The sequence below is a fragment of the Coleofasciculus sp. B1-GNL1-01 genome (genome assembly GCF_040220235.1).
Lineage (GTDB): Bacteria > Cyanobacteriota > Cyanobacteriia > Cyanobacteriales > Coleofasciculaceae > Coleofasciculus.
Genome location: NZ_JAVJTO010000097.1, coordinates 1 through 44526, shown reverse-complemented (window position 1 = coordinate 44526; position 44526 = coordinate 1). Strand labels below are relative to the sequence as shown.

General features: G+C 44.4%; 25 protein-coding genes and 2 pseudogenes. 14 read left to right on the top strand and 13 right to left on the bottom strand.

Annotated elements, in window-relative coordinates:
* Nucleotides 1-411: 411 nt before the first annotated feature.
* The 6 genes from RID53_RS24160 to yidD all read right to left on the bottom strand — a co-directional run bounded on the left by RID53_RS24160 (nt 412) and on the right by yidD (nt 5781).
* Nucleotides 412-879, bottom strand: coding sequence for a CYTH domain-containing protein (locus tag RID53_RS24160; RefSeq protein WP_446390524.1), 468 nt, complete (start codon nt 877-879; stop codon nt 412-414).
* 142 nt (nt 880-1021) lie between these two features.
* Entirely contained in the window at nt 1022-2557 is a 1536-nt protein-coding gene (locus RID53_RS24155) for a site-2 protease family protein (protein ID WP_446390523.1), read from the bottom strand.
* Between the two features lie 82 nt (nt 2558-2639).
* Nucleotides 2640-3563, bottom strand: coding sequence for an N-acetylmuramic acid 6-phosphate etherase (murQ, locus tag RID53_RS24150; RefSeq protein ID WP_446390522.1), 924 nt, complete (start codon nt 3561-3563; stop codon nt 2640-2642).
* Between the two features lie 138 nt (nt 3564-3701).
* On the bottom strand, nt 3702-4076 hold the full coding sequence (locus RID53_RS24145) for a DUF3110 domain-containing protein (protein ID WP_446390521.1): 375 nt from the start codon (nt 4074-4076) through the stop codon (nt 3702-3704).
* Nucleotides 4077-4208: 132 nt separating this feature from the next.
* On the bottom strand, nt 4209-4913 hold the full coding sequence (locus RID53_RS24140) for a M15 family metallopeptidase (RefSeq protein ID WP_446390520.1): 705 nt from the start codon (nt 4911-4913) through the stop codon (nt 4209-4211).
* A gap of 613 nt (nt 4914-5526) precedes the next feature.
* Nucleotides 5527-5781, bottom strand: a complete 255-nt coding sequence (gene yidD / locus RID53_RS24135; RefSeq protein WP_446390519.1) for a membrane protein insertion efficiency factor YidD — start codon at nt 5779-5781, stop codon at nt 5527-5529.
* A gap of 47 nt (nt 5782-5828) precedes the next feature.
* Here yidD and RID53_RS24130 point away from each other — a divergent pair, with 47 nt between their 5' ends.
* Nucleotides 5829-6536 (top strand): diacylglycerol/polyprenol kinase family protein, encoded by a 708-nt coding sequence (locus RID53_RS24130; protein ID WP_446390518.1) that lies wholly within the window; start codon nt 5829-5831, stop codon nt 6534-6536.
* 23 nt (nt 6537-6559) lie between these two features.
* Here RID53_RS24130 and RID53_RS24125 read toward each other — a convergent pair whose 3' ends face one another.
* Complete coding sequence (locus tag RID53_RS24125; protein ID WP_446390517.1) at nt 6560-7150, bottom strand: hypothetical protein; 591 nt, start codon at nt 7148-7150, stop codon at nt 6560-6562.
* 839 nt (nt 7151-7989) lie between these two features.
* Between RID53_RS24125 and RID53_RS24120 the strand changes: the two genes are divergently transcribed.
* The gene (locus RID53_RS24120; protein ID WP_446390526.1) at nt 7990-9612 is read left to right on the top strand and encodes a TM0106 family RecB-like putative nuclease; all 1623 of its coding nucleotides are present in this window, start codon (nt 7990-7992) and stop codon (nt 9610-9612) included.
* 158 nt (nt 9613-9770) lie between these two features.
* Complete coding sequence (locus tag RID53_RS24115; RefSeq protein ID WP_446357609.1) at nt 9771-10022, top strand: hypothetical protein; 252 nt, start codon at nt 9771-9773, stop codon at nt 10020-10022.
* Nucleotides 10023-10323: 301 nt separating this feature from the next.
* Here RID53_RS24115 and RID53_RS24110 read toward each other — a convergent pair whose 3' ends face one another.
* From RID53_RS24110 to RID53_RS24095, 4 genes are all read right to left on the bottom strand, one after another.
* Nucleotides 10324-13212 (bottom strand): pPIWI_RE module domain-containing protein, encoded by a 2889-nt coding sequence (locus RID53_RS24110; protein ID WP_446390516.1) that lies wholly within the window; start codon nt 13210-13212, stop codon nt 10324-10326.
* 20 nt (nt 13213-13232) lie between these two features.
* Nucleotides 13233-16436 (bottom strand): pPIWI_RE_Z domain-containing protein, encoded by a 3204-nt coding sequence (locus RID53_RS24105; protein ID WP_446390515.1) that lies wholly within the window; start codon nt 16434-16436, stop codon nt 13233-13235.
* Nucleotides 16433-17677, bottom strand: a complete 1245-nt coding sequence (locus RID53_RS24100; RefSeq protein WP_446390514.1) for a restriction endonuclease-related protein — start codon at nt 17675-17677, stop codon at nt 16433-16435. The genes RID53_RS24105 and RID53_RS24100 overlap by 4 nt, the downstream gene beginning before the upstream one ends.
* Before the next feature lie 448 nt (nt 17678-18125).
* Nucleotides 18126-18806 carry a response regulator transcription factor gene (locus RID53_RS24095; protein ID WP_446390513.1) on the bottom strand — a complete coding sequence of 227 codons (681 nt, stop codon included), beginning with the start codon at nt 18804-18806 and terminating at the stop codon, nt 18126-18128.
* Between the two features lie 262 nt (nt 18807-19068).
* Between RID53_RS24095 and RID53_RS24090 the strand changes: the two genes are divergently transcribed.
* Together RID53_RS24090 and RID53_RS24085 are read left to right on the top strand one after the other, a co-directional pair.
* Nucleotides 19069-21660 carry a sensor histidine kinase gene (locus tag RID53_RS24090; RefSeq protein WP_446390512.1) on the top strand — a complete coding sequence of 864 codons (2592 nt, stop codon included), beginning with the start codon at nt 19069-19071 and terminating at the stop codon, nt 21658-21660.
* Nucleotides 21661-21687: 27 nt separating this feature from the next.
* Complete coding sequence (locus RID53_RS24085; RefSeq protein WP_446390511.1) at nt 21688-22707, top strand: histone deacetylase; 1020 nt, start codon at nt 21688-21690, stop codon at nt 22705-22707.
* A 93-nt stretch (nt 22708-22800) separates the two neighbouring features.
* Here the strand turns inward: RID53_RS24085 and RID53_RS24080 are convergent, their stop codons facing one another.
* A complete protein-coding gene (locus RID53_RS24080) occupies nt 22801-31020 on the bottom strand; it encodes a CHAT domain-containing protein (protein WP_446390510.1) in 8220 nt (2739 codons plus the stop codon).
* A gap of 641 nt (nt 31021-31661) precedes the next feature.
* On the opposite strand from RID53_RS24080, the gene RID53_RS24075 reads away from it, so the two are divergent.
* The 9 genes and pseudogenes from RID53_RS24075 to RID53_RS24035 all read left to right on the top strand — a co-directional run bounded on the left by RID53_RS24075 (nt 31662) and on the right by RID53_RS24035 (nt 44086).
* Nucleotides 31662-32411, top strand: a complete 750-nt coding sequence (locus RID53_RS24075) for an ABC transporter ATP-binding protein (protein WP_446390509.1) — start codon at nt 31662-31664, stop codon at nt 32409-32411.
* A 460-nt stretch (nt 32412-32871) separates the two neighbouring features.
* A complete protein-coding gene (gene metG, locus RID53_RS24070) occupies nt 32872-34554 on the top strand; it encodes a methionine--tRNA ligase (protein ID WP_446390525.1) in 1683 nt (560 codons plus the stop codon).
* Nucleotides 34555-34676: 122 nt separating this feature from the next.
* A pseudogene (locus RID53_RS24065) lies at nt 34677-34907 on the top strand (TrpB-like pyridoxal phosphate-dependent enzyme); the annotation flags it as partial.
* A gap of 9 nt (nt 34908-34916) precedes the next feature.
* A complete protein-coding gene (locus RID53_RS24060) occupies nt 34917-35846 on the top strand; it encodes a hypothetical protein (protein WP_446390508.1) in 930 nt (309 codons plus the stop codon).
* Nucleotides 35839-37251 carry a CHAT domain-containing protein gene (locus RID53_RS24055; RefSeq protein WP_446390507.1) on the top strand — a complete coding sequence of 471 codons (1413 nt, stop codon included), beginning with the start codon at nt 35839-35841 and terminating at the stop codon, nt 37249-37251. The genes RID53_RS24060 and RID53_RS24055 overlap by 8 nt, the downstream gene beginning before the upstream one ends.
* A gap of 606 nt (nt 37252-37857) precedes the next feature.
* A complete protein-coding gene (locus tag RID53_RS24050) occupies nt 37858-39336 on the top strand; it encodes a VMAP-C domain-containing protein (RefSeq protein WP_446390506.1) in 1479 nt (492 codons plus the stop codon).
* Between the two features lie 154 nt (nt 39337-39490).
* Entirely contained in the window at nt 39491-40645 is a 1155-nt protein-coding gene (locus RID53_RS24045) for an AAA family ATPase (protein ID WP_446390505.1), read from the top strand.
* 51 nt (nt 40646-40696) lie between these two features.
* Entirely contained in the window at nt 40697-40912 is a 216-nt protein-coding gene (locus RID53_RS24040) for a hypothetical protein (RefSeq protein ID WP_446390504.1), read from the top strand.
* An 84-nt stretch (nt 40913-40996) separates the two neighbouring features.
* Entirely contained in the window at nt 40997-44086 is a 3090-nt protein-coding gene (locus tag RID53_RS24035) for an SAV_2336 N-terminal domain-related protein (RefSeq protein ID WP_446390503.1), read from the top strand.
* Between the two features lie 45 nt (nt 44087-44131).
* Here the strand turns inward: RID53_RS24035 and RID53_RS24030 are convergent.
* A pseudogene (locus RID53_RS24030) lies at nt 44132-44260 on the bottom strand (four helix bundle protein); the annotation flags it as partial.
* Nucleotides 44261-44526: the final 266 nt, after the last annotated feature.

Here is a 44526-nt window from a genome sequence, read left to right as displayed (position 1 = left end):
TGAAAACGGTAAAAGCCTTATGTAACATTGTTGATGGCATTTTGCTGTTCTAATTTATAAGGTGGTTCTCGCAATCGGATTTGGTATGAATAGTCCTGGTTGCCCTAATTTTCTCTCATCACAATGAATTAGCCCTGCCTTCAAAAGGGGGAAGCCAAAGGATGCTTCGCTTTTTTGGCAGGGGGAAGCCAGCGGATGCTTCGCTTTTATTGCATGGGGAAACCAGAGGATGCTTCGCTTTTATTGCACGGGGATTTAGGGGGATCGACAATGTACCGCATAGCAGAGCAAACTGCTGTATTAGGGGTGAGAAAGCCGGACATCATATAAATTTATGGGTGAGGCAGGGCGGGTTTTGTTGTTAAGTTATGGGGGAATATGTGAATTGAGTCCCTAAACCCGCCCCTACATTTATGACCACTGACTAAATGGATGCCGGACTAAATTAGCATTGTAATAGTTAGGATCTCCAGTTACTTCTTGACCAATCCAATTGGGTAACTCTACATCTTGATTTTCATCAGTTAGTTCGACTTCGGCAATAATCAATCCTTCATTCTCACCGATAAACTCATCCACTTCCCAAACTAATTTCTTATCCTCAATCCTATAGCGCGTTTTTTCAATCAAAGGGCGATCGCACAATGTCTCTAGCATTTCTTGAGCATCTGATCCAGGAATAGGATACTCGTACTCAACTCTAGAAAAATTATCGGTTTTCCCTTTAATCGTCAGATAGCCTTGATCTCCAACTAAACGCACTCGAACCGTCGTTAGGTTTTGGGTAGCAATATAACCTTGACGATAGAGCATTCCTTGACTCAGGGTGCGCCATTGATCGCCTTTAACTAAAAATTTCCGTTCAATTTCAATTGCCATTGCTGCAACTTTGGAACAAAAAATATAATAAGTAGTCGGACTTTCATTAAAGTTGATGGTTGAAATTAAGGAACAGGGAACAGGGAACACTAATTTAATTTTTTCTCCCCCAGCTCCCCCTACTCCCCCTACTCCCCCTACCTTAACTACCAATACCCAAACGCACCGCTAACGCTGGCGTGAAGGGAATCAATGTTGCCACCATTAAAAATAGCGCCACTAAGCCTAAAATGGCTCTCGTATCATCCGGTTCGGTAATTTCATTGAGACTCGGACGCTCCAAAGAACGCTGCAAAAACAAAATGATAATTGCCCAATACAAAATCAATGGATTAGAGGGATTTGCTAATGCCACAATTCCCAAGATAACCAACGTTGCAATCGTCGTGCGGCGAGCCGTTTTGCGTCCATAGATAGCCTGAACAACCCGCCCCCCATCTAACTGTCCGGCTGGCATTAAATTCAACGCACTAATCACTAACCCCAGCCAACCCATAATCGTTAAGGGGTGAACGTCAACAAGGGGTGCTTGCAGAGAATTCCCCAAAATAATCCGGGCTAACCCACCAACCAAAACCGAACCTTGGAAAAATTGCGCCGGAACCTGAAAGGTACTGCCTTGATGAGACAAAACTAAGCCCAACAACAGTAGGAAAACAGACGCAATCCCACCCGCCGCCGGTCCAGCTAAGGAAATGTCGAACAAAGCTTTACGATTAGGAACCAATGATTCAAAGCGGGTAATTGCCCCAAAGGAACCAATTTGTAAACTGGGAATAAAAAATGGGAAACTCAGGCGAACCTGATGACGCCGTGCTGCCCACCAATGACCAAGTTCGTGAACTGCCAAAACTGTGCAAATTCCCAAACCTAAGGGCAAGGTTTCCTTCACCCGTTCAGGTGCGGTAAACAAATCAAAATTGAGCAAAAATCCAGCCGCTTCTAAGCTAGTAACAATGGTAGCCACCAGCAAGACTCCTGCCAAAATTTTCTGGGGAATCGTTAGCGGTTGGGGATCATTACTACTGGGGAGAATAATCACCACGGGTTTTCCTTCGGGATCTTCAACTAAAAAGAGTCGGTAGCGGTCATCCAACCGTTGTTCTAAACTGGCAGATAAACGGGAATGCACCGCCTCAGGCTCACCGCCACGCAGATTCCCCTTAAATATCACCCCTTCCTGATAGGGAATGGTTTCTGTGGCAAAAAATGTATCGATACCAAAAATTCCCTGGATAGTCTTCAGATCTTCTGGCGAAATGGGGATTACTTCAGTCCCGGCGGGACCACTACTCTCTGGTGATGGGGCGGTTGCTGAGGTGTCTTCTGGCGGTGACACATTTTGACTGTCGTTGGTATCAGATTTCTCATGGAGTAACTGGTTGGCACGCTTTTGCAAGACGGCATCTTGACCTTCTTCCCGCAACCGTTTGCCGAGGAAAATATAGATCCCGGTTGAAACCACTAATAAAAATAAGATACCAACAATATTCAGATAAATTCCGCCAGCCAATAGGACAAAAAATATCAGCCAGGGAACCGTCAACACCAGGGACTGCAACCAGGCGAGTATGCCGAGTCTACCGTAAGTTCTGGCACGCCTATATCCCCAACCGATGACACCAAGGGCGACAAGGAGAAGTAAAACTGTTGCAGTCGTCTCTGATCCGTTGAACATGTTTAATGAAACTTGTAGCAGCAAAAGCCAATAGTTCTACTGTAGCTGAGTAGGGAAGCTGCGGAAAGTCGCTGTTGACAAATCACTCCCCACTTTTTTGATAGCTGAGTAACGCTTGTCTGAGATTGCCTTGCTGTTGACTCAACAGGCGATCGCAGACGGGGGCATCTTCTCCTGTCCAATGCATCAGCAGTGCCAGTTTCACCCGGCGTCCGCTGCGTTCGAGTAAAAATCCGGCTTCGTCTCGGCTCAGGTCAGTCAGGTCTTGTAGAATTCTTAAAGCACGGTCATGGAGTTTTTTATTGGTGACGGCGACATCAACCATGCGATTGCCGTAGACTTTGCCGAGTTGCACCATCACACCCGTAGACAGGATATTCAATACCATTTTGGTCACAGTTCCGGCTTTTAAGCGTGTTGAACCCGCGAGAATTTCTGGACCCACGAGTAAGCGAATATCTAAATCTACCTCATAACTGACTTGTTCAGCGGGGACACAGGCAAGCAAAATTGTCGTAGCGCCGCGTTGTCGTGCCGCTTGCAATGCCCCACGCACATAGGGTGTTGTCCCACCTGCGGTAATGCCAACCACGACATCCAGTTCCGTCACCTGGCGGTGCGCGATCGCTTCGATGCCATCTTCTTCCCTATCTTCCAAGTTTTCTGAACTCCGGATTAACGCCCCAGCACCGCCAGCGATAACGCCTTGTACCAGTTCAGGGGGTGTACAAAAGGTGGGAGGACATTCAGCCGCATCCAGTACCCCTAAGCGTCCGCTAGTCCCTGCACCGATATAAAAGAGACGCCCCCCTTGTTTCAGGGCTTGCGCCGTCCGATCAATCGCTTGTGCCAGTTGAGTTCTAACGGCGGCGATCGCCCGAATCGTTTTCTCATCCTCGCGATTAAACAAATCCACTAACTCTAGCGAGGTAAGCTGATCGAGATTTTGACTTTGAGGGTTTACCTGTTCCGTTAGCAGATAACCTCGTTCCTCCAACTTTTTCATCTGATTGATTGTAAGTGTATTTCCGAACTACATTAAGTTCTGTCAATATTCCTCAAACTCTTACGAATGACGAATGACAAATGACAAATGACAAATGACAAATGACAATCGCCACCGTTAACTTGGAATTTTCTCACCTTACAACAATCCCTCTAGTTGACGGCGAATTCGATCCAGATCAGACATCTCTGGTTCTTGAGTTGGCGTCGCATCAGGTTGCCAGTCTGTTTTTTCCACATTTGTTTCTGGCGGTAATGCCAACATCCCGGTTTCAACGAGTTGGCACTCATAGCCCGCACTTTGGCAGAATTCTTCAATTTCCTCAATCTCCAGCGCTTCCACAGAGGGATTGGGGAAATCCTGGGCTTCCAGCATCCCGCCAAAACGGATGGCGTCATCCTCTGACTCAAACATCAACACCACATTGCGATCGCCGATTTGCAGGGTGTGAATCCCCTCGTTTTCGCTACGAGCATTGAATAAGAGAACATAAACTTGTTTCGGTGCAACCATAACCTGTTCAGATGGGAGTGATCGACAGACAAAAAAATCGTCTTTACTCAGATTAATACCAAATCCGCTTTTGTTACCCCCTTGATAGTTGGGTTACTTTTTCCTTAGAACCTTCTGCCCTCTGCCTTGTTCTTAATCATCAGCCACTCGACCATAACGAGCGATAAACCTCTGGCTTGGGTTCTGTTGATGGCACAACCACGCCCACATCTGATCGCCGCAGCAGAAATGCCACCACTCCCCTGGATGACGCTGAAATCCTGCCTTTTGCATGATATCCCGTAACAATTGCCGATGGGCATGATAGGGGAGGTGTAACTCCTGGGCGTAGTAATCTGGCTCAGATCGGGGGGAGAGTTCGTCAATCGCTGAACCCATGTCAATCGTCTCATTCTTCTCATTGACGAGTGTAATATCTACGGCAGCACCCGTACTATGAGGCGGTGGGGTTAAGGGGTCAGGACTCGGTAACGCCCAGATTTGATAAACTTGCTGCCAGATCATCTGGCGTTCAGTTTCCGATAGAGTCGCTGGGTTTAGGTTTTGCGATCGCACCACTTCTGCAAAGGTATGGTTGACCATAAATTCCTGAACCGCTACAGGACGATAGGCATCAAAAATCAGGATACGCCAACCCGGACATCGCTGTTGCAGGTAAGTTTGAGCTGTGATTAATGCCTCTAACACCGTCTGGCGCAAATGGTAGGGCGATGTCTTCCCGTAAGGAGCGCCCAGTTTTTCATAAGGATGAAGGGATTCCACGGCGAACCGCTCCAAGGGTATGGGAACGAGGGGTTCTCCACAGTCTCGAATCGGAATCTGGTAATAGGGTTTCATTGTTCTTTGTCTTTAGTCATCAGTCCTTTGTTTTCTAGCATTGCCATCCGACTAATGACTCAAAACACGTACAAGAAATCCCCTGACCGTCAGAACAAGCGCTCAGGGGCTAAAGAATACAGTGTTTCCTCTTAGAACATATCCAACTCAAAGAGCGAAATAATCCGTATATTTCCGGAACTTTGCTAGCTAGTTCATTTGTATCACCGTAGAATCACGGAGAAATTTGTGTACTTTTGTAAATAAATGTTAAATTAATCAAAGAAGACAGACTGTCAGGGTAAGACCTATAAAGAAAAAGGACTTACGTTTCGACACGGAGATACTGCTTAGATAACTCAATGGCGTAAGTCCTTGATAAGTCGTATGTGCTTAACTACTATTGTGTATTTCTACTTACGTAATTTCCTCAGCAATAGTAATGAATCTTAATACGCGATTTAGCGGATTTATCTCTCTTGGCGAAATCTGTAAAACTCACCTCTACAACTGGGCGGGCGCGAGTAGAGACGTTGCATGCAACGTCTCTACAATGGTGCCGAAAGTCCTAATCGATATGTCTACTGCTATAAGTTATCAGTGTGTGCCAAAACGTTATCTGTAAAACCCGCCCCTACAGATCGGCTCCCCCAGCTTCCCTCTCATCCTTGGGAGTTGCGTCCGGAATCGGATCATAACCGCCTGGATGAAATGGATGACAGCGTAAGATGCGCCGCAGTGCGAGGATACTCCCACGCCACGGTCCAAAGCGTTCAATGGCTTGTAGGGCATAGGTTGAACAGGTTGGATGAAATCGACAGGTTGGCGGAAAGATAGGGGAAATTAAAGTTCTGTAGGCTCGAATCAGCCAAATTAATAAAATTTTCATCATGTAATAGAGTGTTATAGGCACTCCTCTGTTATTCGGGTTAACTCTTGCTTGACTCAATACCTTTGTTAGAATCAATTCCGGTGTTATGGCTCCACATTAGTATTGTGGCACTAGGGCTAGGCGTGATTGTGCTATCCGCTGAGACACTCCATCGCCGGACTTCTACGAATTCAGAATTAGCACGCAAAGTTGTTCATATCGGTACTGGCAATGTGATTTTGGTGGCTTGGTGGTTACAAATTCCCGCCTGGGTTGGTATAACCGCATCCATCATCGCTAGCGCGATCGCACTTTTGTCGTATTATGTGCCATTGCTGCCCGGTATCAACAGTGTGGGACGTAGAAGTTTTGGCACATTCTTCTATGCAGTGAGTATAGGTATCCTCATCGCTTGGTTTTGGTCACCCCATCACTTCCACTATGCCGCAATTGGAATTTTAATCATGACCTGGGGAGATGGACTAGCGGGATTAATTGGTCAGCGATTTGGGCAGCATAAGTACCAAATCTGGGGGATGACAAAAAGCTGGGAAGGTTCTTTGACAATGACTCTAATCAGCTATGGGGTCAGTTGTTTAATTCTACTTGGGGTTCAGGGTCATGTTTGGCAAACGTGGTTACTCCCTATCGCTGTGGCGTTAGGGGCTACCGGTTTAGAACTGTTCTCAAAGTGGGGTATGGATAATCTTACCGTACCTGTAGCCAGTGCTGCTTTGGCGTTTTACCTTCATCAACTATTTCCCTTAGTCTGAGTTTTGAGTGTGTAAGGGCGGGTTTAAGTCAGTAACATTCGCTTGAAAATAGTCCTGATTGCGGCAATAGCGATACAAGCGATACCCCCTATTTCTAATATCCAGTTCATCCTTAATCCGGCTACTTGCCAACCGATCAAGGCATCAATATGATGAAAGGATGAGGCACGAATGACAATAAAACAAGAAAGGAACATTAAACCTAAAAGCGCTAACCGATAGGTTTGCCGTTCAGCATAGATGGCGCGTCCAATTACCGAAACTAAAAGTAACGCCGCAATCACAATTCCTAGAATAAATTGCGTCTGAACCATCCGACGCTGCTGATACCAACCCTGAGATAGCGCTAATTCCTTGCCTACTACAGTCACCAAAGACTGTAGATCTAATTGCTTATTAATACCTAGCAATAATAAAAGAATAGCGAAGAATCCCCATAGCCAACGAATTTGACTCACTCGCTGTAGAGGGAAGACGAGCCGATGAGGTAAGGCACTGATCAGGCACAATAACGCTGTGATAAAATACGCTACGACTGTAAACCAGCCCATAAACGTAGGATCACCGATTCCGGGTTGCCAGTGACCATTAATAATAACTGCGAAAAGTTGCATCCTGTGTGGAAAAAAGTTTTAAGTTTTGAGGACAGTAAGTAGGTGGGGACAATTAAATTTAACGGCTTTGATCGTCATTCGTCATTCGTCATTCGTCATTCGATTATGTAAGGGTTTGAGGAACATTCACAGAACTTAACATAGTTCGGCTTATTTCCACCAACCTACTTAGGGAAAAGTTGATTGGGTCATCCAGTTTTTTGGATTGATCGTTCCATTTTAACTTAAGATGAGCGGCTCTTGTATTTCTGCCGCGCTGCACTAGTGCAAGACGGCAGAAATATAGCGCTACGCGCTAGGCTTTCTTGCAATAGGCAATGGGCTTTCTTTGAAGAAAAACACTGACTCATCAAGGGATTGAGCGATTTAAATTTTTCTTCTTTTGTCCTAACCTGTGTGCGTAGTGCTATAACTGAACAGCTAATATCTCCCCCTGCTTCCCCTGCTTCCCCTGCTTCCCCTGCTTCCCCTGCTTCCCCTGCTTCATCGTATCTACGAAGCTGCTCAAGTATTTCCGCAGCACTGCACTAGCGACTCCGTACCTACGTCGCCCCGCTATCCCTCCCCCTGATGGCGCGTGGAGGACGGGGATTCCCGCGATTCATGTTGAGTTTTGAGTGTGTAGGGGCGGGTTTATGAACTTTCACACAAGCTATAAATGATAACGTTTATTCAAAACCCGCCCTAACCGAGTTTTAAGCTACGAGTTTTGAATTATGAATTTAAAGTCCTTGTTCCCTGTGCTACGAAAAATGACGGAGCGTGCTTGGCGCTTCGCGAATATGAGCAATCACCAATCCTCCATCACAAATTCCCAATCCCCAATCCTCAATGAAGCTATGCTGCTGACGGATGAATTGCTCCTCTATTACAAACGCTGTCGGCGTCGAGCGTTTCTCGATTATTCGGGTGATCCGAGTCAAAAAGATCCGCCCCAAGATTTTCTGCTGAAACTGCGCCAAGATAGTTCGGCGCATCGGCAAGCTATCCTCAAAAGCGCAGAATACGAGGGAAGCTATGGTTCTGCGGGAGAAAGTCCACTCCTATCCTTGTTACCGACTGGAGCAAACCTGACACCGATACAAACCCCTAACTATGGGCGAGATGATTGGCAAGCGGGAGCGCAGGCGACGTGGGAGTTGATGCAGCAAGGCGTCGATTGTATCGCTAAGGGACTTTTGCTCAGGCAAACGGTTGAGGGAGTCACGCTGCTGGGTTCTCCTGATTTATTGCTCAAACAGCCGGGACACTCGATTTTCGGGGATTGGATGTATGTTCCAGTCTCGATTAAATTCGGCAGGCGGGCTAAGGCAGATTATCAAATCATCGCGGCGTTTCATGCCCATCTTTTGGCTGAAATACAGGGGAGTTTGCCCAGTCAGGCTTGGTTAATTTTACGTCGTCAAAATGCCTACTCGGTGACTCTGGATAAATGGCTACCCCTGATGCAAGCGGATTTGGCAGACTGTATCCAAACGTTGGGACAAGCTCAAGCACCGGAAGTCTTTATTTCACGGCAAAAATGCGGTCTTTGCCATTGGCATAGTAGCTGTTATGCGATCGCCCAATCTCAAAAGCATATTTCGTTGATACCCGGTGTTACGCCAAAGCGCTACCAAAGTTTACAGGAGTTAGGGATAACGACGGTGGAATCCCTTGCCCAAGCTGAAATTAGCACCTTGGCATCCGAGTTTGGCAACGAAGTGGCATTAAATTTAGTGCAACAGGCTCAATCGATTCAGTACAATCGGGTGATTCTGCGTCAGAGATTTGAGCCAGCGACGGAGACTCCACCATTCGACAGGTTGACGGAATCGGAGAACAATGCAAATGGTGCTGGAGTTAATTCTTACTCAGAGTTTCAGCCTTCGATGGGATATACGGATCGATTACCCCAAGCCTCTGTCGAACTCTTCTTTGATATCGAGGCTCAACCCGACTTAAACCTGGACTATTTACTAGGTATCTTGGTAGTTGATCGCTCCACCAATACTGAGACATTTCACCCCTTCTTGGCAGAACATCCCGACGATGAAGCCCTCATCTGGCAGCAATTTTTAGAGTTGGTGTGGCTCTACCCCGATGCTCCCATCTTTCATTTTTCGGATTATGAAGTCGAAACCGTCAAGCGCTTAGCTAAACTTTACAAAACCCCCTTCACCCACCTACAGCCCTTACTGTCGCGCTTTGTCGATGTTCATCAGCAGGTTATGAGTACCGTAACCTTACCCGTGGAAAGCTATTCACTCAAACATTTAGCGCGGTGGTTAGGCTTTGAGTGGCGCGATGCGGCGGTAACGGGTTCTCAATGCGTCTGTCTCTATGAACAGTGGCTGACAACAGGCGATCGCACGGTACTGGAGATTATTCAACGCTACAATGAAGATGATTGCCGTGCTACTTATCACTTGAAGGACTGGTTATGCGGATTTTTGCAGGCAAATGCTTCCACCTTTGCCTGAAGAATGCGAAGTTATGCAAAGATTTCTGAAAAAAGCTGAACTGGTTATTAATATTACAATTTTCTCTAATCAATCAATGTTAGCGTAGATAGCATTGAGGGTTTCGCAGTCGTTGAATCGGATGGAAGCCCTCTAGGAACTTTTAAGAGGTGATTGCTATGCTTCCAATCTTCCTGATTCTCTTGATCAGCGCCATCGCAAGTCTCTGGCTGTCTTTACGCGCCTCTCACGAAGTTTCCCGGGTTTTAGCTATAGGTAGTGCTATATTTTGCTTAATTTTTGGGTTTGCTATGGCACCGTGGGCTATTCAGGTTTTGATTGTTCTGTCGCTTCTGGGGATCGAACGGTTATATCCCTTCCGGAAAACAGCCGCTGAATTGGTTACTCTCTCTCCTACCAAAAGACGGTAGTTTTTGACGTTAAGGTCTACTTCAGACTACCATTCGACCAGGGATTCTATTCCCCCAATCTATAACAGAAAAAATTTAATAAATGAATACCCCAGCTTTAACGCTGGGGTATTTTGATCGGAAGTTTCTCTAGGACATCGGTCAAGAAACCGGGTTTCTTGGGGTGAAAGCTTGATATTTCGTTGTTATCCTCATGAAAAACCCGGTTTCTCGGAATACTTGACCGATCTGATAGTTTCCCCAGTGCAAATGTATTATGCCAAGACTCAAGCTTTATCCCTGGACGTGCTAGAGTACAGCGCTAGTCATCAAATTGCTCGTAATCGTCATCTAGCATGAGGACATAATCAGCCATCTGTTTAGCGTAATGAAGGACTCTAGGCACTTCTAAGAAGTCTTCGTATTGCAAAACGCCATGACGGGATTCGTGAGCGATCGCGGCTAAGTCGAGTAAGTTGTCCTTGTCATCGTCTTGATAGTAACCTATGGTAATCTCAACCAGAGAAGGGTGCCTCCAAGATTTTTCGGGTTGCTCTATCCTCGATAAATTGTTGGCAATGTCACTCATCGTCGAAGACTTCTTACCAAGACTAAAAAATACACGGTCATTGTCTAAATTCCTGAATAGACCAGTAATAAATCCAGATACTTTTTTTCCCTTCATGCCAAACCACTCTGATGTTTCATCCCCAGAGCGTAATCGGATAACCCGCAGTCCAGGGAATTCCTCAAAAACAGGTTGGTCTCGCTCGGCAAACGATAATCCCTTGACGGAAATTTGTCTATCCTGTAGCCACGTCCATTGCTGACGGATATTCTGAGCTAAACAGTAAAGTAATGTCGGCTTACCTCTTAACTCTTTTTTGTTGAGAGTCTGCTGAATAAATGTTCTAATTTTAGCTTTACTTTTATCGTCATTGGTAAAGCCTTTTCCCTCCTTGTTTATGCGAGTCAAGGCTTCATGATATGGTATCCACGATTCTAAACCGGGGAAAATAGCAGTGATTTCAGCCGTCCGAGAAGACATTTTGACAATGACGGGAATTGTTTGGGGTTTCGCATCAGCGCTAGTTTCGGAAGTACGATTGACCAACCATAGCCCTACTTCATTGATAGGAGTATCTGGGTCTACATTGGGAAGTGTTAGGTAAGATGGAGCCATCCGCACTCCTAGAGAGCGCAATAGGTCGATAAAGCTACTGATCGCTTTTTGAGAATAACTTGTTGGTTTGGGAGTAATAAACTGGCTGACAAGTCCCTGATCCGCAAAACCGAGACGAATCGCACGTTTTGGGTCTCCCCAAGGGGCTAACTTATATTTAGTTTCATTTCCTTTACCCTCGTCCTTTCTTTCTACAAACTTCCAATGTTTTTTATCATAAAGTTCAAACCAAACCCCCACTTTACCACGTAGTTTTGATTGAACAGGCTGCACAAGAGCAGCGACTTCACGCCTTCGCTTCTTTATCGCTTTTTCTCGCTCTGTACTCTTCGGTTTAAATTCAGGAGATAAATCTAAGCGTTGTGCTAAACCAGCCACTTCCTCCACACAGATAGTCACTGTTAAACCTTCCGGGAACGAGTAACTTCCGGGTTCTGCATCTGGCAACCCTAAGCAGTACTTTATTGCTTTGAGACGTTCTACCAGATTTTCTTCGTTGATGTACCAAATCCAAATGGTTAAATGTTCGCCAACGGATGAACAAATTGCACGCCGCAATGTTGCTTGTTCACCACTACGCTCTTCATAAAACTGCTCCAGCCTCTCCTGAAATTTATTGTCCTTCTCTTCTGGTTCTGGTTTCCAGCTAAGACGTTCTGACTCCTGTTTTTTTAAGAGTTCTTGGCGGCGCAATTGGTAATCTGATTCAGACTCTCTTTTTTTCTTGATACATTTTTTTAGTTCAGTTTCCTGTTTGCTTAACAATCTTTCTTCTCTGACGGCAAATTGCTTTTCGGTTTCTGCTTTTTTTCTAAGGATAGGCTCATCAAAACTTTTTTTGGGCTTTTTCAAGTCAAAGAACTGACTTGACTGCTTGTCTGTATCATATTTCTCACGTTGACAATCTATCGGTTGCCAATAGTCTTTTAAGACATCAGCTATTTGGCTTAAGAGTTCGTTAGTATTAGCTGTAGGTAATCCTTTCGCTACTTTATGGTTGGGTTTCATCCCTTCTTTATAGGCAATGCCAATGTTAGGTTTACCGCTTAAAGCGTCTGAGGGATTAGCTACTATTTGTTGCGGAGTCACTGAAAGAATGTCTAATTTTTCCAACAATATAGCTAGGTTTTCATCCCAGTCTGCTACACCTTTCTTTAATACCATCCGGCAAGAAAGAAAATAGTCTGTCCACTGATCAGGATTTAGTGCTTGTCCCCAATTCAGTTGGGCGCGGATGCAGGCGTTACTACCGTGATTTTTTGACAATTTAGAATCGTTTACACTGAGCCAGCGCCTAATGCTTGGCTTAACATCTAATCGGGGATAATGCAAATCAGGTTCCTGTACCATCCTCACTGTTAAAACTATTGAATAATAGTAAGTTTGTCCGTCTTCTGTATAATTTAACGGCTGCCAAGATATTAACTCGGCTCCTTGCCCACTTGATGGTATCGTTCGGTAAAACTGAAGTTTTTCGCCATCCACTTCAAACTTTAATCCTGGTTGGGTTAGTTCTTTCGCTAGAATGTGAGGCAACAAAATAAAATCATTGCCAGAGAGTTTAGCGGTTCCATTTGGATACGTTGTAAACTGCTTTGGATAGGATACCTCTTTCCTTTCCCAAACCAATTTTTCGGCAGACAGATAACTCATCGCCAATTCTCGTTCCTGAGCAGTGATGCCAACTTTCCTTTTATTACTTGGTTTTTCGGGAAATTCTGTATCTATCCAATAAGATAAAATAGCCTCCAAATATTTTGGGGGGAGTTGGTGGGGGCTGTATAACCAAAACTCCCCTGGTTTCGGCGACGGTTTGCCAATGTAAATTAAACCAGGAGCTAGTGTTAATGCTCTATTGAGAGACTTCACGGGAAGGCTGGCTTGTTCAATCGCTTTATTATCCCGCTTGGCAGTAAGTCGTCTTATTTGTTGCTTGGCATCATCGGGAAACTTTAATCCAAAAAACTCTTGAGGTGGCAAGTCAGATTTTAAGTGGAAAGCGCATAAACGGATTGTTGGGTAGACCATGAGTAATAACCTATAAGTAATTAGAGATTGACTTGGGGTAAACCAGAAAGCTTTCTAGTTTTAGCGATCGCACAATAAAAAGGGCGATAGAGAGATTGTACAACCAAGCGATTGCGCCGAGGAATTTGTGGATCATTTTCAAAATAAGGACGCAGTAAATTTACAATCCCGACCAGGACACTGGTAGCAGCAATATCTTCTTTTCCATCTTGGTTTCTAGCAGTATTTATCCCAAATTTAGCGTCGCACCAAAAAACTTGTGCATTGGCATTACCACGAATTAGACGCCCTATTACTTGCCAAAGAGAAACAAGAATATCCCACTGCACAGCCTCGCGATCGTCTACAGGTAGCGTCCTTAATTTTACTGAGAGGTGCAGCAGGTGAAGCCATTGACGATATGCCGTGTCACGAAAATCCTCGCCTAATTCCCTCAAGGTTTCCCCTGTAGCCGTTTTATAATGATCGATTGCCCAACGGTTGATGGAGTGAATGGCATAAGATAAATCATCAGGAACAGGGTGAGGTAAAACGAGAAAGTAAGCTGCTCCAATTACAGCTATTCCATTCTCATCAACAATATTATGCCCTCGCTCAAAGGCTTTAATTGGACTAATCAAAATTGTTTCCGATCTTGTCGCAAAATCCGGCGATCGTCCCCGCTGCAATGCATGACGATTATCCCGCTCATTATGCCACTCCTTATGAATTTCATCATCAGGAGATAGAGGGATAACTTGATCCTTCCATCCTAAATCAACCAGACGCTGGTAAACCCAGTCAACTTGTTCATAGCTGTTAACCATTAATGAGATTTTTCTCCCATTCAACGCTTTGAGTTTGTCAGTTAGATAATCCTCTTCTACTAACTTAGTAACAATTTGTTCTAGGTTACGACGCTTATTATCTCCTGCTCCCGACACAGAGATAGCGTTTTGATGCTTATCAAAGAAGGGTAAAAACGTTGAACTTATGACCATTTCCTTTGATGTATCTGGTACAAGTACTCCATAAACAGGTACATCAACATGATAGGCAGGTGATTTTCCCGCCCAACTTGTTCCCGACATCAGCAATAAGTGGGGACTGGCAATAGCATCTGCTTTGAATAATTCATCAAAATGCAGTAACAACCAACGTCCAACGCCCGTGCAACGAAAAAACTGTAAGCTACCTAATGACTCTTTGTAGGATTTGTGGTACTGAAATGCCAGTTGATTTCCCATTGGCATTGCTGGAATAACGGCATTAAAGTCTGGTGGGGGAGCATCAAACCACATTGAATCTGATGTATCCAGATTTAGGATTCCTTGCACCTGTCGCCATTTGATCATCATCAAGGAGAGCTTACTTTGCAGAACACAGACCAGCAAAGCAAACTCTAATTTGACGGAAATTTCATTGATTTTTTCCGAAGACAAGGGAATCGTTGCAGTTTGCTCAACCCATGTCCGAATAGCTGCACGTTTTTTGTCTTTTTTAGCCAACGGAAATAAGGGATTATGCTCGTTGTCTAAGTTTCTGATATAGAGTTCAAACGTACCCTTCATTAAGGCATCACATTGTTGAGGTTGTTCTACATTATCCGGGTCTGTCCTTGTTAGTAACGTAGCCACCTCTCGCAACAAGAGCCAGTCCGTGAAATAATGCTTAGAGTCTCGCCATTTAGCTAAGTCATTTTCATTGCTCAATAGGTGGTAGATTTTATCGGCTGTGCCGTTAGCTATACGGCAAGCGTCCCACCAATCTGAGACAATATCATTTTCAAGCAGTCTTGACTTTTTCTGCTTTAATTTGTCTTCAACATAATCGTGGAGCTTGTTCAACCAAGCATCTCTTGCAGGTCTGCACAATGTCTTATCAGGACTAAATGCTTTATCCAGATAGGCTTGGTGTTGGTCAACTTCATCCACAATGACCAAATCACTGCGCCTACAAACCAATTCAAAATACAGGATACTCTCTCGGTTTATTGATCGTGGAACCCTGCTATAAACTAAGCTTCCTGGTGTGGCAATCCAGATAGAAGCGTTAACGAGATCGCAGTTTTTTTTATGAGAGGGACATACACCGTAAGCTGGACAAGCTTTGTGCTTAGATGATAGTTCTGATTCATCTTCGTTGCTTGTCTCTATAGGTTCTAAGTTCAAACATGGCTGCATACCCATTTCAAATGGTATTTCCATCTCCGGCTTAACAGAAGGGGTCAATAGGCAAGTATTACTCAGCCATTGGAACGCCGGATGATTTTGGTTAAACGCTTCATTTGGATTAGAGTTATAAACGGCTTTGTGTAATCTATTTAAGTGGCTGGCTTTATTGGAATTCCCCAAGATAGGAGCCACATCAGTAATTCCAACTTCGGCAAACATTTTAGTCAACTCAAAGATTTGTAGCACATCCGCTACAACTAGCGTAACGTGCAATTTCTTACGCCACGCACAGACTGCCAAAACTTTCATCAAGTTGGACTTGCCGGATGACACCATCCCGACTAAATGCCGGATTTTATTGATGGTTAAAGTCTCAGCATCAACTAATTCTTGGGTATCGTTAAATACTTGTAGTTGGATTTTACTAAAAAGACTTACCCACTTTGAGTTTAGTCCCCTATTACTTCTTTGCTCATCCATCCATGCGGCTGTTTCCCTAAGTTCAGCCCAAGATAGTTGCAGTGGATTTCTCAACGGCACACCAGCTATATTGTGATTTTGTGGACGTTGGAAATTCGCAATTAGAGGCGATATCGCAACAGTTTCCTTTTTCCCTTTTACTTCACACTTATACTTTCCAGCTTTAGCCCAGGCAATCGCCTTTCTTTGCGATAACTCGACTGACTGATTTAAGGTATCGTTGTAAATCTGGAATCGGTGATTGGCAACTGTAATATTGGTTCGCCTTAGATATTGCCAAGATTCCCCTACTTCATACCCACGACTATCTGACGGAAAATCTCGATAACGCTGTAGGGCTTCGTTCCAGATAAATGGACTATCGAAGTGTGGTAAGAGATGACGAGCGATCGCTAACATTCGATACTGATTTTCCGTCCAATTTTGGCATTCTGGATGTGAGATAGGATAACCAGTCAGTAGCACCCAAAGACTGTTCGCTGTGGCGCTAGGAAGTAAGACGCTCAACAGGTAAAGTCCTAACTCGATCTCACATAACTCTTTATCTAAATCGTTCTTTAGAGGTGCATACCATTTCGTCGTATTTCTCATTTCTCACTTCCTAGCTTTTTGATAACTTTTTTGACAAAGGCACTTTCAAACATTACCTGAGATTTTTTGATCGAGACGGGACAGTAACCTCGAAATTCTTGGATGTACTCTTGACCATAACTTTTCAGTTCATCAGGAAAGACAAAAAAGGATTTATGGTAAGGCTGATGCTTGAGTTGGCGAATAGGCTGATTTACTTTTTTGGCTAAGTTATATGCTGATTCCCAAAACTTGACATCAACCGCCCAGACTGTTCCATCTGAAAAAACTAAATGTAAGTCATATTGGTCGAGTTCTGGATATAGCTTAACTTCTAATCGGTTTAACTGTTTCAATCTTCCTTCGAGTCGTAGTTCGGCTTTCCCTGGACGATGAATAAAATATCGTAAATCCTTCTTCAGCCAAAAGATTTCATCAGACTGATGCTCGGCTAAAGGGACAGGATTCTTTTTTTCTTTAGCACAATGTTTGTTCTCACATTTTAAATTATTATCTTTTGTTACATACATTAAACCGCCACAATGACCGCAGCCGTAAAAATTCTCACTTAACTTATAAGATTCTGGAGCTTTTTCATAGCTATGTATCAGAAGGTCTTGCACGAGCTTAAAATCTACAGCGCTGTCAACATAAAGTTGACCCCTTGTTACGACAGGGTTTTCTATAAGATACTTCCTAAACCTCGTATAGAGTTCCGGGTTTTGTGCGGCTTTAGTCATTACCTCATTAATTATTTTCTTTTGGAAATTACCCCATTCATCGAAGTATTCCCCTGCGGTTTCAATACAAAACCCACTCGGCTTTTGGTCTTCTATCAGTCGCTTATCGAGCCATTCTTCAGGACAATCAATTTCTATATCCCAATCTTTTAAGGGGCGCTGCGCCCATCTGGACACAAAATCAGGAACTCCTTGTATCGGTTGACGCACTCGGGCTATTAAACAAGCAAGTGCCAGCTTGTTTACCCCTAATTGCAAGACAGCCGGATAGGCTGAGAGGCTTTTGGGGATTTGGTGTTCATACTCACATAGACCCTTAGCTATCTGTTGAAGCGTACCCTCTCCTATCAGATTCACCCTATCAGGCTCTTTGACTTCCTCGCTACCCGTAACTAATGACGTCATGTCGTACCTTCTGTGTCCTGTTGGCGTCCTCATTGCCTTAATCTTTCCCGTCGCCTCCCAGCGCCTGAGGGTATCCACGCTAACCCCTATGCGCTGTGATGCTTCTTTTGGACTCACAAACTCTGGAATGGGCTTTTCCTCAATTCGATTTCTCTACTATAGCCGCATTTCTAGATTTGCATAGATATTTTTGTTAAATTTGGGCAGCGAAATCGCAATGCGCTGCTTGCATGAATAGGCAGTTCCCCCTGTAAAAAATAACGAAATGCTTAGTTGGTGAGGTATAGAGCCATTTTTTAAACCCCTGGCGAATGGGTACATTTGTGAAAAAGACTCCTAGAACGGATAGTGACCGCGATCGCTCTTTTTTCTCAACGTCGTCTGATTGCGGTTTACTGGCAAGTTCCAACAGGGCTACGGGTTGAAATAATTATCGCGATCGCGTAAATTAACTATGCGATCTAACTAATCGGTTTGGATATAGCGGTTTGCGACTGGGTAGAGTACAGCTAAAATTTATGATACTGGGTCATCTGGGCGTAAAGTGTATTCACCTGAGTTGCAGTTATTCAGAAACAGATTTGAGACGATAACCTAAACCGTGTACCGTTTCAATTAAATCATCTGGAGCGCCTACTGCTCGAAGTTTGGAGCGCAGGCTTTTAATATGCACCTTAATCGTATCTTCTTTGGGAGGATTATCGATAGACCAAACATGCTCAATAATGGCACTCCGACTCATAATTTGCCGCCCATTACGAATCAGCAATTCTAAAAGACTATATTCTTTGGGAGTCAAGCGTAAAGTTTGATCGCCGTAGCAGACTTCATAAGTCCCTGGATCTAAACGCAATTGTCCCCACTCTAAAATAGGGGGAGAAACCGTTTGCCCTCGTCGCAGTAGCGCTCGAATTCTCGCCAGTAACTCTGGAATATCCAGAGGCTTAACCATATAGTCATCAGCGCCTGCGTCCAAACTGATAACTTTATCCGTACTGGTATCGCGAGCCGTGATCATCAATACTGGCATCTGATAACCATGGGAACGTAAGCGTTGGCACAAATGAATCCCATCCAATTTTGGCAACATCATATCGAGCAAAATTAGGTCGTAATCGAGGGTATTCACTTGCACCCAAGCCGCCTCTCCATCGAAAACCGTATCAACGGCATACCGTTGTATCGCCAGGGCTTCAGCCAAAGCTTCAGCCAAATAAATATCATCTTCGACTAGAAGAATTCTCACCTATAGAAATACTATTTTCTTTTATGAATTTATCACGAGGTCGCCTCAAAATAAACTGGCTCAAGAGAACAGAGAGGGAATGACCTGGACATCAATTGGCTTAACGGAGTTAAGAATTGTAAAAAATATCAAGCGTTTGCCCCTGTTCTATGTAAAGGATTCCCTGTTCCCTGGAAGGATTTTAGGTATCCTAATCTAAATGGGGAACCGCTTATTTGAAGCTGTGATGCACTAGCTGCTGTTATTTCGGAGGAGAACTCAAATGCCAAAATCTATCGGTATCAAAGTTATTATCGGTGGTTATTGTCTGGCATTACTTATTTTTATAGGGGCTAGTGTCATGTCCTATAGCCACCTAACTCAACTGATGGAAGCTTCCCGATGGATGGACTATAGTGACAAGTTACAGGATTCTCTGCAAGATTTATTGTCTCAGCTCAACAGCGCCTCTGCGATCGCTCAACACCAGCCGTGGCTTTTGAAGCAGATCCCAGCGCAAGCACAACTGTTGTTACAAGAACAGTTAAGGGCTATAGTTACTCAGATCCAGAGAACCCAATTGAGTCTAATTCTGGGGGATAGTCTCAGCATCGCCATACTTATGGTGTTGGGCGGGTTGATCCTGAAGCAGCATTCTAGATTCAAAGCCGAGTTAGAGTTAAGTCGCGATCGCCCAACGTCCCAAACAACCTTAGAGCAAATGGCGCAACGAGAGCAACTCATCCTCAGTAGCGCTCAACGTATCCGCCAAACCCTAGATCTGGACACCATTCTCGAAACCACAGTAACCGAAGTCCGAGAATTTCTTGGCGTTGATCGAGTCTTAGTCTATCGGATTTGGTCTGATGGTACAGGAAGTACTGTAGCGGAATCGGTTAATCCGGGTATCACCCCAATTCTGGGACAAACGTTTCCGGCGGAAGTGTTTCCCGAACAGATGCATCAATTGTACTGTCAAGGACGGATTCGCACCGTAGTCAATCCAGAAACCGATGGAGTAACGCCCTGCTTAGTGGAATTCCTCCAGCAGTTAGGTGTCAAATCTAAACTCGTCGTACCCATTCTGCAACAAGAAAAGCTTTGGGGACTACTGATTGCTCATCACTGTTCTCAACCCAGACAATGGCAATCCTTAGAAATTGACTTACTGTATCAATTAGCCATCCAAGTTACCATCGCCATTCATCAAGCCCAACTCTATCAACAGCTTCAGACGGAATTAATTGAACGTCAATCCATTGAAGACCAACTGCGTCAAGCCCGTGATCAACTAGAAATCAGAGTTCAAGAACGGACGGCTGAACTGATGCAGATGAACGCAGATCTACAGACGCAAATTCATGAACGTCAGGAAGCAGAAGCCGCCTTAAGAATTAGCGAAGAACGATTTCGCGTAGCCTTGCATAACTCACCCATCACAGTATTTAATCAAGACAGAAATCTACGCTACACCTGGGTCTATAATCCGGCAAGTCGGATTAATACTGACTTACTCATCGGTAAACTAGAATCGGAAATGTTTACTCCAGAAAATGCCAAAAAGCTCATTCCGATTAAACATCGCGTTTTGACTACAGGAGTCGGTGAGCGCAAAGAAGTATCGATTATTGTAGATGGCAAGGTTCGCTACTATGATTTAACCGTAGAACCGTTACGAAACCACGCCAAAGACGTTATTGGCATTACCTGTGCCGCCACCAATATTACTGAAATTCGGATTCGGGAACAAGAACTGCGGGAAAGTGAACGGTTTATTCAACGCATTGCTCATGCGATGCCAACTGCTTTATATCTGTATGATCTAGTTGAAAAGCGAAATATTTACAGCAATCAACAAATCACTCAACTTATCGGCTACTCCCCAGAAGAAATCCAAGCCATGGCACCGACATTTCCGCAAAATCTGGTTCATCCCGATGATCAAGTCAAACTGATTACTACTATTCAACGATTGACCACAGCCAAAGAAGGAGAAATTATTGAGGCAGAGTATCGCATTCAACATAAATCCGGGGAATGGCGTTGGCTGTATAGTCGCGAGATGGTGTTCACTCGCACGGCTGATGGTTTACCCCAACAGATTCTCGGTACTGCCCAAGATATTACCGAACACAAGCAAGCAGAATTAATCCGTTTGGCACTTGCACAAGAGCAGGAACTCAGACAACTCCAGCTTAATTTCTTTTCTATGGCATCTCATGAATTTCGCACGCCATTGAGTACCATTTTAGCTAGTGTTCAATTACTGAAATATTACTATTCAGAAGAATTAAATAATAAAATTATTCGTAATATTGATCGCATCGAAAAAACGGCTAAAACAATGACACAGCTTTTGGGCGACATTTTAACAATTAGCCGAGCAGAAACTGGCAAATTAGAGTTTACTCCTCACCCCATCGATTTAGAAAAATTTTGCTGCCAGTTAGTTGAAGAGATGCAATTAAATGCTGGATCGGATTATTTGATTAACTTACTGAGTCAAAATGAATCTACTATTGTTTGCTTAGACGAGAAGTTATTACGTTCTATTTTAATCAACTTACTGTCTAATGCCATTAAATATTCTCCGGTAGGGGGTCAAATAGATTTAATCGTAACCTGTAGTCAATCTACAGTGACGTTTCAAGTCAAAGACCAAGGGATTGGGATTCCTGTAGAGGATCAGAAAAAATTGTTTAGTATATTTCATCGCGGTACGAATATTGGCAATATTCCCGGAACCGGATTAGGATTAGCTGTGGTCAAGAAATGCCTAGACATACAAGGGGGTACGATTTCAGTTAATAGTGAAGTAGGAGTAGGTACAACGATGACAATCATGATACCCTTGCATGACCAAAGTGCAGTATAACTTTTGAATAAGCCTTGATTTAGGGAAATGAATGATTTTGCCACCTATCTACACCCACAAACATTCTGTACGTCTAAGCCAATTCAGTCAATTTCCTTTATGGGGCATTCTTTTCCCTACTACAACCAAGTTCGACAAGCTCTTGCCAAAGCTCTTGCTGAATATCCTACACTTCCCTTAAGAAAAGCCCAGCGGCGCAATTTCCAGAGCGTTCATACTCCTGAGTATCTACGAAAACTTGGATTAAAAGCTCTTGAAAAGCCACTCGATGAGGTGAGTGCTGCCCTACCTAAATTGAGTATTGAGTGCGAAGGCTTGGAGTATGGTTTACCCGGATATCTCTATGGTTTAGGAGGCATGATGGAAGCAATTGATCAGATTAAAAAAGGAAACCTGAAACGTACCTATTGTTTCAGTATGGTCGGACATCATGCTTACAGTAATTTGGGACACGGTTATTGCCTTTTAAATCCTCTGGCTGCGGCAGCACGATACGCTCAGGTGCAAGGATTTGAGAAAGTTTTGATGATTGATTGGGATATTCATCATGGGGATGGTACTCAGTCAATTTTTAGCGATGATTCCAGCATTTATTGCATTAGCATTCACAGTGCTGTAGACCTTTATATGGCTAAAGCATCAGACTTAAACTATGGGACAACTACGGCGGCTGAAGCTGTTGGACACTGTAATATTCCTATCCTAAATACATCGTTTCCCGTTGAAGTTTTAGAGGAATTGGGACTAACGGGTAAGTTTTACAATGGACATGAAAGCATCGACATTTTCCAGCACTCTCTAGATTGCCTTCCATGGAAACCGGACTTGATTACTATTTTTTCGGGTTATGACTCACATCGGGATGATTGTGGTAAATGTTCAACAGGTTGGACGAATGCTGATTTCTGCAAACTCACTGAAATTGTATTAGATGCTGCTAGGAAATATAGGTGTCCAGTACTTTCTTCTCATGGAGGTGGCTACAGATTACCTGTCACCGTTGCAGCGGCTGTTGCTCATGTCAAGACTTTAGCAACATATACGTAGCCGGAAAACATTAAAATAAGTTGGGTTACTCTCCGAGAAGGCTTCGCCTACGTTCCTCAACCCAACCTACTTGTGTTGACTACAAATTACTCCTTACCAAGGACTTCCAATCATAGTAAATGCTGCCCAATAATAGGGATGTGAGAGAGACTGATCCCCTTGACCTTGTAATGTTGACGGTAAAGGAACAGGTTGTCCACTTCCCCGTAATTGTCCTCCTTCTAAGCGCACCTCACCATTCAGCATCGCTAACTGTGCTTGTCGTAAAGCTTCAGATTTAATTGGAGCGGTTTGTAACTTCCGATAAAACTCGGTCATCAATCCAGAAGTGCCTTCATCACTGACATACCACAAACTTGACAGCGCTGACTTAGCACCTGCTTGCACCGCTAATCCAGCAAACCCTAACTCCGCGTTTTCATCACCCACGGCTGTACGACAAGCCGACAGGATTAACAATTCAATTGGGGTGCGACGCTCATTCCAGCCTAATTCTCGCAGTTGGTTTAAACGCAGTAAATCATTCCACAAGAGAATATAGGAATTTTCTAAAGGACCCGGTTTGAATTCACCGTGGGTAGCTAAATGTACAATTGTGGCATCTTGGCTTTGGGATTTGAGCGTTTCTAGGGTAACTTTTTCATTCAGGAAAGTTTCTCCATCGCGAATACTTTCAATGGTTTGAAGCTCTAGGGGTACAGCAGGTAAAGGACTCAGATTCAGCTCTTTCGCCAGACTACTGGATTCAGCCACTCCCATCGCTAAAACGGGAGCATTTTGAATATTGTTATAGCTGGTGTCGGTAATACTGAGACTAGGCATTAACCCCACACTGTATTTTTCCACTAAAAAGTTTTGACCATCATGGAGAGCTGCCACAGGTAAGGAACGCAAACCACTATCCATAATGAACACCAGATTCTGAATGCCTTGCGCCTCTAACTCAGCTTCTAAGGGAGCGATTAACCATTCATACAGTTGTTGAGCGGGTTCTAAATAACTGGTCGTTCTCCGTTTAATGGGATTAGTGATTTCACGGCGTAATTTTGTCGCCGTTTGCACAATCGTTTCTTGGGTTACATCAGGGAGACTAACAATCTTTTTATCCTCAGCCGAAACCATTCTCAGTTCCAGGCGTCCGCCAACAAATGTGGTATACATAAATGCTGGTTTTACTCCCGTTTGTTTCTCAATTTGCGCCAGTATTTTAGGTGCATCAGCCGGATTGTTAACACTGGGTTTTGGTCCTAAATATCCCGAAAAGGCATCAGTGAGAACGCTGTCAAGCGTAGAAATTTCCAGGTCAGCATCAGCTACTTGACTAGTCATTGAAAGGTTAGGATAGAGACTTGTTAATGGCAGATTGTTTTGAGAGGGTATCCGAGAAATAATTTCAATGTTTTCTTGTCGAACAGGACGAGTGAAAGATTGAACGGGTAAGATTGTTCCGGTAAATCCATTGCCGTTTGTAATGGCACCTATTGTGCCATTTTGGGTCGCATTTCCAACCTCAAAGGGATCAAAGGCAGTACCACCACCATGTCGAATCACGATTGGATCACCACCTGTGGCAAGACTAGCTTGTAAGCCAGTTTGAGAAACGAATGTACCTGTTGCTCGAAAGTAACCATCCGTGGTGATGTTAATAGTAATTTCAGTTCCTTCTGTTTCTGTTGGACTCAATGAGATGGCTGCTGGATTTCTCGGCAAACCTTGAGCATTGATAAACGTCAGATCAATACCCGGAGCGTCTCTGAGGAATTCAGGTTGACCGTTATTGAGCGTGATTAAACCCGCGAAACCCCCAGTAGAACTGGAGTTAACCTCTGCAAGTGTAATTTGACCCAGGGTGGAAGCATCGATAGAACCTCCACCCAATGGACCCGATGAGTTTAAATTCTGTGTTGTAATATCTCCGGTTTCGCTGGTGAGCGCGATCGCTTTCCCTTTACCTGTTTCTGAAGATGTATCAATGTTACCCGTTGTAATATTATTTGAGGTTGTAACAGTTACTGTGTTTTCTTCTGTCTCTCCCTCTTCTGTCTCTCCTTTGGCGGTTAAATCACCACTTTGTATAGCTCCTGATTGACTGGTAAAGGTAATTGCGCCATTGGTTGAAGAGACATTGGCTGTAGTAATTCCGTCATTTGCCTGGAGGTTGACGCTTTCTCCTTCTATGTTTCCTGTGGTAATGTTACCCAAGTTAACGGTGAGGTTGACATCACCCTGAGTGGCGGTGAGTGTTCCTTGACTCGTATCAATTGAACCTGTTTGGCTATTGAGTGTGATGTCTTCCTCCGTAGCGGTGACACTAGCCGTGTTGATATCATTATTTGCCAGAATGTTCACCGTTGGCGCTTCCACATTCGCTGTCGTCACGCTGCCATCTAAAGCGGTTAAATCCACCACCCCTTCGGTTACTTCAATATCCCCTGTCGTCATATCACCCTGGTTAGCGGTGAGGTTGACATCACCCTGAGTGGCGGTAAGTGTGCCAAGACTTGTATCAATGGAACCTGTTTGGCTATTGAGGGTAATATTTTCCTCTGTGGCGGTGACACTAGCCGTGTTGATATCATTATTCGCTTGAATGTTAACTGTTGGCGCTTCTACATTCGCTGTCGTCACACTTCCCTGGGTGGCGGTTAGATTCACTTCTCCTTCGGTTACTTCAATATCCGCCGTCGTCATATCACCCTGGTTAGCGGTGAGGTTGACATCACCCTGAGTGGCGGTAAGTGTGCCAAGACTTGTATCAATGGAACCTGTTTGGCTATTGAGGGTAATATTTTCCTCTGTGGCGGTGACACTGGCGGTACTAATGTTCTCGGTTGCCTCTAGGTTGACTATTTCTGCCTCAAGGTTAGCATTGCTAAAGTCTATACTATCCGCCAAGATACTAATGCCTTTTGGAGCATCTTCTGGAAGTGTTTCTGGTGCAACAGTGGTAATTGCAAACGGTAAACTGGCGTCACCGTCTAAAACGGCTTTCACCTCTCCAGCACTTTCAATCGTCAGCGAACCCAAATCTGTTGTTTGCAATCCATTGTCAAAGTTTTGAGCGCCGACAGCACCACCAAACGTAACTGTTCCAGAGCCAGTGTTGATGTTCAAGTTAAACGGTGACGTAGAGGATTGATCGGGTATATTTTCCGTGGAGCTAGATACAGTAGCACCGAAGATGACATTACCTCCTGTAGCTCCTGGTGATTCTTCTGGAAATGTATCGAATGTGGTATCCGTAACCAGAATTACATCACCGGTAAATTCAATCGGACCCCCTCGGGTTTTGATAATACCCGCGACTCGGCTCTGTTTAGCATTAACAAATAAACTGTTAAAAATAGTCGTCGAAGTGCCGACAATATCCGCATTGATTGTGGTATTGTCACCAATCCGTAACTGTTTCAATGGAACATCCTGACCGATTTCCCCTTCAAAAGAAACATTACCTGTACCCGGTGCAACGGTAAGACTTTGCTTCTCATCCGTTTCTCCGTCAACATCACCCGTAAAGGTAATGTCACCGGCTCCCGCATCCGTTTTAACTTCCACCAGATCAGAATGTAGATGTACATTTTGACCGATAATAATATTCTGTCCATCTGTGGTGATTTCGACTTGAGGATTATTTGGGTTTCCTAGATAGACATCTGCACCATCAATTGTGATGGAAGCCTCATCGGTTCCGGTTAGATTGCCATCCACATTAATTATGCCGCCCTGAACTGGAGATTGAATCGTCACCGGATCTCGGAAACTGACACCCCCAGAGTCCATAACTATTGTGCCACTACCAGTATCCTTACCAATTGTGATCTGGCTAAAGCCGTCGGCTATCGCTGCCAAGTCTGTATCACTGATATCTAAAAGCCCTTGTCCACTAGCGGGTGAGCCTATATCAATCGACGCATTATCGGTTGTTGGTTTCAGGGAAATGGTTCCCTGATTCGGGGTACTAACTGAGTTTAATCCGCCATTAAAGTCAATTTCATCTGCGGTTAGGTTAATATCTTTTGTTACTGTAACCCGATTATTAAAGGTTACAGATGCCCCATTATTAACCGTCAAATCCTTTAAGGGTGTGCTATTACCTACAGCACCGTTAAACACTACTGTGCTATTCTCTGCCTCTACCGTTAACGATTGACTGTTTGCGGTTTTCCCATCCACAGGGCTGTTGAAATTAATCTCACCCTCTTTATTGGTAATGACAATATCTTCACCTACAGTGACTGGACTGTTGAGGTTTATCGTAGTATCGGCATCAGATGTGGTGATGTCGCCATTGAGTGTGATTCCGCTATTACCCTGGATAGCGAGATTGTTGATGTCGTTGCCATTGCCGATCGCATCTACTGTAACACTACCTGTACCTGCATCCAGAGTTAAGTCAGTAGCTGGATTAGTCCCCTGAATCGTACCGGTGTTAAACGCGATCGCACCATCGTTAGAGGTAAAGTTAGTTGTATTGTTGAGATTAAATGCTGTTCCTGCGGTGTAGTTCTGGTTCTGAGCGTTATAAGTTGTTCCTGTAAAATTAATAGCTTCTGTCGCATTGAGCGTTGCTGTGTCGGTAACACCTTCGCTTATACCCCCAATATTAGATAAGGTAATATCCCTTGCATTTAAGTTTAAGTTGCTTAGGGCTGTAGTGCCACCAATTGCTTGACCTACAGTGATCGCACCACTTCCAGCATTCAATGTCAGATTACGGGCACCATTAATCGATTGATTGATAGTAATATTGCCGTCATTATTGGCATTATCCGTATTAATAGTCGCGTTTGTCCCTAAAGTCACGGTTCCTGTTAGGGTAACGTTGTTGTTATCTACATCTGACGTTTCAATCGTATCATTTAGAGTAATCCCGTTATTGCCAGTTAAGTTAACAGAGCCAGCATTGATTACTCCAGTCGTCGATAGATTTGCTGCTGTAACTGTCAGTCCACCAGAAACTGAAGCCGAATTTAGATTAAGGGTATTGATGTCGTTGAGAGTTACATTATTACCCCGATTAACAACAACATTACTCAAGTCGTTATTGGTATTGTCAAGGGTGATATTGTTGCTATTTCCTGTTGCCAGAGTCGCTGTGCCGTTAACGGTTAGTGTATCAGTGGAGGAGTTTTGACTAATCCCACCTCCTTGACTATTTACATTTAGATCTCCATTAACAATGGTAGTTCCCAGAACAATATTTCCATTGCTGCTACTCAGAGTCAAGTTTTGTAGCGTAGAGTTAGAATTACTGAAACTAATGTCATTGGTGTCATTCAACGTCACATCGCGTGCGTTGTTGATAACTACTTCATTGAAGTCGTTGTTGGTATTGTTGAGATTAATATCCTGATTATTTCCTGCTGTCAGGGTAGCTGTACCATCAACTCTTAAAGAACCACTTGACGGCGACTGATTAATTGCAGCATTGCTAGTTAGGTTCAAGTTGCCGAAAATTGTAGCTGCTTTTATTTGAATATCATCGGCATTATTTAACTCTACATTTCTGGCTGTGGTGATAGCGACTTCATTAAATTGGTTGCTGGCATTATTAAGGATAATATCATTGCTATTTCCTGTTTGCAGAGTCACTGTACCATCAACTTTTATGCCAGTGTTTTGGGTAATGTTTCCTGTTGTCGCCGTAACGTTTAGATTATTAGGTAGGTTAACATTTCCATCAAAAACAGGATTAGCACCTTGCACTGTCAGGTTAAACGTTTCATTGTTAAGGTCAACAGCGTTAATAGTCACATCTCCGGTAACACTATTACTACCAATTGTGACTGTACCATTTGATTCTATGTTGGTTAAATCAGCAGAAGTCAGGTTAAAATTGCCAGAAGCACTATCACCAATACCAATCGTTGAGGTGGAGTCAGTTGGCACAAATGTGGCATTCCCAGCAGCAACTGTATCGTTGATATTCACATCAGTAGCGGTGACATTGAGAGTGCCGCCAACATCAGAAGTTCCCAGGTTCACCTGTTGATTACTGGTGATACTGGCGTTACCACCCGTGCCGTTGGTGTTGAGACTAATTGCCTCTGTTGCATTTAAACTATTCAGGGTAATCGTGCTATTGGCTTGGTTAGTCCTCAAGCTACTTGTACCGCCAACGGTGACGGTTCCACTTTGATTAATGTTACCTGCCGTCGCCGTGACATTCAGATTTCCACCCACGTTTGAGGTGTTGAGGTTTACTCCTTGAGCATTAGTAATTGTGGCGTTACCACCCGTGCCGTTGGTGTTGAGACTAATTGCCTCTGTTGCATTTAAATTATTCAGGGTAATCGTGCTATTGGCTTGGTTAGTCGTTAAGCTACTTGTACCGTCAACACGAAGCGGTCCACTCCCTGCTCCTTGGCTTATGTTACCTTGGGCAGTTACATCAAGGTTGCCCGTAATAGTAGAAGTGTTTAGCACAATATTATCTGCATCAGAGAGAAAGACATTATTAGCGTTGTCAACTGATACAAACAAGAAGTTATTGCCCGGATTATCCAAGTTGATATCACTTGCACCGGCGTTTAACGTGGTGGCTCCTCCGATATTCAACGTTGTGCCAGGAGCTTGCGTAATCCCACCCGTAGCATTAATTTCGATGTTACCGATTCCGGTTGAAACATTCTGATTCAATTCAACAGTGCCACCTGCATTCAAAATCGGGGAAAGGAAATCAGAATTAGCCGCATCGGGGGCGCTATCAAATATCTTCCCATCGATGATGATATTGTTTGCCGCATTCAAGACTAAGGTTCTCTTTCCCCTGCCGTTAAAATTTAAATCTGTAGCTAGAGTGATATTTCCCTCTTGGTCACCTCCTGTCCCTGTAGATATAGTGACATTACCGCTACTTAAGCCAGCCAAGAGGGTGTCAATATTGACTACTGAGTCACTAGCCGCCGCCGTAAAATTCAAATCAGGTGCGGTGCCACCAAGGGGAATGGTATTAGTCCCATCACTAATCGTGATATTGTAAGGGTCAATTAACCAGGTTCCCCCATCCCCAGCAGGTGCTGTGATATCGGGAGCAAAAGGAACATCTAAAAAGCCAGCACTACTGGTTTCGACAAAACCGCCATTACCCCAATTTGCCCCACCCCGAGCGCTAATATCCCCATAGGTACGAGTGGTCTGATCTGACCAAGCAATGATTCGCCCCCCTTTGCCTTCATCTAAAGCATCGGCGTTAATCCTTGTGTCTTCACTAATCAAAGTGACATCAGCATTGGGAATCGCTTCAAGTCCTTTTTCACCGCCGCCAATTCGTACAGTACCCCCACCATGACTTCCTGATGCGTCTAGATTGGCGGCAATTAGACCAACTTTATTGCCAATGACATTAATTTCACCTCCGGTTGAGGATGAGGGCGAGGGTGTACCGACGTTAGAAACATTAATTTCACCCGAAACAATAGCAACTCCTGTCTCTTGTGGTAAGGTTACTCCAGTATCTGCTAGTTGTACATCGCCAGATTCGTTAACCTCGACTCCTGTATCAACCTCTTCCCCTGAACCGGTTAATAATTCAGCTAAATCCCCAGGCTGAACTGGCAACAAGTCCCCCTCTGGAGTTCTAGGTGGTTCAACTTCCAGAGACAATAACCCCCCAGGTCGAGAAATTTTGACTAAATTGGAACCGGGAACGGCTGCAACGGTAATGCTTCCCCCAGGTGCGGTTAGATTCCCGGTGTTAACGACATTCCCAGCCAGTAGGGTTAGATTTTTTCCCTCTGATACCGCTAAATCCCCTGCATTAACGATACTTCCAGCTTCCGGTACATCAAAAGCAAATTGGTTGGGTGTCCCGACTAAGTTCTGATAATCATTCTCGCCAATGGCATTAAACCAAAGGTTATCGCCAAAACCAATAGCGTCGGCGGTGGTGACGGCAAAGTCACCAGGGACATTGAGTTGAGAAGAAGGACCCAAAATAATCCCAGCCGGATTCATTATATATAAGTTAGGATTGCCGCCTGTTACCTGAATTAACCCGTTAATCACAGAAGCGTCACCACCCACGACGCGACTGAGGATATTGTTTAAATCTGGATTGGCTAAAAAGTTGGCGACTTCTTCGGGATTTAAGCCAAACTGCTGGAAACTGTGGAAGAGGTTTTTGCCATCAGCAGACAGACTCCCACCGGAAATGTCGATGCGGTTTCCATCTGGTGTGACTATTGTCCCTGTACCATCGGCTGCTGGGGTAATCGGTTGCGCCAGAACTAGGACTTCAGAGGAGGTACCAAGGCTGAAAACCCAAAGCCAAAATCCGGTAACAGCGGCGGTTAAAAGATGTACTCTGTTCATGGCTGATTCATTAACCCAGCAGAGGTTGGGTTTCAAAGGGACGTTTAATAATGCTTGAGCATTCCAGATCTATATATTGGATCTAACACATCTACCAAGCTGCGATCGCACTCACTCTTTTTAGGCTAATAATCCCACCCTACTGACATGACACAAAAATAGATTGGGTTCTCTGGACGCAAGGATGGTGCCCTCACGAGGTCTTCCCGTTGGGTGTTACACCACTCACTACAGTCTGGCATGGGGCAATTCCCTTGGCTAGGCAACCTAACTCACAATACTCACAATACACATTGATGGCATGATCACTGACTTTAATCAGATTCAACCCGCTCGTCAAGTCTAATTGAAAAAGATTAATAATTCTCAAATTAGTCAAGCAGTGATGTAACTTTATATTTAGTAATGAATAGTAATCGTTAATTGAGTTCGTTCTGAAGGGGCTTTCAAAAGCGGATTGGGTATCAATCCCCCTTTTCAAGCCACACCCTGACAGTCTCACAAGTATCACCCGCCAACGAATTTGATCCGTCAGGATTCGCTATCATCCAGATCATGGCTCTTTATCTGAAGAGAGTTTAACTTGGGCTATTTATGTTATATTTCTTTACAGATAGACCCGGACTGTCGCTTATATCAATGTGGTTGTGTCTATAAAAAGCCGAAACCAGCTTGATCGGCGCTCAAGCGATCGCAAACCGAAGCAATGGGACACCATCATTGCTGAAAGCGTAACGATGGAATATAAATCCGGCAATCAGCGCTATCAAGTTCTCAAAGGGATTGACTGGCAAATTCAGCGCGGTAATATTCAAATCCTCATGGGACCATCAGGTTCGGGGAAAACGACGTTCCTCTCTATTCTGGCGGGACTACTGACCCCTTCATTGGGCAAGGTCTACCTACTGGGAGAAGAGATCACCAAAATGTCCAGCGCCAAGCTAGCCCGCTTTCGGCGAAACAATATTGGCTTTATTTTCCAGCATTTTAACCTGTTTCCGGCGCTAACGGCAGCCGAGAATATAGAAGTTGTGCTGAATATTAAAGGGATTCGCGGGACGAAGGCGCGATATCAAGCCCAGGAGTTGCTCGAACACGTTGGATTAGAGATGCACGCCAACCAACGCCCTGCTAACTTGTCGGGGGGACAGAAGCAACGAGTCGCGATCGCACGTTCCTTAGCCGGTCATCCTAAAATTATCATGGCAGATGAACCCACGGCAGCACTCGACTCAACCAGTGGACATCGGGTGATTGAATTATTGCGGCGGTTGGCAAAGGAGGAAGGGTGTACAGTACTGATGGTGACTCATGACCCTCGTATCCTGGATGTCGCTGACCGAGTAACCTATCTCGAAGATGGGATTGTGAAGACATCTGGCATAACTTGACGCACAATAGTCTTAAGGTGAATGGCACGCTCTAGTTAGCCCTGAACTAAAGTTCTGGCTTAAAGCTTAAACCCGTTTAAACGGGTTCAATGACTGATTGAGTTAATCTCCAGTCAGCCCTGAACTAAAGTACTCGAAGAGAAGCCGCTACTCTTCGAGAACGCTTCGCGAATGCGTCTACGGGCTTAAAGCTTAAACCCATTAAAACGGGTTCAATGACTGACCGAGTAAGCTCGATTTTATCTCCTAGCGTCCATGTTAGCGACATTTCACTTAAGGAGCGTGACATTAAATCACTCCTAGTTCGTAGTGGCGCTGTCTTCGCCCTAAACGCTCACATCGCTGACTACAACCCTTGAAACAGGTTAGTCCATTTTAATGGACTTAAGCGTTTAGCCAAGAACTTGACTTCTTGGCTGATGCTAACGCTGTACCCTTTGGCACATCCTACGTAAAATTTATGCAGTATCTGATTACAAGTGCGTTGCCCTATATCAATGGGATTAAACACCTGGGAAATTTAGTCGGTTCCATGCTTCCGGCTGATGTCTATAGCCGTTTCCTGCGACAGGAAGGCGAATCGGTTCTGTTTATATGTGCCACAGATGAACATGGTACACCAGCGGAATTAGCCGCATTAGAAGCCGGATTAGATGTCGCCACCTATTGTCAAAAACAACACGAACGGCAAGCCGAAATCTATCGCGGGTTTGGACTGTCTTTCGACTATTTTGGTCGCACATCCTCGCCAGATCACCATGAGTTAACCCAGTATTTCTATCAACGCCTCGATGAAAATGGCTTCATGGAGGAACGGGAAATTCGTCAGGTTTACTCTCATGAAGATAATCGTTTCTTACCCGACCGATATATTGTTGGCACTTGTCCCCATTGCGGATACGATCGCGCTAGAGGCGATCAGTGTGAAAATTGTACCTCAGTATTAGATCCCACGGATTTGATTGAACCTCGTTCGGCGGTTTCCGGGAGTACAAATCTAGAAGTCCGCACCACTAAACATTTATTCTTGAAGCTGACTACCCTGAGTGACGAAGTACGTGCCTGGGTGGATAATCAGCAAGAATGGACAACTCTGACTAAATCCATTGCCCTAAAATGGTTAAATGAAGGATTACAAGACCGTTGTATTACCCGTGATTTAAATTGGGGTGTGCCTGTACCCCGTCCGGGATTTGAGGGTAAAGTCTTTTATGTCTGGTTTGATGCGCCCATTGGCTATATTTCTGCTACGAAAGGGTGGGCAAATCAACAATCTGAACCGGATGATTGGAAGCCGTGGTGGTATGATAGCCAAGATATTCGCCATGTTCAATTCATGGCAAAAGATAATTTGCCTTTCCATACAATTATGTGGCCCGCGATGATTCTGGGAACGCGGGAACCTTGGACAATGGCGGATGATATTAAGGGCTTCAATTGGCTAACCTATTATGGTGGGAAATTCTCCACCAGTTCTAAACGTGGCATCTTTTCGGATCAAGCCTTAGAGATTGTACCTGCTGATTACTGGCGCTATGCGTTAATTGCCATGGCACCGGAATCGGCTGATTCAGCGTTTACCTGGGAGTTATTTCAAATTAAGATAAATAAGGATTTGGCAGACAATTTGGGTAACTTTGTCAACCGAATACTCAAATTTGCCAATAGTCGATTTAAAGGAGTGATTCCAGAAGGAGGAACGCCGGGAGAAGCAGAACAACGGTTGCAGGAAAGTTGTGAAAGTTTGATAGCGAAACTGAGTAATTGCCTGCAAAACTTGGAGTTTCGCAAAGCCGCCGAAACCTTATGTGCGCTGTGGACAGTGGGGAATCAGTATATCGACGAACGCGCACCCTGGGCGCTGTTTAAGCAAAATAAAGAAGAAGCGGCGTTGGTGATTCGCACCTGTATTAATCTGATTCGGTTGTATGCGATCGCGTCGAGTCCATTTATTCCGTTTACGGCGGAGAAAATCTTCGATGCGTTGCAGTTATCAGACACAGAGAGAAAGCAAAGGTTAACTCAGGCGGTGGATTTTAATGCCTTGGCAGCGGGTCGTTCTTTTGATGTTCCGCCTCCTCTATTTCGCAAGTTAGAGGATACAGAAATAGCCGAATTGCGCCAACAATTTGGAGGCGAATAATTCAGGGTGAGACGTGTAATCGCACGTCTGGGATATGGGGAAGCCGAGACACTCGTATCAATCTCCTTCCCCAGTTCTACCTGCCTTGAATGGCTAGAAACGAGCAGATATAGCGGTACTAAGAGGGGATTTTACCTGCACCGGAAGCCAATCACGCGGTTAAAGGGGCAATTGATGAAGCCTTACGTTGTAAGGAAGAAGGGATTAGTCGCACGATTTTATTTAATTTATGTGGTCATGGTCATTTTGATATGCAATCCTATATTGATTATCACGCGGGACGATTGCAGGATAGCGAGTATAGTGAAGCAGAAATTGCTATGGCGTTAGCGGGGTTACCTGTTGTTTCTTAGGAAGTACTGATGATGAATCGAAACCTAACACCACCGAATCTTGAGGAAGCGGAACAACTATTCAATGATTTACTTGAGGAGGTAAGTTCAAAAGAGGCGAACTTAGCCGGAGGAGAGGCGCAAGATGGGGCGCGAGGCAAAACCGCGATTCAACGCCTTAAAGAAACCCGTGTAACCTTTGGTGATCCGCGCAGTCGCTTAATCCCACTGACTGCACAGGGGTTTGCAGCCCAAGGGATTGAATTAGATTACGAAGTTCGGCAATTAATGCATCAGTTTGACTTCTATTCAATGGTTATTAGCGTTGACCCTCGCCCCCAACCTAGTGTGGAGATTTCTGGGTTGGAATGTCATCTTAGCTTTGGTTCTCAAGGAAATCAAGCGCCGATTGTGCATCGGATTATTCCTGGGGCAAAATGGCAGCCGATTCTCAATATTGGCGTGGAGATGAATCTGGGTTTAGATGCTAATCTGGATGTCAGCGCTGGGGTGAATGCGGCTGAACTTGCTAAGGTTGAACGCCTTCCCGATTATAATCGGCTGAAAGCGAATGTGGAGAGTAAAGATAATCTGAAATTATTTACGGTTTTGGATGGGTTGACTTATCAACTGGGGAAGTTTGATATTATTGCCCAAGGGGATGATAATTCGGAATGTTACTGGCGGATTGAGAAGCCGAAACTTCAGGATCAGGCGACGGTAAAGTTTGGGATTATTTTTAAGGTTCCTAAAGGTTGGGACTCGATTGAGTTAACTGGGCAGGTTTGGATTGAACCGGAGATGGATTGGCTGAATGGGGAATTAAGTCATGTAATCAAAGCCCTTCCTGGTCATTTAAAAGATGTATTTGGCAGTAAGGCGAGGGCGGCTAAACAGTTTGCGGTGGGTCAAAAAGAAGCCTGGATTGGTGAGAACAAGATTATACTGCCTCATGGATAAAGCTGAGTCTATTTATCAGATTTGTGTCCCGAATGAAACGTCGGTTAGGGTGAAATTATGGAGTCCAGAGTTTCAAGTTCTGAATGAAGCGACGGGAAGGTTGCGGCTGGATAGGATAAATCAGCGTGTTCAAGATTGTCTTACTGATTCGTCTCGGTTAACGGGGGAGTCAATTCAACGAGTTGGTGAGGCGTTATTTGAGGCGTTATTTGATACTCAACTCCGGGATAATTTTTGGCAAATCTATCAAGAGATTGTTCTACAAAAGGAGAAACAATTACAGGTTAGTCTAGAGATTAATGAAACGGCAATGCCGGAATTAATGGCGTATCCCTGGGAGTTGTTGCGTTTTCCCCAACGGTATCAACTGGGAGAAATTCTATTGGCGACTGATCCGAATTTGAGTTTGGTTCGGAGTCGGTATAACGTCATAAGAGAAGATAAACCAGTGATTCAGGTAGGGGCAAATGAATCTCTAAAAATCGCTTTAGTTGTGGCTAGACCGACTGCCGATCCTCAGTTGAGTCAGGTTGACTATCAGGAGGTTCAAGGTTATTTAACTGGGCTTGCTAATCAACCGGACAAGATTCAACTTTTACCCGCGATTAATCCAGCGACATCGCGAAAAGTTGCTGAACAATTAAGTAATGGCAAACCGGATATCTTTCACTTTATTGGTCATGGTCAATTAATTTCAGAACATGGCAAGGATGTTGGGCAAGTAGCATTGGTGCGAGATTCGGGGGAACCGGATTGGAAAACGGCTGATTTTTTTAGTCGATTATTTACTCAGCATCGTCCTAAAATTGTTATTTTACAAGCTTGTGAAACGGGAAAATCATCAGAGACGGATGGGTTTAGTAGCGTGGCGTCTCGTCTGATGCTGCAAGGGATTCCTGTGGTTATCGCGATGCAGTATCAAGTGTCTAATCAGACGGTTAGTAGTTTTGTCAAGGATTTTTATGGGGAAATTGTCAAGGGGAAGTCTGTGAATGCTGCTGTACAGCAGGCGCGGTTTAATATTGCTCTGGATAATGGTTATGAACAGCTAGATTTTGCGATTCCGGTGATTTATATGAATGCGGCGGTTGGGTTTTTGTGGGAAAACAAGGGGTTAGGAGAGGGTGAACAAAAGAGTGTGGTTTTAGTTAAGTTGACGGATGAACTGAGGAAGAGGTTGCGGGATGAAATTGAAACGGTGTTGAGTGAAGATCAGGTTAAAAGTATTTTCCTGGAAAATGAAGGGACGTTTGGCAGGAATTTTTATAATCAGATTCCTGGCGGTGATTATCGAACGCGAGTGATTCGCTTAATTCGAGAGTTGGAGAATCGAGGTTATCTGTCAGCATTTATCGCTGTTGTTAGAGAAGAGTATCAGGATTTTTCACGGGATTTTCTCGGTTAAATTGGGTGCAGGTAAGCTGTCATGGGTGTTAAATTAAGTAATAACCCCCTCTCCCCCAACCCCTCTCCCACCAGGGGAGAGGGGAGAAAGAAACTCCTATAATTGGAGCAAGAAGCCCCTATAATTGGAGGAATAAAATTCTATAATTGGAGGAATAATCCCCTATAATTGGAGAAAGAAGCCCCTACAATGTAGGGTGCGTTAGCGCCGCGTAACGCACCTTTGTTAATATATCTGACTTTTCACGGCATATAATGATTTTGACCGAACGTCTTTGCTAGTCAGGTATGGTATGTAAAGGTGTAGGGGCGGGTTTCACTATTATCTCTTCGGTTGCACCCAGATGCGACTAAACTCGCCCCGATACGCAGGTTTTTTGATTTCTCATGAAAAGTTAGAAGCCTCTATAATGTAGGGTGCGTTAGCGCTGCGTAACGCACCTTTGTTAATATATGAGGTAATGCTGCTTAAAGTTGTAGGTTGGGTTTCGACTTCGCTCAACCCAACGGGATCTAGGGATAAGGTTCCCTTACTACGAGCGCTCTTTGTTAATATATAAGGTAATGCTGCCTAGTTTCGATTGAGAGTGATGTTGATATCTTGAATATGAGTCTAACTGATCAGCAAAAGCAAAAACTTCGCCAAGATATTGAAGGTGTACTGAGTGAAGATCAGGTGAAAAGTATTTTCCTGGAAAATGAAGGGACTTTTGGCAAGAATTTTTACAATCAACTTCCAGGTGATGACTACCGAACTAGGCTGATTTACGCCATTAAAGAATTAGAGAACAGAGGGGTTTTCCAAGATTTTGTTAGACAAGTTGGTCAAGAGTATCCCATAGTTAAAGCGAATTTCACTATTTATGAGCAACTGTCAGCCCTCATTTTTATTCTTCAAGACATGACTCGTGGGAAGAAAGTTGAGCAATTTTTTGACGTTCATACGGTGGAAGAGTTAGAGGGAAATTTGTTAGGGATAATTGAAGGCGATCGCCTATTTTTCAATTGTCTTAATAATCCAGAAGATATGGCTTTATCTACTACCTGTCCTAGCTTAACCGATTTTGTCGAATCCTCTGTGATTAATCTGTTAACTTACCCAAATATCCCGCCTGATCTAAAAGATAAGTTAAAACGGTGGATTCAGTATAACTATCCAACCCTTGATTCTCCAACTGAACAGCCATCCAATTCTATTCTCCACAGCTATCTATTAATCTTGGTTTATCCGCTGCTGGGTAAAACCCGAACCAAGAAGAAAACCTTTAACATCCAAGCTGAGTTTATCGAGGATTTCCCTAACACCCAAAATCAACCCATTGATTTAAATCCAGAGGACATGAAAACTGAGGGATATTTCGAGAAAGAGATTCCTGATGTGATTTATAAGTTTATTCAACAAGTTAAAGACAACTACTTACACGCAAAAGTTTTACAGAATCAGCCATACAATTTGAAGATTGAATTATTTCTGCCCACCGAACTCCTCAGTAAGCGATTTGAATTCAAGCCTCCTCAAGTTTGGAAGAAAGATGATATCGCCCTCTGTGAGAAATATTCGGTGATGTTACGCTCGTTAAATCGATTGTTAAAACCCGATTGGCAGAATGCTTGTCTGATTAAATGGCAAAAAATGACACAACTCAACCCCAAGGATATCTGTGATTTTGCTCAGGATCGAAACTTGTCCAGTTTATTATCCAGTGCTTTAAAAAAGAAACAATTGGCATTAGAACTAGAACGATTTATCATTGTTAAACTGTGTTGTGACTTACCTCCTCGTAAAACTCAGGTATTTTTTGAGCTTTTATTAGCAAAGGGAATTCCGTTGTGTTTCTGGTTGAAAAATCAAGACCTTTGTCAGTCTGCTATAGACCGCTTGAATACATTAACTACAGCCGACTCTTTCTCTGATTTAGAGACGTTATCGGACAGAATCCTAGACATTCGTAAGCAAGACTTGGCACAACCGAATCGAGAGACACTTTTGGGGTATAATTTATCCGTTCTCTGCGATAATACTGAGCGCAAGCCAGTTAATTTACCCAAGTTTAATCAATTGGCAAGCTATAGCGCTACGCGCTAGGGAATAGGGAATGGGGAATGGGCAATAGTGAAGACAAAAGCTTACCTAAAAAGCGATTGACCCTTCGACTTCGCTCAGGGTCAAGCGATTTTAGTTTTTCTTTTATGTCCTAACCTTAATGCGTAGTGCTATAAATAGATCACAGGAGGGTAGTGTGACATCAACAACGCATCCGAATGATTGGTATTTTTTTTATGGCGATGGACAAGAACATGGCTTTAAAATTGCCAATTTGCCACCGCCTCCTCCCTGGCGGCGATTTCGAGAAATTGACGATTCAGCCGAACTTAAAGATATCGAACAACGTTGGCAAGCGGTGCAACAATTAGCAGATGCTGAGGAAAATAAACAAGGGAAAGAAAAAGGTAGAAAATTTAGGCTGCATTCCCCTAAACCAGAGGATGAATCGATTGATAATGAAGGGGAAGATGAGACAAGTAAACCGCCGAGGGTGAATGTAGCAGATGCGGTGAATGCGGCGTTGTATTTACGGCGTCCCCTCTTGGTAACCGGAAATCCGGGTTCGGGAAAAACCTCTTTAGCTTATGCTATTGCCCATGAACTTAAATTGGGACCCGTCTTAACTTGGCTGATTACCACCCGTTCTACCTTACAAGATGGACTCTATCGGTATGACGCGATCGCACGACTCCAAGATTCCCAGCTTAACAAAGGTAAATCGCCGGATATTGGTCAGTATATTACCTTGGGTCCGGTGGGAACCGCTTTTTTACCCTCTCAGTATCCCAGAGTGTTATTGATTGATGAAATTGATAAAAGTGACATTAACTTACCCAACGAACTGTTGCACCTATTTGAAGAAGGAAACTATGAGATTCCGGAATTAGTCCGTTGGGCGGATAAGTCGCCAACTCAGACGGACAATAGTAACTCTAAACCTGTACAAGTGCGAACTGAAGATGCGGGAATTAAAGCCTCGATTCGGCGGGGGAGAGTCCATTGTTCAAGCTTTCCGATTATTATTATGACCAGTAACGCTGAACGAGAGTTTCCCCCGGCTTTTGTGCGTCGCTGTCTGCGGGTGAGAATGCCTGATCCGGATACAGCCGCTTTAAAAACGATTATTGCGGCTCATTTCCAAGAGGAAACGGATGAGGCGAATTGGGAAAGGGTGAAACAGACAACTGAGTCATTGATTAAAGCGTTTTTGGACAAGGATGAACAGGATCGGGCGACGGATCAATTGCTTAATACGATTTATATTAGAAATAATTTGAGTCCGGAAGCGTTTACGGAGGAGTTACAGGAATTGTTGTTGAATAGTTTGTCAGCGATTGATGAATTGTGATACTCATTGGTCATTGGTCATTGGTCATTTGGATCAAGATTGTAGGTTGGGTTGACGACAGGAAACCCAACAGGATATAGGGCTAAATTTCCCTTACTACAAGCCCTTGATGAGTCAGTGTTTTTCTTCACTATTGCCCATTGCCTATTGCCCATTGCCTATTGCCTATTACCTATTGCCCATTGCCTATTGCCCATTGCCTATTACCTATTGCCCATTGCCTATTGCCCATTGCCCATTGCCTATTGCCCATTGCCCATTGCCTAGCGCGTAGCGCTATATGTAATGGTGCGTTACGCTTCGCTAACGCACCCTACAATTTTGTTATTGCCTGTTGCTTTCTAATGAATGATGTCCCAGAAATTTGACCGATTAATCGCCCTATTAGAACAGGATTTAAACCTCACCGGGACAGAAATTGCCGAAATTCTCTGGCTGGCGGCACAACGCCGGAATTCCGCTTCAACTCAACCTCCAACTCCGGCTTCTACCCACGAACCCACCTCAGCCGAACCGCCTATTGTCGATTCAACCGTATCCTCTACACCATCATCCACCACAATACCCGAATCCTCTCTTCCGACTATCCCCTCCCGAAACCAACCTGCTGTAGGAGTCTACGCCAAAACCACTTCTCGTCACGATTCCTTAGAGATTGCCCTTCCTGATGTCGCGGCTATTCCTCACCCCCTAAAACTGGCACGGGCATTTAGCCCTTTGATGCAGCGTATTTCCTCTAGGGAAACCACGATTTTAGATGAAGTCGCCACGGTGGAATCGACTGCCGAATTAAATGGTATTGTAAGTCCTGTTCTCAAGCCCTTTCAAGAACTGAGATTCGATTTAGAGTTGGTGATTGATCAAAGCGACTCGATGATTTTCTGGCGACAGACAACTCAGGAATTCCAACAACTCTGTAAGCACTATGGCATTTTTCGTCATGTCCGCACCTGGGGAATGGTAACCGATGAACAGGGAGAGATTCGCCTGAACAAAGGAATCGGTAAATATGCGTTGTCTCACCGTCTCTACCGTCCCCAAATGCTCATTGATCCCAGTGGTCATCGGTTAATTTTAGTGGTTAGTGATTGCGTTGGCGAGAAGTGGCGCAATGGTAAAGCCGTCTCAATTCTAGACACCTGGGGAAAACAGAATGTTGTCGCTATTGTCCAGATGTTACCCACTCGGATGTGGTGGCGAACGGGATTGAGTGGGGGGACAATGGTACAACTCGATAGTCGGTGTCAAGCGGCTGTGGCGAATCGAAATCTGGCAATTACGGAACTTGTATTTGGCGAGGATTTTGAGGGGGAACAGGGCGTTAAAGTGCCTGTATTGAGTTTAGAACCTGACCTGGCTCAAACCTGGAGTGAAATGGTGGTGGGGAAGGGAACGGTTGGGGCGACTGGATTTGTGTTTCCGCTAGCATCTGAGCAGAATTCAACGCCTTCTCAACCGCAGGAGAGAGGTTTCCCAGAACGGTATTATGACTTCCGCTTATCTTCCTCCCCCATGGCGCGAGAGTTGGCGAGTTTGCTGGCGGCTGCACCTGTGGTGAATTTACCGATTGTGCGCTTAATTCGACGCACGCTACTGCGGGAACTTCAACCGGTTCATGTTGCGGAAGTGTTTCTGGGGGGACTCTTACACCCCCAAGGTTTAATTACGCCAGAGACGAACCCGGATGAGATTCAGTATCGGTTTATTGGGGATGCATCAAGGGATGAGTCGGAGACAATCCGCAGTCTGTTTCTGAAGGATTCTCCCACAGCGAAGTCTGTGCAGATTGTTACGGTGATTTCTGGCTATTTTGCCCAACGACTGGGTAAAAATCTCAAGCAGTTTTATGGATTGTTGAAGCAGCCAGACGCTTTAAAACAGGTGCAAAGGGAAACGGTTAAGGAGTTTGAGCCAGAGCATTTTGCTGAGATTACTACCCATATTTTGAAACAATTGGGGGGAGCTTATGTGCGTTTAGCCGAGGAAATTGAAGCGGGATGGCAAGGTGAATCGGTGGAGGCGACGCCGAGAGTCACCCAACAACAGTCACAGTCGTCTTCTGCTGGGTTTCCATCACTGGATACTAGCGAACTTGAAGTATTCTCCTTTGAAACAGTTTTTGTTAACCGCAAGGGTGAGATTAGTAGACGGGAAACTCGCACGGCGCGATATTTTAGGGAAAAACTTCCTTTAACATGGGATGAATGTCTAAAACTATTCGCTGATGATTGGGATGAATGTCTAAAACGAGTCGCTGATGCTCATAATCTGTTTGAAGAAGATGAGCGACAAGCTTTCCTGGTTCGGTTTAATGCGCGAAATTTGCCACGTTCTGATAGTCAGGTAGCGCAGGATTTGAATATTAGTGAAGTGACGCTGCAACGGCGACTGGGAAAGGGAGTGTACACTCATTTAGTCACCAGTTGTCCTCAGCTTAATACTGATAAAAAGGGTAAATTTAAGATTGTCAGAGATTGGTTAAAAAAGGGGTATGTTCTCTATCAAACAATTACTCTAGATATGGTCGCCATCCCTGGCGGCACGTTTCTGATGGGTTCGCCAGCAGGAGAAGGAAGTGACGAGGAACACCCCCAACACGAAGTCACCGTTCCATCCTTCTTTATGAGCAAAACGCCGATTACTCAGGCACAATGGCGTATAATCTCGTCTCGTACAGATTTGAAGGTAAACCGTGACCTTGACCCTGAGCCTGCTCGTTTCAAGGATGATCCTGATCCCCAAACCTTACCCAACTACGTGTCTAGTGAGACAGTTCCCACCCGATGGGATAGACCCGTTGAGACAGTCTCCTGGTATGATGCAGTAGAATTTTGCGCCCGACTCTCCCAACTCACTGGACGGGAATATAGACTGCCTTCTGAAGCCGAATGGGAATATGCTTGTCGAGCCATTCTCCCTGACTCTTCATCTATCCGTGAATCAAGCCAAAATACCACCTATCCTGCCTTTCACTTTGGCGAAACCCTAACGGATCAATTAGCTAATTACAGAGCCAGTTCTACCTATGCTGATGAACCTAAAGGACTATACCGAGAACAAACCACACCTGTGGGCAGTTTTCCTCCCAACGCCTTTGGTTTGTACGATATGCATGGGAATGTCTGGGAATGGTGTTTAGATGACTGGCACGACAACTATGAAGGTGCGCCAACCAATGGCAGCGCATGGCTAGATAAAAAAGATTCTCAACAAGAGACAAGCAAGGTAAATGCAGATGAAAAATTAAGGGGTTCAGGTGATTTTACCCTTGAAAACACTGATGATAATAATTATCAATTATACAAGGTTCTGCGCGGCGGTTCCTGGGGCATCATCCCGAATCTCTGCCGTGTGGCGTACCGCAACGACGGCATCCCCGGCATCCTCCACAACCTCCTCAACGGGTTTCGGGTAGTGTGCGTTTCCGGCAGGACTTTGTGAGAAGGCAGGGGGCAGAGGGCAGAAGGTAGAGGGTGGGAAGGAAAATCAAGACTTTAACTTTTGAATAGTAGAGACTAAAATTCCCTGCATTCTATCCACTTCTTCTAAAACAGGATCAAAGAATTCAGGCGCAGCTAATTTTACCTCTTTGGCGATAATTAACTGCGTGTCTAGCAGAAAGATAAGGTGTAGGGTATTTCAGGATAAAATTGGGATGATAGAGAGCGTTTGAGCGAGAGGTGGGGACAGGGCGGGTTTTGTAGAAAAGTTATGAGTGGGTCGGTTGAGTTTGTCCCTAAACCCGCCCCTACATTAGATTTTTCTCTCAATATCCGATAGATAGATTAACCGGAAATCAGACCGGAAAACCTATTTGATTTCAAAGCGCGATCGCACCCAAAAGGTGTAGGGGCTTTCTTTAGGAATTAAATGAACTAACC

Excerpts from the sequence above, each read along its gene's own strand:
- RID53_RS24160 (WP_446390524.1), bottom strand. The coding sequence starts at position 879 with ATGGCAATTGAAATTGAACGGAAATTTTTAGTTAAAGGCGATCAATGG.
- RID53_RS24155 (WP_446390523.1), bottom strand. The coding sequence starts at position 2,557 with ATGTTCAACGGATCAGAGACGACTGCAACAGTTTTACTTCTCCTTGTC.
- murQ (WP_446390522.1), bottom strand. The coding sequence starts at position 3,563 with ATGAAAAAGTTGGAGGAACGAGGTTATCTGCTAACGGAACAGGTAAAC.
- RID53_RS24145 (WP_446390521.1), bottom strand. The coding sequence starts at position 4,076 with ATGGTTGCACCGAAACAAGTTTATGTTCTCTTATTCAATGCTCGTAGC.
- RID53_RS24140 (WP_446390520.1), bottom strand. The coding sequence starts at position 4,913 with ATGAAACCCTATTACCAGATTCCGATTCGAGACTGTGGAGAACCCCTC.
- yidD (WP_446390519.1), bottom strand. The coding sequence starts at position 5,781 with ATGAAAATTTTATTAATTTGGCTGATTCGAGCCTACAGAACTTTAATT.
- RID53_RS24125 (WP_446390517.1), bottom strand. The coding sequence starts at position 7,150 with ATGCAACTTTTCGCAGTTATTATTAATGGTCACTGGCAACCCGGAATC.
- RID53_RS24120 (WP_446390526.1), top strand. The coding sequence starts at position 7,990 with ATGCTGCTGACGGATGAATTGCTCCTCTATTACAAACGCTGTCGGCGT.
- RID53_RS24115 (WP_446357609.1), top strand. The coding sequence starts at position 9,771 with ATGCTTCCAATCTTCCTGATTCTCTTGATCAGCGCCATCGCAAGTCTC.
- RID53_RS24110 (WP_446390516.1), bottom strand. The coding sequence starts at position 13,212 with ATGGTCTACCCAACAATCCGTTTATGCGCTTTCCACTTAAAATCTGAC.
- RID53_RS24105 (WP_446390515.1), bottom strand. The coding sequence starts at position 16,436 with ATGAGAAATACGACGAAATGGTATGCACCTCTAAAGAACGATTTAGAT.
- RID53_RS24090 (WP_446390512.1), top strand. The coding sequence starts at position 19,069 with ATGCCAAAATCTATCGGTATCAAAGTTATTATCGGTGGTTATTGTCTG.
- RID53_RS24085 (WP_446390511.1), top strand. The coding sequence starts at position 21,688 with ATGAATGATTTTGCCACCTATCTACACCCACAAACATTCTGTACGTCT.
- RID53_RS24080 (WP_446390510.1), bottom strand. The coding sequence starts at position 31,020 with ATGAACAGAGTACATCTTTTAACCGCCGCTGTTACCGGATTTTGGCTT.
- metG (WP_446390525.1), top strand. The coding sequence starts at position 32,872 with ATGCAGTATCTGATTACAAGTGCGTTGCCCTATATCAATGGGATTAAA.
- RID53_RS24060 (WP_446390508.1), top strand. The coding sequence starts at position 34,917 with ATGATGAATCGAAACCTAACACCACCGAATCTTGAGGAAGCGGAACAA.
- RID53_RS24055 (WP_446390507.1), top strand. The coding sequence starts at position 35,839 with ATGGATAAAGCTGAGTCTATTTATCAGATTTGTGTCCCGAATGAAACG.
- RID53_RS24050 (WP_446390506.1), top strand. The coding sequence starts at position 37,858 with ATGAGTCTAACTGATCAGCAAAAGCAAAAACTTCGCCAAGATATTGAA.
- RID53_RS24035 (WP_446390503.1), top strand. The coding sequence starts at position 40,997 with ATGTCCCAGAAATTTGACCGATTAATCGCCCTATTAGAACAGGATTTA.